This is a genomic window from Streptomyces pseudoechinosporeus (assembly GCF_054783935.1).
The window spans coordinates 1-45,255 of the sequence record NZ_BAAGPS010000039.1 but is presented as its reverse complement, the minus strand read 5'-3'; the positions used below and the strand labels follow the sequence as shown (position 1 = coordinate 45,255).

The 45,255-nt window shown below is 69.0% G+C and carries 34 protein-coding genes and 6 pseudogenes; 22 read left to right on the top strand and 18 right to left on the bottom strand.

Annotated features, from left to right (window positions below):
* Positions 1 to 142: 142 nt before the first annotated feature.
* The 5 genes and pseudogenes from ACYVO6_RS32695 to ACYVO6_RS32675 all read left to right on the top strand — a co-directional run.
* Positions 143 to 589, top strand: a pseudogene (locus tag ACYVO6_RS32695) (MFS transporter); the annotation flags it as partial.
* Between the two features lie 284 nt (positions 590 to 873).
* On the top strand, positions 874 to 1,926 hold the full coding sequence (locus ACYVO6_RS32690; RefSeq protein WP_461067531.1) for an aldo/keto reductase: 1,053 nt from the start codon (positions 874 to 876) through the stop codon (positions 1,924 to 1,926).
* 394 nt (positions 1,927 to 2,320) lie between these two features.
* Positions 2,321 to 2,614 (top strand): hypothetical protein, encoded by a 294-nt coding sequence (locus tag ACYVO6_RS32685; RefSeq protein WP_461067529.1) that lies wholly within the window; start codon positions 2,321 to 2,323, stop codon positions 2,612 to 2,614.
* Between the two features lie 1,046 nt (positions 2,615 to 3,660).
* Positions 3,661 to 3,852, top strand: coding sequence for a CBS domain-containing protein (locus tag ACYVO6_RS32680; protein ID WP_393410611.1), 192 nt, complete (start codon positions 3,661 to 3,663; stop codon positions 3,850 to 3,852).
* 162 nt (positions 3,853 to 4,014) lie between these two features.
* On the top strand, positions 4,015 to 4,407 hold the full coding sequence (locus ACYVO6_RS32675; RefSeq protein WP_393410609.1) for a DUF2267 domain-containing protein: 393 nt from the start codon (positions 4,015 to 4,017) through the stop codon (positions 4,405 to 4,407).
* 120 nt (positions 4,408 to 4,527) lie between these two features.
* Here ACYVO6_RS32675 and ACYVO6_RS32670 read toward each other — a convergent pair whose 3' ends face one another.
* From ACYVO6_RS32670 to ACYVO6_RS32660, 3 genes and pseudogenes are all read right to left on the bottom strand, one after another.
* Positions 4,528 to 5,730, bottom strand: coding sequence for an ISL3 family transposase (locus ACYVO6_RS32670; protein ID WP_461067526.1), 1,203 nt, complete (start codon positions 5,728 to 5,730; stop codon positions 4,528 to 4,530).
* 146 nt (positions 5,731 to 5,876) lie between these two features.
* Positions 5,877 to 6,014: pseudogene (locus ACYVO6_RS32665) on the bottom strand (transposase family protein); the annotation flags it as partial.
* A 262-nt stretch (positions 6,015 to 6,276) separates the two neighbouring features.
* Entirely contained in the window at positions 6,277 to 6,585 is a 309-nt protein-coding gene (locus tag ACYVO6_RS32660) for a hypothetical protein (protein ID WP_095752628.1), read from the bottom strand.
* 62 nt (positions 6,586 to 6,647) lie between these two features.
* Between ACYVO6_RS32660 and ACYVO6_RS32655 the strand changes: the two genes are divergently transcribed.
* From ACYVO6_RS32655 to ACYVO6_RS32645, 3 genes and pseudogenes are all read left to right on the top strand, one after another.
* Positions 6,648 to 7,343 (top strand): TetR/AcrR family transcriptional regulator, encoded by a 696-nt coding sequence (locus tag ACYVO6_RS32655; RefSeq protein WP_461067524.1) that lies wholly within the window; start codon positions 6,648 to 6,650, stop codon positions 7,341 to 7,343.
* A gap of 250 nt (positions 7,344 to 7,593) precedes the next feature.
* Positions 7,594 to 8,370, top strand: coding sequence for a DinB family protein (locus ACYVO6_RS32650; RefSeq protein ID WP_461067522.1), 777 nt, complete (start codon positions 7,594 to 7,596; stop codon positions 8,368 to 8,370).
* A 4-nt stretch (positions 8,371 to 8,374) separates the two neighbouring features.
* Positions 8,375 to 8,513, top strand: a pseudogene (locus tag ACYVO6_RS32645) (DUF1905 domain-containing protein); the annotation flags it as partial.
* Between the two features lie 177 nt (positions 8,514 to 8,690).
* Here the strand turns inward: ACYVO6_RS32645 and ACYVO6_RS32640 are convergent.
* Positions 8,691 to 10,148 carry an aldehyde dehydrogenase gene (locus tag ACYVO6_RS32640; protein ID WP_461067520.1) on the bottom strand — a complete coding sequence of 486 codons (1,458 nt, stop codon included), beginning with the start codon at positions 10,146 to 10,148 and terminating at the stop codon, positions 8,691 to 8,693.
* 473 nt (positions 10,149 to 10,621) lie between these two features.
* On the opposite strand from ACYVO6_RS32640, the gene ACYVO6_RS32635 reads away from it, so the two are divergent.
* A complete protein-coding gene (locus ACYVO6_RS32635) occupies positions 10,622 to 10,762 on the top strand; it encodes a hypothetical protein (protein WP_461067518.1) in 141 nt (46 codons plus the stop codon).
* Positions 10,763 to 10,774: 12 nt separating this feature from the next.
* Positions 10,775 to 11,014, top strand: a pseudogene (locus ACYVO6_RS32630) (nuclear transport factor 2 family protein); the annotation flags it as partial.
* A gap of 1,153 nt (positions 11,015 to 12,167) precedes the next feature.
* Here ACYVO6_RS32630 and ACYVO6_RS32625 read toward each other — a convergent pair.
* The 4 genes from ACYVO6_RS32625 to ACYVO6_RS32610 form a co-directional block, all read right to left on the bottom strand.
* Positions 12,168 to 12,961 (bottom strand): IS5 family transposase gene (locus ACYVO6_RS32625; RefSeq protein ID WP_461067535.1). Its coding sequence is split into 2 segments (ribosomal slippage): positions 12,168 to 12,659 and positions 12,662 to 12,961, totalling 792 coding nucleotides; the frame shifts between segments, so codons are not numbered across the junction.
* A 187-nt stretch (positions 12,962 to 13,148) separates the two neighbouring features.
* Positions 13,149 to 14,069 (bottom strand): hypothetical protein, encoded by a 921-nt coding sequence (locus ACYVO6_RS32620; protein WP_461067516.1) that lies wholly within the window; start codon positions 14,067 to 14,069, stop codon positions 13,149 to 13,151.
* A 536-nt stretch (positions 14,070 to 14,605) separates the two neighbouring features.
* Positions 14,606 to 17,740, bottom strand: a complete 3,135-nt coding sequence (locus ACYVO6_RS32615; RefSeq protein ID WP_461067514.1) for an AfsR/SARP family transcriptional regulator — start codon at positions 17,738 to 17,740, stop codon at positions 14,606 to 14,608.
* A 580-nt stretch (positions 17,741 to 18,320) separates the two neighbouring features.
* Positions 18,321 to 18,932 carry a hypothetical protein gene (locus ACYVO6_RS32610; RefSeq protein ID WP_461067512.1) on the bottom strand — a complete coding sequence of 204 codons (612 nt, stop codon included), beginning with the start codon at positions 18,930 to 18,932 and terminating at the stop codon, positions 18,321 to 18,323.
* A 475-nt stretch (positions 18,933 to 19,407) separates the two neighbouring features.
* Here ACYVO6_RS32610 and ACYVO6_RS32605 point away from each other — a divergent pair, with 475 nt between their 5' ends.
* Entirely contained in the window at positions 19,408 to 20,169 is a 762-nt protein-coding gene (locus tag ACYVO6_RS32605; RefSeq protein WP_461067510.1) for a GOLPH3/VPS74 family protein, read from the top strand.
* A 39-nt stretch (positions 20,170 to 20,208) separates the two neighbouring features.
* Here ACYVO6_RS32605 and ACYVO6_RS32600 read toward each other — a convergent pair whose 3' ends face one another.
* Positions 20,209 to 21,633, bottom strand: coding sequence for an outer membrane protein assembly factor BamB family protein (locus ACYVO6_RS32600; RefSeq protein ID WP_461067508.1), 1,425 nt, complete (start codon positions 21,631 to 21,633; stop codon positions 20,209 to 20,211).
* 317 nt (positions 21,634 to 21,950) lie between these two features.
* Between ACYVO6_RS32600 and ACYVO6_RS32595 the strand changes: the two genes are divergently transcribed.
* The 7 genes and pseudogenes from ACYVO6_RS32595 to ACYVO6_RS32565 all read left to right on the top strand — a co-directional run bounded on the left by ACYVO6_RS32595 (position 21,951) and on the right by ACYVO6_RS32565 (position 29,078).
* The gene (locus tag ACYVO6_RS32595; RefSeq protein WP_461067506.1) at positions 21,951 to 22,610 is read left to right on the top strand and encodes a hypothetical protein; all 660 of its coding nucleotides are present in this window, start codon (positions 21,951 to 21,953) and stop codon (positions 22,608 to 22,610) included.
* Between the two features lie 354 nt (positions 22,611 to 22,964).
* Positions 22,965 to 23,219: a hypothetical protein gene (locus ACYVO6_RS32590; protein ID WP_461067504.1), complete on the top strand. Its 255-nt coding sequence runs from the start codon at positions 22,965 to 22,967 to the stop codon at positions 23,217 to 23,219.
* Positions 23,220 to 23,313: 94 nt separating this feature from the next.
* Entirely contained in the window at positions 23,314 to 24,420 is a 1,107-nt protein-coding gene (locus ACYVO6_RS32585) for a hypothetical protein (protein ID WP_461067502.1), read from the top strand.
* A 425-nt stretch (positions 24,421 to 24,845) separates the two neighbouring features.
* Positions 24,846 to 25,193 (top strand): hypothetical protein, encoded by a 348-nt coding sequence (locus tag ACYVO6_RS32580; RefSeq protein ID WP_461067500.1) that lies wholly within the window; start codon positions 24,846 to 24,848, stop codon positions 25,191 to 25,193.
* Between the two features lie 164 nt (positions 25,194 to 25,357).
* Positions 25,358 to 25,519 carry a hypothetical protein gene (locus tag ACYVO6_RS32575; protein ID WP_461067498.1) on the top strand — a complete coding sequence of 54 codons (162 nt, stop codon included), beginning with the start codon at positions 25,358 to 25,360 and terminating at the stop codon, positions 25,517 to 25,519.
* Between the two features lie 77 nt (positions 25,520 to 25,596).
* Positions 25,597 to 26,196 (top strand): annotated as a pseudogene (locus ACYVO6_RS32570) (hypothetical protein); the annotation flags it as partial.
* Positions 26,197 to 27,593: 1,397 nt separating this feature from the next.
* Complete coding sequence (locus ACYVO6_RS32565; RefSeq protein ID WP_461067496.1) at positions 27,594 to 29,078, top strand: ricin-type beta-trefoil lectin domain protein; 1,485 nt, start codon at positions 27,594 to 27,596, stop codon at positions 29,076 to 29,078.
* A 76-nt stretch (positions 29,079 to 29,154) separates the two neighbouring features.
* On the opposite strand, the gene ACYVO6_RS32560 is transcribed toward ACYVO6_RS32565, so the two are convergent.
* Both ACYVO6_RS32560 and ACYVO6_RS32555 read right to left on the bottom strand, forming a co-directional pair.
* Complete coding sequence (locus tag ACYVO6_RS32560) at positions 29,155 to 30,195, bottom strand: LacI family DNA-binding transcriptional regulator (protein WP_461067494.1); 1,041 nt, start codon at positions 30,193 to 30,195, stop codon at positions 29,155 to 29,157.
* A 958-nt stretch (positions 30,196 to 31,153) separates the two neighbouring features.
* Positions 31,154 to 31,477: a hypothetical protein gene (locus ACYVO6_RS32555; protein ID WP_461067492.1), complete on the bottom strand. Its 324-nt coding sequence runs from the start codon at positions 31,475 to 31,477 to the stop codon at positions 31,154 to 31,156.
* Between the two features lie 279 nt (positions 31,478 to 31,756).
* On the opposite strand from ACYVO6_RS32555, the gene ACYVO6_RS32550 reads away from it, so the two are divergent.
* A complete protein-coding gene (locus ACYVO6_RS32550) occupies positions 31,757 to 32,821 on the top strand; it encodes a LacI family DNA-binding transcriptional regulator (protein ID WP_461067490.1) in 1,065 nt (354 codons plus the stop codon).
* On the opposite strand, the gene ACYVO6_RS32545 is transcribed toward ACYVO6_RS32550, so the two are convergent.
* The 4 genes from ACYVO6_RS32545 to ACYVO6_RS32530 form a co-directional block, all read right to left on the bottom strand.
* Positions 32,784 to 34,184: a glycoside hydrolase family 32 protein gene (locus ACYVO6_RS32545; protein WP_461067533.1), complete on the bottom strand. Its 1,401-nt coding sequence runs from the start codon at positions 34,182 to 34,184 to the stop codon at positions 32,784 to 32,786. The two genes, ACYVO6_RS32550 and ACYVO6_RS32545, sit on opposite strands and share 38 nt — an antisense overlap.
* A gap of 5 nt (positions 34,185 to 34,189) precedes the next feature.
* Positions 34,190 to 35,050 (bottom strand): carbohydrate ABC transporter permease, encoded by an 861-nt coding sequence (locus tag ACYVO6_RS32540; RefSeq protein ID WP_405561651.1) that lies wholly within the window; start codon positions 35,048 to 35,050, stop codon positions 34,190 to 34,192.
* Between the two features lie 65 nt (positions 35,051 to 35,115).
* The gene (locus tag ACYVO6_RS32535) at positions 35,116 to 36,111 is read right to left on the bottom strand and encodes a carbohydrate ABC transporter permease (protein WP_461067487.1); all 996 of its coding nucleotides are present in this window, start codon (positions 36,109 to 36,111) and stop codon (positions 35,116 to 35,118) included.
* The gene (locus ACYVO6_RS32530; RefSeq protein WP_352376879.1) at positions 36,108 to 37,517 is read right to left on the bottom strand and encodes an extracellular solute-binding protein; all 1,410 of its coding nucleotides are present in this window, start codon (positions 37,515 to 37,517) and stop codon (positions 36,108 to 36,110) included. The genes ACYVO6_RS32535 and ACYVO6_RS32530 overlap by 4 nt, the downstream gene beginning before the upstream one ends.
* Positions 37,518 to 37,737: 220 nt before the next feature.
* Here ACYVO6_RS32530 and ACYVO6_RS32525 point away from each other — a divergent pair, with 220 nt between their 5' ends.
* Together ACYVO6_RS32525 and ACYVO6_RS32520 are read left to right on the top strand one after the other, a co-directional pair.
* Positions 37,738 to 39,333, top strand: coding sequence for a glycoside hydrolase family 32 protein (locus tag ACYVO6_RS32525; protein ID WP_461067484.1), 1,596 nt, complete (start codon positions 37,738 to 37,740; stop codon positions 39,331 to 39,333).
* A 1,068-nt stretch (positions 39,334 to 40,401) separates the two neighbouring features.
* Positions 40,402 to 40,710, top strand: a pseudogene (locus tag ACYVO6_RS32520) (hypothetical protein); the annotation flags it as partial.
* Here the strand turns inward: ACYVO6_RS32520 and ACYVO6_RS32515 are convergent.
* Positions 40,641 to 42,428, bottom strand: coding sequence for a DUF2207 domain-containing protein (locus ACYVO6_RS32515; protein WP_461067482.1), 1,788 nt, complete (start codon positions 42,426 to 42,428; stop codon positions 40,641 to 40,643). The pseudogene ACYVO6_RS32520 and the gene ACYVO6_RS32515 sit on opposite strands and share 70 nt — an antisense overlap.
* 460 nt (positions 42,429 to 42,888) lie before the next feature.
* Between ACYVO6_RS32515 and ACYVO6_RS32510 the strand changes: the two genes are divergently transcribed.
* Positions 42,889 to 43,413 carry a hypothetical protein gene (locus tag ACYVO6_RS32510; RefSeq protein ID WP_461067480.1) on the top strand — a complete coding sequence of 175 codons (525 nt, stop codon included), beginning with the start codon at positions 42,889 to 42,891 and terminating at the stop codon, positions 43,411 to 43,413.
* Between the two features lie 275 nt (positions 43,414 to 43,688).
* Here the strand turns inward: ACYVO6_RS32510 and ACYVO6_RS32505 are convergent, their stop codons facing one another.
* Complete coding sequence (locus ACYVO6_RS32505; RefSeq protein ID WP_461067478.1) at positions 43,689 to 44,174, bottom strand: DoxX family protein; 486 nt, start codon at positions 44,172 to 44,174, stop codon at positions 43,689 to 43,691.
* A gap of 369 nt (positions 44,175 to 44,543) precedes the next feature.
* The gene (locus ACYVO6_RS32500; RefSeq protein ID WP_461067476.1) at positions 44,544 to 44,771 is read right to left on the bottom strand and encodes a hypothetical protein; all 228 of its coding nucleotides are present in this window, start codon (positions 44,769 to 44,771) and stop codon (positions 44,544 to 44,546) included.
* Positions 44,772 to 45,255 lie beyond the last annotated feature (484 nt).

The following is a 45,255-nucleotide window of genomic DNA, read 5'->3' as shown; positions in this document are numbered from 1 at the left end:
ATGCGGGGTCATCAAGAGACCACCTGACCCGCTGTCACCTCCCACCGCATCTCGGGGTGGCCTCTGCGTCTTGTCAAGTCGCCTGAGAGGGTGGGGCTTTATCCTGAATCTTGGACATGGCTTATGCGGCTATTGACATAGCGTGGCGTGTCTGGCCGGGGTGAGCATCACCGGGGCGTTGCTGGACCGCTTTCCGCATTCCGCGCTGACCGCTGCCGTCGCCACGCAGGCGGTGGGCATGCTCGGCCTGTACGCGGCGGGCACCGATCCGGTGGCAGCGGTGGTGTTCCTGGTGCTGATGGGCGGTGCACTCGGGCCGGTATTCATGACCACCCAGAACGCGATGCTGCATTGCGCACCAGGCCGCACGGATATCGCACTCGCGGCGAACTCCAGTGCTTACAACGCTCGTATCGCGGCGGGCGCCGCGCTCGGGGGACTGGTCCTGCCGCTCGCAAACGTGCGGGACACCTTCCTCGCCGGCGGGCTGCTGACCATCGGGGCCTGCGCGGTGCTGCTCGGCGGGCGGCTGCTGCCTCGGGGCCGCTTCACGCCCTGCCGCCAGCTCTCGGTTGACCGCCTCCGTTGACGAGACTGACCTTACGTCCCTTAGAAGCTGTGTCACATCTCTTTGTGCAGGTCACGGGCGTGATCGGTTTCGATGATCCGGTTTGCCGTTCGGTTGAACGTCGATGGACGGTCAACCGAACGGCAGGGTAAGGATCTTCCGGCGGCTGTTGCGAGGGTGGTGACCGCCTCGGGCGCCACTGACAACGCGGCCCGACGGAACCTCCCCGTGCCCTTGCCGTCAAGTGCACTCCAAGTCCTAGGCTGACGCTCCCAACCCGCCCCCGCCTGCGACGGAGCACCGGCATGCGCTATCGAGTCCTCGGCAAGACCGGCATCGAGGTCAGCACCCACTGCCTCGGCACGATGATGTTCGGTGCCGTCGGCAACCCCGACCACGAGGACAGCGCACGCATCATCCACGCTGCGCTCGACGCCGGCATCAACTTCGTGGACACCGCCGACATGTACTCGGCCGGCGAATGCGAGGAGATCGTCGGCAAGGCGCTCAAGGGCAGACGCGACGACGTGGTGCTCGCCACGAAGGTGCACTTTCCGCTGGGGGAGGGACGCAACCGCAGCGGCAATTCGCGCCGCTGGATCCTCAAGGCCGTCGAGGACAGTCTGCGGCGCCTGGACACGGACTGGATCGACCTCTACCAGGTGCACCGCCCTGACCACACCACCGACATCGAGGAGACGCTGTCCGTCCTCAGCGACCTGGTGAGGGCAGGCAAGATCCGGACGTTCGGCTGCTCCACGTTCCCCGCCGAGGACCTCGTCGAGGCTCACCATGTGGCGGAGCGGCGCGGACTGACGCGACTGCGCACCGAGCAGCCGCCGTACTCGATTCTCGCGCGCGGCATCGAGCGGTCCGTGCTGCCCACCGCGCAGCGCCTGGGCATGGGAGTGCTGACCTGGTCACCGCTCGCCTCGGGATTTCTGTCCGGCGCCTACCGCGAGGGCCGGCCCGTCGACCTCACCACCGGTCGCGCCAAGCTCACTCCGCACCGCTTCGACCCCGCCGTCCCGGGCAACGCCGCGAAGCTCGCGGCCGTCGAGCAACTCGTCGCTCTCGCTGAGGAGGTGGGCTGCACCCTGCCGGAACTGGCCGTCGCCTTTCCGTTGGTGCACCCGGCCGTCACGTCGGTGATCATCGGTCCGCGCACCATGGACCAGCTCACCTCGCTGCTCAAGGGAGCTGACCTGCTGCTCGACGACGCGGTGCTCGACCGTATCGACGAGATCGCGGCGCCTGGCACCGATCTCTATCGGGCCGACGGTGTCTGGCAGCCGCCGTCGCTCACCGAGCTCGCGTGGCGCAGGCGCCCGGCTGGGGAGCGGGCGGCCGCGGACTGAGCCTGTCGTTCGAGGGTCCGGGCATCACGGGCATAGGGACCTGACCTGTACCGGAAACCCATTCCACTTGTCATGTCAGGACCCAACACAGCTTCTGAGCCAGTCACACTCATCTGACCTGGGTAGATAGGCGCGGCATCTAGTGTGATGCGCCATGAAAAGAAGGTACCGACTAAACCTCAGGATTTCTGGCGCATCACACTAGATAACGCTGCCGACCAAGCCGAACCGGATCATCCCGGACCACATGGCCTTCATGCATCCATCGTCATCCCACAGCACATGGCGCGCATCCCGGTCGCGGCCACCCCTAGCGAGTTGCCCGCGTCACGAGGAAGTCCCCCGTGTCCTCCAGCTCGATGCCGTGTGCTCCTTGAGTGGAAGGATCGGTGCCATGGGCGCCGAGAAGGGCTGGGTGTACCGGGTCGACGAGCCGCACGGCTCGCAGGGCTGGCGCCGCTACGGCGGCCATCCCGAGCGGTGGCGGGGGACCATCATCACCGACGATCCGAAAGAGGCCGCCGAGTACGTCGCCGCCCTCGTCGTCACTGACCTGATGACCGAGTGGGAGGTGCGCGGCACCGGGCAGAGGCACGTGCGCGTGATCGTCTGGAAGGACGAGGAAGGCGACGGCCCCGAGGACGCGGCCTTCACCGTGGAGATCCAGCCCGACATCGATGCAGAGTGACCGCTCCGGCCGCGGGGGACGGGCTTGGTGCTCTTCGGTTCCGCTCGGTTCCGTGGAGAGCAGGCGTGACGAAGCCTTCGCACCGCGGTCAGGCCCGCGCGAAGGCTCCGAGGGCAAAAACAGTCCCCGGTAGTGCTGCGCGTGTCCTGAAGCTTCAGTCGTCACTGTTGCCTCGGTGTCGCGCCGGCTTGCCGGGGGCCTGAACCACATCCTGTCCAAGTCACTCCGCCGACTAGACGTCCTCACCGACTTTGTGGCTCTTTCGGTGTTGTGGTCTAGTAACTACTTTGCGCAAGATATGTCACGAGTCAAGAGGTTTTGGGTAAATTTTTCAGCGCGACCGGGTGCGTCCCCAGCGGCCCGTTCCTCGCTCGCCCGACAGGCGGGGCGTTGCGCCCGTATCGGCAGGTCAGCCCCTGGCGGAGGGAGCATGGGCCGGGTCATGTCCCCGTAGTGGTGTAACCGTGTCGGGTTGATCTTCAGCTGGATAGATCTTTCGGCCCAGGTGCGGCGGCCGGACGTGATGGCGGGCCCGCCGATGCCGTACGGCTTCACGGTGCGGCTGTAGGTATAGCCGATCGCTAACCAGATGCCGGTGGTCTTCGTGGTCCAGGTGCCGGCCGTCCACCGGCCGAAGTTGATAAACCCGACAGTCTCGCGCCTCATCGAGCCGCCTCCACGACCGTGCGCACGCCGTCCGGGGCGAGCCGGTACACGCGCCCGTCGGCATAGCAGACCTCGATCTCGTCGGAGAGCTGCGGGCGGCGGACCTTCCACCCGGCCTCGTACGCCTCGCACCGACCGACTGCTGCGGGATCGGCGGCTCGGCGGCTCGGCGGCCGAGCGAACGGCGCCCAGTCAAATCTACAGATGAAGAGAGTGGTTTCTCGGGTACTTCGGGACCGTGTCCGCGATGGGCAGCGGGGCGTTCAGCTTCGTCCTATCCAAGGAGGATCCGATGGCTCAGCGGATTCGAGAGGCCATGACGAGCAACCCTCTCACCGCTGCGCCGCAGACCCCGGTAGCTGAACGATCAGCTGCGCGGTGTGGTCACCGACCGAGACCTCGTCGTGCGGGTGCTCGCCGAGGGCGACGATGTCCGCCGAATGCCCATCGAGGAGATATGCAGTGCCGATGTGGTCGCAGTCTCACCCGATGACGAGGTCGACCGGGCAGTTGAGCTGATGCGGGAGCGAGCGGTGCGCCGACTGCGGTCGTCGAGGGGAACCGGCCGGTAGGCATCGTTTCGGTGACCTGGGTGTCGAACGCTGGCCTGACTCGCCGATGGGTGGCATCAGCGCCGCCGAACCCAACCGGTGAGCGCGCCCGGCGAGCCGGGCGGCTTCGGACGGACGGCGCCGCTCCAGGAGCATTGCCGAGGAGGCGGAGGAGGGTGAACGGTGAGGTACGACGAGTTTCTGGGCCGTGTGCGTGAGCGCGGTGAGTACCACAGCCAGGACGAGGCTGTCGAGATCACCATGGCCGTTCTACAGGTTCTCGCCCAGCGGATCACCCTCGGCGAGAGCAAGGACCTGGCTGCCCAGCTGCCGGGGCCTCTAGGTGAGGTCGTGGCCGCCGCCGGCGCTCGCGTCACGGAATCCTTCGGTATCGAGGAGTTCTACCGGCGGGTGGCCGAACGCATCGGAGCCAGGCCTCGTACGGCCCTGTGGGACGCCAGCGCCGTCCTGACCACCGTCGCCGATGCCGTTTCTCCCGGCGAGCTCAACGACGTCATCAGTCAGCTGCCGTCCGGCTACGCCGTCCTGTTCGGCAAAGCCGACCTGAGCGGTTGACAGGCCGGTCATGTGTCCGATGATTCTCGGGACACGCGAAGAGGTGTCGGAGCGTCCAGTCCTGAACCGCCCCGGTGATGGGGATTCTTGAAAATGGCTCTGGCCGCAGTTCCGTGACGCTCATGGCTGGGTGAGGATGCGGGTCCGGAGGAGTTCGAACGAGGCCCGGCCATACATGGCCCGCTTGAGCGTTTTCACCCGGTTCACGTGCCCTTCGACGACGCCGGAGCTCCACGGCAGGGTGAGGCCGGCGGTGACGGCGTCGAGATCCTGGCGGAGGAAGCCGGCGAAGCCTTGTATCGGTTTCGGAGCGTCCTGTTCGGCCTGGCGGATCCACTCCAGCAGCAGGTGTCCGCGCCGGTGACGGACGAGATCGGCGAAGGCGCGGGCGAGGTCGCAGGCCCGGGTGATGTCCGGGCAGGCGAGCCGGACCTCCAGGAGCCGCTGATCCTGGCTCTCCGTCAGGGTCTCGCGGGGTTGCATGATCAATGAGGTGATCTTGCGCGGGCTGGGGATGTCGGCCCGGACCGGCTCGGCGGTGCCCGCCCGCAGGGCGGCGAGATGTTTGCGGACGACCTGGCGGCTGCCCTGGTAGCCGCGCGCCTGGATTTCCAGGAAGAGGCGGGTGCCGCTGACCTGGCCCTGGGTCTCGGTGAAGCGCGCGTTGAGGTATGCCTTGAACGGCTCCAGCACGCCGTTGGGGCGACGGTCGCGGGCGGAGACCAGCAATTGATCGAGGGCAGTATCACGGAAGCGGCGCACGGTCTTGCGGTCGAGGTTCAGCCGTCGGGCGATCGCGCTGATCGTCCAGCCCTTCTCCACGAGACGATGGATGTCCTCATAGCGGTGGCGGGTCCGCTCGATGATCTGCGTGCGGGGCAGTTCCGGCACCGGCATCTGCATCGGGACCGGTTCCGGAACCGCCGGTTCGGCGTGTTTGCGCAGGCAGTCGCGGTGCTGATGGCAGGTCTTCTCCACTGCGGCGGACAGGTTCTGCAGCAGGTGCCACCGGTCAGCGACTTCCAGGGCATCGGGTGCGGCTTCCTTGATCGCCTTGGTGTAGGCGGTGGCCCGGTCGCGGCAGATGATCTCTGCGCCGGGATGGTCCTTGAGCCAGGCCGCGAACGTTTCCGAGGTGCGGTCGGGCAGCACGTCCACGACCCGGCCGGCCTCGACGTCGACCAGCACGGTGCCGTAGGTGCAGCCCTTGCGAAGGCGAACTCGTCCACCCCCAGCACCCGCGGAGCCCGGTCCGGCACTGTCGGCGCCTTGAGGAGCCTGAGCAGCAGGATCCGGCCCGCGGCCAGCCGTAACCTCCGGCACAGCCGCGCGGCCGGACGGCCGCCCAGCTCCACCGCGACCGACCGCAGCCACCCCGTCAGCCCGATGCTCGACCGGCGGTACCGCTCGGTCAGCCCGCCGACCTGCTCCACGAACGTCCTGCGGGCACAACTCCCGCGGTCGCAGAAGAACCGCCGTACCCGGAGCCGGACCATGACCCGCCGGTCACCCAACGGCCGCTCGTCCAGCGTCCGTTGGTACGAGCTGTGCACCCGACTCGCCCGCTTCCGACAACCCGGGCACCGGCCCGGCCGACCGATGGACACCACCTCCACCACCAGGGCGCCAGAGGAGTCGCTGACACGCTCCACTCGCACACCGATCCCGGGAAACAGCACATCTTCAACCGCGTTGCTTGCCACGGCAGGAAACACCCTGCCGAAACGATCCCTCGTTCCCCTCGCCGACCTGGGGATTCACGGAACTGCGGCCAGAGCCCGGGTGCGCTCAGCGCGTCGCAATCGGCCCCCGGCGTGTGTGGGCTTTGCCAGGTCGCCGGCATGGCACGCGCCGCGGCCTGGCGCCGCGTCAGGTGATCAGGTCGTCGGTGAGCAGTGCGCCGCTTGCATGGACGACGTCCAGATGGTGCACCTCGGGCTCGCCGTCCGGGCGGGAGTCGCCGAAGGCCGCGTCCACCGCGGGGTGGATCCGCTCATCGAACGCGCGGCCGCACTGTTCCTTGGATTCCCACACGTCGATGTAGCGCAGCCCACCGTCCGGGCGGCGCACGCACAGGTGGAGCAGCGAGCCGTCCAACGGCTCGGGCCCCAGCGCGTCGATGATCCGCTGGTAGAGCTCCTCGCCGATCGGAACGTCCTGGATGTAGGCGTAGACCATGGCAGCCTCCCGCATAAATTGACCCGAATGCACTTCGGGCGAATATTGGTAACGTACGGTCCATGAGCGATCAGGTCAAGGGCGGCAAACGCGGCTACCACGCTCCACGCCGAGCCGAACAGGCCGCCGCCACCCGCCGCGCCGTGCTGGACGCCGCACGCGAACTGTTCGTGCGGCAGGGCTACGCCGCGACCACGGTCGCCCAGATCGCCCGGCGGGCCGACTGCGCCGTGGACACGGTCTACGCTGCTGTCGGACGCAAACCGGCCTTGCTGCGCGAGTTGGTGGAGACCTCGCTGTCCGGCACCGACCACCCGGTCGCGGCCGCCCAACGCGACTACGTCCTGCGCATCCGGGCCGCGCGCACCGCTGCCGAAAAGATCGCGATCTATGCCGCGGCGGTCACAGAGCTCCAGCAGCGGCTCGCACCAGTGTTCCTGGCCCTTCGTGACGCTGCGGTGACCGATGCCGACTGTGCCACCCTGTGGCTGCAGATCGCCGAGCGCCGAGCGCGCAACATGCGCGAGTTCGCCGCAGACCTGCGCGCCACCGGGGAACTGCGCCCGGATCTGACCGACGACGAGGTCGCCGACACGGTGTGGAGCATGAACGCCGCGGAGTACTGGGTGCTGCTGGTCCACGAGCGAGGGTGGAGCCCCGAGCACTTCGGCGCCAGACTCCGCGACGCCTGGATCCGGCTCTTCCTGCCGCCCGACCGCTGGCCCGGTCAAGCATCGGAGTCGCCCACCGAGCGGTAGCCAGCCTCCGAGGCGTCCGGTCTCGACTGCGCAGGAGCCCCAGCATCGCTGCGATCACATGCTGGATCAGGTCAGACGAACGCCGAACGAGTCGGGTTCGAGGCGTCGACGGCTCAACAGGGACAGGCACTCCATCTTCACGGAACTGCGGCCAGAGCCTTGAAAATCCCCAGTCCCGCTCTTCTTCACCGCTTGGTTGCGGGCTCAACCAGAGGGGCGGGTTCGCCTCACAGGCCCTAGTCTGACCGCCATGAGCGACGGTGACTCAACGGGCCTGCGCGGCAAGGCGTTGGAGCGCGCGGACATGACGGGGGCACGGTTCACCACGGTGAACCTGAACGGGGCGACGTTCTGGGCCTGTGAGCTGAACCAGGTCGTGATGCGCGGCGTCGAGATGGTCGACACCACCATCGACGGCGAGATCCAGAACCTGGTCATCAACGGGGTCGACGTCGCGCCGTTGGTGGAGGCGGAGTTGGACCGTCGGCACCCTGACCGCCCCAAGTTCCGGCCGACCACTCCCGAGGGGTTCCGGGAGGCCTGGGACCTCAACGAGCGGCTGTGGAAGTCGACCGTCGCTCGGGCGCGCAGGCTGCCCCCCGACATGCTGCACGAGTCGGTCGACGGCGAGTGGTCGTTCATTCAAACCCTGCGCCACCTCGCGTTCGCGACCGAGTCGTGGGTCGGCCGCTGCATCCTGGGCGATCCCATGCCGTGGCACCCGCTGTCCCTGCCGTGGGATCAGATGGACCCCCGACCAGGAGTACCGCACGACCGTGACGCGCGCCCGTCCCTCGACGAGGCGCTCACCTTGCGGCGGGCAGCGATGGCGATGATGCGGCGGGTGGCCGACGGACTGACCCACGAGCAGCTCGACAGCCGGACAGAGCCGCTCGTGGGTCCTGGCTGGCCGGACGAGGGCGAGACCTTCCCCATCCGCGAGTGCCTGCTGATCGTCCTCAACGAGGAGTGGTGGCACCGCATGTACGCCGAGCGCGACCTGGCCGTCCTCGAGGAACGGGACTGACCTCGTGGAGCTCCTCCTCACCGGCCGGGTGATCGAATGGCGCGGACCGTCGCCGTACTCCTCCGCCCCCGTGCGAGACGAGGAGTCCGACCGACATCCGCGAGGTGGCCGCGATGGCCACGTACGGCTGGGGCTTGATCCCGCCGGGTCTTCGCGGTCCGGCTGATCTGCCGCAGCCGACGGCCCTCCTCCATGCTTACCGGCCGGACGAACACACTCGGTCGGCGTCCCACGACCACCTCCAAGATCAGGTCTTGGAGACAGTCTGCTGTCCAACGAGCAGCAGGTCGATTACTCGGCGAAGGCCGCCTGGCGAGCCGTTAGATGCCTAGATCGCCTGGCAAATTGATGGTCTTGTACTCCAGGAACGAGCTGAGGCCCTCGGGCCCGAACTCTCGGCCGATCCCGGATTCCTTGTATCCGCCGAAGGGGGCGGCGAACTCGATCCGGTACCCGTTCAGCGTCAAGCTTCCCGTGCGCACCTGGCGAGCGATGCGCATGGCCCGGTCCAGGTCGTTAGTCCAGATGCTTCCCGACAGGCCGTACTTCGAGTCGTTCGCGATACGGACCGCGTCGTTGTCGTCGTCGAAGGGGATCACGACGAGCACGGGGCCGAAGATCTCCTCCTGCGCGATGCGCATGGAACTGTCGACGTCTGCGAAGATCGTCGGTTCGACGTACCAGCCCTTCGACTGGCGCGCGGGCCGGCCGCCGCCGACCGTGATCGTCGCGCCGTCCTTGCGCCCGCCGGCGATGTAGTCCTCGACCCGCCGCCGCTGGCGCTCGGCCACCAGAGGGCCGACCTCGGTCGAGGGGTCATCCGGATCGCCGATCCGCAGCGCAGCAGCTGATTGCGAGATCGCATCCACAACCTGCTGGTAGCGACTGCGATGAGCGAGGATCCGGGTCTGTGCCAGGCAGTGCTGGCCGGACATCATGATCGCGTACGGCATGAGGGCAGGTACGACGCTGTCGATGTCGGCGTCCTCGAGGACGATGGCGGGCGACTTCCCGCCGCACTCGAGGGTGACGCGCTTGAACTGCTCGCCGCACAGCGCGCCGATCCGCCGCCCTACGGCGGAGCTGCCCGTGAAGCTGATCTTGTCAACCAGCGGGTGCCGCACGAGCGCCTCACTGTTCTCCCGGCCGGCGGGCACGATGTTGAGGACACCCGGGGGCAGACCGGCCTCCATGGCAGCGTCGGCGAGCAGGTACGCGTCCAGCGGGGTCTCCGGCGCGGGCTTCAGCACGACGGTGCAGCCGGCGATCAGGGCGGGAGCAAGATTCACCATCGTCAGGATGAGCGGCGCGTTCCACGGCACGATCTGCCCCACGACACCCACAGGCTCCCGAAGGATCCGCGCGGGACCGCTGAGACCTGCTCGATCCTGTTCGAAGGGGAACGTCGCGGCAAGTTCCCGGTAGTAGTCCAAAAGCATCACGGGAACCGGTGCCTGGAGCTGGTTTGAGAAGCTGATCGGTGAGCCCATCTCTGTGGTGATGAGCTGCGCGATCTCGGGGACACGTGCGCGCAGGTACTCGCCGAACGGACCCAGCGCGTCCGCGCGCTCCTGTGGAGACATGCGGGGCCAGGGGCCATCATCGAAGGCGGCGCGCGCCGCGCGTACTGCTCGGTCGATATCGGCAGGCCTCGATGAGGGAGCGGTACCGATCCGCTCCTCCGAGAAGGGGGAGATGACCTCGATCACGTCTTCCGAGGCAGGCGTGACCATGTCCCCGCCAATGAACAGCCGATCCTGCACTGTATGGCTGGTCATGGCCGCTCCTTTCGCCGTGCCAAGACGCGCCTACGGGGACGGCTGTTGGTGAGCAACGTCAAGCCGTCACTTCCGGAATGGTCATCTCCATGACGGTCATCGCGCCGTTGGTCTCGTCGCTCGACGCCTTGACCTCGTACAAGCCCAGAATGCCTTGCCATCACCGCTATGACGCACATGCGCGTTCTTCGCCATGGGACCGCTCCCTCCTCGGTGCCCCCATGTGTCCCCACCGGAGAGCCAGCCGAAGGCCGCCATCCGGGTACCTGCGCCGGGGCAGCGCCGACCCCCCCCGTGAGATTCAGAGGACCGCCTTTCCCGGCAGCGTGCCGTGCCGGTGGACGCTGGCCGAGGGCGGAGCGTCACCGCGGCCGCGCAGCTCGATTGTGTGCCGCTCAGCCTGATGGCCTAACGCCGCAGAGCCACGGTGTGTCGCGCGACGTACGCTCCCCAGGGGGCCGAGAGAGGCGCTGATGACCGATCACCCGAACATCGCTGTGTTCCAGCGCGCCATGGCTGCCTTCGCGGCCGGCGACATGGATGCCCTGGCGAAGGTCTTTCACCCCGAGATGGTGTGGCATATCGGAGGCAGCAACCCACTGGCGGGAGAGTAACGAGGACGTGAGGACACCTTCGCGGCGTTCGAGCGGGAGTTCCAGCTGACAGGCGGCACGTACCGTCCACAGCTCCACGATGTGCTCGCCAACGATGACCACACAGTCGCGCTCCTGCACGTCACGGCGTCACGTGAGGGCAAGGAGCTCGATATGGACTACGCCCTCGTCTTCCACATCTGGGACGACAAGATCACCGAGGGTTGGGTGCTGACGGCCGACCCAAAGATGTACGACGAGTTCTGGTCGTAGGACATTCGTGACGCGGCGCGCGATGTCGGCGCCCTTTCAGGGCGTGAGAGTTCACTGCGCCAAGAGTGGTGCCCACTTTGCCGTGAATACTTCCCGGGCATCGGCAGGCTCGCTGTAGCGCCGCCCCGGTCTGTTCGGCGGCTGAAGAGGGTCCGTGTTCGGCCGTCGCCGAGACGGTCTCTGGCGATCTGATCCACTCCGGGCGGTGGCTGACCTGCGAAGAAGCCGCGCGGTTCCACCCACGGGCGAGGCGGGCTGTGCCCATCTCGCCGGTAAGGCACTCAGTTGCTCGCTCCAGAGAGGCTCCGCCCCCGAATACGGGCGGAGCCTCCGCGCGTTGGAAGGGGAATCCGCTGCGGGCGGGTTCGAGATCCCCCTCTGAGCTGGCGCGATCGCCGTGTAGCCCCGGACCATTTCTGCTCTGCGACGGATTGAGGCCGCGTTGGGGCCGCAAGGACAGGAACAGACTCACAACGGCCGAGAAGCACGGACAAGATTTACCTGTCCTGACCTGCGAAAACGTCATAGATGAGCGTTGATCGGCAAGGGTCGCCAAGATCCTTAGAGGACTCATAATCCGTCGGCCGTGGGTTCGAGTCCCACCCGCCCCACCTGCATAGGCTTCTGACCTGCGGAAACGTTCATTTTTGGGTGTTCGAGCGTCAACTTTGCCTGAACGGACTAAATCCGCTGCTCGCGAGTTTGGAGTCCGGCGGCGCGCGGGAGAGCTCCAACCCCTCTGACCTGCGACGAAGTAGGTGATCGAGGTCGTCGCTCGCCGTCCGGGCGACTGCCCTGAGGCTCGATGCCAAGATCCAGGGACCGGAACAGGGACCGGGACGACGCGGCCGTGTCCAGGCCGACGGTGTCTCCAGGCCGATTCGTTGTCCCATTTGCGGGTTGCGCGGCACGGGCTGCTGTCCCCAGCGCGGCAGTCGAGTACCGGGCCGGCAGCGGAGGCAGTGCAGATACCGGCACGACGGGTGCGTGGGCGCGGGTAGGGCCGACGTCGGCTGTTCATCGTGCTGTGGAGACACTGTCGCCTTTGTGTCGCTCGATCCGTGATGTCGTTCAGGGGTGTCGGCGGCCTGCGTGCCGATGGCGCACCTGGTGTTCCGTGGCGGCAGGTGGCTGCTGAGAGCTCGTAACACGATCATGATCGCTGCTTCTTGAGTCGCCTCCAGCAGATGAGGCTGCAGGCGAGGGATACAAACGCGTCGTGGAGTTCGGTGCGGCGTTCCCATCGCACGGCGAGCCGTTTGAACTGGTGGAGCAGGGCGAAGGTCTGCTCGACGACGTAGCGGAGCTTGCCCATGCCCTGGATGTTCGGTGCGCCCTTGCGGGAGATGACCGGCAGGATCCGGCGCTTGCGGAGTTCGTCGCGGTGGGGGTTGGAGTCGTAACCCTTGTCGCCGAGCAGGGCCTCGGGGCGTCTGCGGGGCCGGCCGGGTCGGCCGGCGACGGGCGGGATGCCGTCGACCAGGGCGAGGGTATGGGTGACGTCGTTGACGTTCGCCGCAGTAGTGATGACCTTGAGCGGGGTGCCGCGTCCGTCGCAGATCAGGTGGTGTTTTTTGCTGCCCGCCTTCCGCCGGTCGACCGGTGACGGACCAGTGTCGGTGCCCCCTTTTTCGCGCGGATCTGGGAGCCGTCCACACACGCCCTGGACCAGTCGAGCTCACCCGCCGAGTTGAGCTCGGCGAGGAGGATCCGGTGCAACTGGTCGAAGACACCAGCCTGCTGCCACCGCTCCAGCCTGCGCCAGCAGGTCTGCCCGGATCCGAACCCCAGCTCCAGCAGCAGCAGTTGCCAGGCGATGTCGTTGTGCAGAACGTACAGAATGCCCTGCAGGCACAACCGGTCCGGCACCGGCCGAGGCCCAGGCGACCACTCCGGCCAGGGCGGCAACCGCGGTTCGAGAGGTGCCCACAATTCGTCGTCCACGATCCGCGGCCGAGTACTCGCACCTTCCCGAACGGCCGAATCACCCCAACGGTCACGCCCGACCAGGGCACTGCGACGAGATCGTGTCACGAGTTCCAAGGGGTTTGCTCACGGCCGGCCCTCGTCCCCTCCCGAGCAGGGTTTCTGCGCACCCACCCCTCGACCTCCCGGCTGCGGCCGGGAGAACACATCAAGGTCTCGTCTCGACGCTGAGGGTCTGCCGGTTGTCCTTGTCCTGCTTGAAGTCGGCCGTGACCTCGTCGGAGAACGCCTCGGTGCCGGTCGACCTGACGAGCAGAGGCCGGGGCTTTCCGCCCGGAGCGGCGTACTCGGCGGTGATGCGGTAGCGGCCCACGGGAACGTCCACCACCGCCCAGCCCTGGCCGGTGAACCGCGGCTCGCGACGCGCGATGGTCCCGCCGGTACTGCCATCGATCAGCGGACCGACCGGGGTGAGGGTGAGATGCACGTTCTCCGGGGATAGCCTTTTGTCCGCGGGGGCATCGCCGAGCCGCACGTTGTACGTCACTGAGCCGCCGTACCACCTCTCACCGGACCCTTGTCTGCCGCTGGTGCGCCAGGTGAAGTCCCGGACGGCCCCGTGCTGGCGTGTGAAGGGATCGGCCGTGTCGGGCGCGAGATCGAAGGTGTACGACGTGCCCTGGCGAGTCCGCGTGATGGTGGCGGTCGCCGCGAACGTCCCCGAGGCCTTCGGCATCTCCGCTCTGTAGGAGCCCTGGCCGTCGGTGACCAGCACGAGATCGGTGTCGTCGTACACCTGACTCTGCACAACCACCTTGGCGCCTCTGAGCGGTCGGCCGGCCTCATCGGTCACCCGGCCTTTGACCACCCCCGCCTCGAGAGTGCCGCGGCTGCTCGGCCTGGAGCCGTCCGAACCGCCGCGGCCGTGCCGCGGAGACTTCGTCTTCGCGGTGCCCTTTCCCTTGCCGTGGGACGTCCTGCTCTTGGACGAGGAGCCACCGCTCGTCGGGCCGCAGGCGGCGAGCGTCGTGCTGAGCGCGAGGACGACAGCCCCGATCGCGACAGCGGCTCTGCCGCGCGGCCGCCTGCGTCCGCTCGTGCTGTCGTCCTGGTTCGCCTTCTCGTTCATCGAAATCATCCCCCGTGTGGTGACGTGCGTGCCGGGCCGTCGGCGCGGAAACTGCCCTCGCGCGCCGGGAAACGCCCCCGGGGGCGTTTCCCGGCCCGGTGTCCCGGCTGGTGCCCGGCCGGCCCGAGGTCCGCAGGCGCGGACCGTCTGCCATGTGGTGCCGGACGAGTGGATACTTGCCTGCCGCACTGGGAGGCCACGAGGAAGCCACTGGAAGACGGGACGGGTGGGGGAGAGCGCGGAGGGGCACGACGGGAAGCAGACAGAGACGCCGACGGGCTTCCCCACTGGTGTGATCGACGAACACACCGCTGCGCGCGCGGCCCTCCCAGCGGTGTCCCAGCCGGATCCCGGTGCCCTGCGGGACTGTGGAACGGACGCCGACGGTGCGGGCCGGGCGACGACGGACGAATGGCCGGGGGAGGGAACCGAGGTCTCGGATCGGGTTGAGCGATCCGTCCGCCGTCGACAGAGCGGATCGGGGGGCCCGCGCCGTCGACGCCGACCTGACGCGGCTGCCCGGGCACTGGGCCGGATCAGCTCGACGGGCCACGCACGGCGTAGGCGACGGTCTCGGCCAGCCCGAACGAGCGGCCCACGGCCACTGCGTCGTCGTACGCCTGCGCCCCCAGCACGGTCCGGGCATGGGACTCCGCGTCGGCGCGCAGGGACTCGTCAGGCTGGTAGTAGCCGTAGACCTGGGAGCCCACCGATTCGCGCAAGGCCTGCGCCGCGCCCAGCAGGGTCGCCACGCGCACGGTGTCCCCGGCGGCATCCTCCACGACAGCCAGCGCCTCGAGGAAGTAGGCGAGATTGGCCAGGTCGCGGGTCTGCTCGGAGAGGCGTACGCCTTCCTCCAGATGATCCCGGGCCCGCTCGTGGTCGCCCTGACCGATCCTGGCCTGGGAGAGATTGAACAGGGCGACGTAGATCGCGAGCCGGTCGCCGCGATTCCTCGCTGAGGCGAGCCCGAGCTCGATGTACGGAATGGCGGCCGCGGGCCCCGTCTCCATCATGACCGCGGTGCCGAGCCACACATGGATCAACGACCACACCCAGGCGCCCAGGTCACCGGCGCCCTCCGCCAGCGGGATCGAATCCTGGAACATGACCGCGGCCTTCCCCGGATCGCCCTCGGCGAGCGCGACCAGCCCGATGCCGGGCAGCGCGTGAGCCTGCGCGTACACATCCTCCGCGGCCTCCGCCTCCTCGTTCGCCTGCTGCCACCCGCGCCCGGCCGCCGCGTAGTCGCCCTGTGCGAAGGCCATCGCGGCGGCTGCAGACCGCACACGCGAGCGCAGTCCGACCGGCAGAGGATGCTCCAGCGTCGCCTCCAGCGCGCGCCGGCCGAGAAGCAGATCTCCGCGCAGCCACCAGTAGAGCCACAGCGCCCAGCCGAGCCGTCCCGCGGTTTCCGGCGAGCCGTCGGCGAGGGCCCAGCTGATCGCCCGGGTCATGTTGCCGTGCTCGGTGTCCGTGCGGGCCAGCCAGTGCACTTGATCGGCTCGCTGGTATTCCGGCGCGGCCCGCTCGGCCAGCTCCAGAAAGTGGACGGCGTGGGCGCGGCCCGCAGCCCGGGCCTCCACGGTGTCGCGAGCGAGGTGGGTCCGGGCGTACTGGGCGATCGGTTCGAGCATGCGGTAGCGGGACCGGCCATCCGCATCGGTGGTCGCGACGATCATCGACTGCGCCACCAGTTCTTCCAGCGGGCCGAGTACGGGGTCGACGCCGGCGGAACCGGAACCGACGGCCTCCGCCGCTTCCAGGGTGAAGCTGTCGGAGAAGACTGCCAGACGTCGCAAGAGCCGCTGCTCGGGCCCGCCGAGCAGGCCGTAGCTCCAGTCGAGGGTCGCGCGCATGGTTCGCTGGCGGTCCGGGAGGTCCCGTGCACCGTCGGCGGTCATCGCCTCGTCGAGCCGGGCGAGCAACAGCCGCGGGTCCAGAAAACGGACCTTGGCCGCGGCGATCTCCAGGGCCAGCGGGATGCCTGCGAGCCGCTTGCAGATGGCGGCGATGGTGGGTGCGTTGTCGGAAGAGAGCCGGAATCCGGGCGCCACCGAGTGAGCGCGCTCGGCGAAGAGGCGCACCGCGGCAGCGGAGGCAACGGCTTCGAAGGCCACCTTCGTGCTGGAGGGCAGCGCCAGGGGGTGAACCGGGTAGGTGGTCTCGTCGCGGACCCGGAGCGCCGCCCGGCTCGTGACCAGCACCGTCAGCTGCGGGCAGGAGGCGACGAGTCGGGCCACCGTCGCCGCGGCGGCGGTTACCTGCTCGAAGTTGTCGAGCACGAGCAGCATCAGCCGCTCCCGCAACTGCTCCACGACCAGTGCCTCGACGTCCATGCCCTCCGGTGCGCCGGGGGCGACGGCATGCCCGATGGCGGGCAGCACCAGCGCGGCGTCGCGCACCGAGGCCAGCGCCACGAAGACGATCCCCTCGGGGAACTCGTCCGCCATGTGCCGGCTGACCGCGACGCTCAGCCGTGTCTTGCCGACCCCACCTGTCCCGGTGAGTGTCAGCAGCCGGTGCTCCGGCCGCCGCAGCAACGCGGCGACATCGGCGACGTCCTGCCCGCGACCGACCAGTGGCGTGACGGGCATGTGCAATGACCACGCGGAAGCACCACCGTCCGCCGGCGCGGTCCGACTGCCGCCGTCGGACAGGTCCTTCGGCCTGCGGCCGAGTGCGGGTGGCCAGGTCCGGTCGTCCTGAGCCGGCTCGGCCGGTTCCGATGGCATGTGCGGCTCCGCGTCACGAGCGTCCTCAAGCCCGGCCGCATCGGCGTCCTGTGGCACGCCCACCGCAGGCCCGTTGGGGCCCCGATCCCTTCGCGGCTCGTCGGACGCGGACGGCACGGGGGACGAGAACCGAAACCCGGACGGGGCAGAGGAGGCGGGCGGGGTCGGTGCGGCGATGGTGTCGTTCTGCGCGAGCACAGCGGTCTCCAGTCGGCGCAGCGCGGGGCCGGGGTCGATGCCCAGTTCCTCGGCGAGTGTGCTGCGTGCGGTGCGCAGGGCGCCCAGGGCGTCGCCCTGGCGCCCGGACCGGTACAGGGCCAGCGCCAGCAGCTCCCAGCCCCGCTCGCTCAACGGGTTTTGGACGGTGTGCTTCTCCAGGTCGCCGACTGTCGCGGCATGCCGGCCCAGTGCCAGTTCGGCGGCATACAGATCCTCGAACGCGGCCAGGCGCAGACCGTCGAGGCGGGCGACCTCCGGAAGTGCGAAGGCGGTGTCGGCGAACTCGGCGTAGGCCGGGCCCCGCCACAGCGCCAGGGCTTCCCGCAGCGCCGCCACCGCCCCTTCCGGATCGCCGCACCGGAGCAGTTGCTCTCCGCGTCCGGTCAACGCCGTGAACCGCTCGGCGTCCACCCCCTCCACGCCAAGCCGCAGCGCGTAGCCGGTGCCTTCACGCACCAGTACCTGGGCGGGCTGCCGGGCCGCGCGCTCCGGTTCCAGGGCCTTGCGCAACTCGCCGACGTAGGAGTGGAGAGTGGCCATGGAAGCGGCGCGTGTCTCGCCCCAGGCGTCGGCGAGAACCCTGTCCTCCGGGATCATCCGCCCCCGTGCGGCCACCAGGACGGCGAGGACGGCGCGCTGCCGCAGGCCCCCCAGGCCGGTTTTCCGCCCTGCGACCGTGGCCGTCATCGGTCCGAGCACACCGACCTGTATATCCACCGATCCCGCCTTTTCTCACTGATCTGCCGGATATCGTGCCAGACGGCTCCCTGGTGCGGCTACGGGCGGCAGACGGGGCGGTGCGAGCGGTTGTAGTCGTCGGGCGTCACGTGCGCACGTGGCTACCCCTTGTTCATCGGGACTCCTCCGTGGATACCCCCGGCCTTCAGGCAGGGGAGAAGCGAACTTCTGCGGACCAGGGCCGGGCAAGCCCGCGAAGCGCAGGGCGGCCCGGACTGGGTCTCTCCGGGAGTGCTCCAGCGGCACGACCTCGTGGCGGCCGAAGGCGTCGACAGCCGTGTCGTCGACCCAGGCGTCGATCCGGCCGGTGCTGCGTGGACGCGCGGCCGGCGTCACGCGCACCCTCGCGTGCGACATGGGTCGGCGGTGGCCGTACGAGCAGGACCCTTCCGGTCCCCGCTGACGAGCGGGAAACCGGAAGGGTCCGTCGGGCCACCCAATGTGCGGGGCACGGCGACCGGGCTGCTCACCGGCCAGTGGGGGCAGCCGGGTTGAGACCCCGGCGCGGCGGACGCGGCCGAGGCCGTCCCACGGCCGGTTCCGGCCCGTGGAAGGGCCGTCAGTACCCGCCGGTGACACCGGTGGTCGTGCTCGAGTCCCAGAACCCGCTCTCGTTGCACGTTCCGGTGGGGCGAACGGTCGAGGACGCCACGAAGTTGGGCTTGACCACGTTCACCTGCGCGGCGGCCAGCGAGTTGCTGATGACGTACTCCGAGTGGACGAAGCTCTTCGTCACCGACGTCTTGCCCGCCGGGACCGTCATCGTCTCCGTCTTCATCGCGCCACTGGCCGCGCCGTAGCGGAAGGTGATCTCGCCTCCCTTGTGGCCCTTGGAGAGGGAGATGACCGCCATATAGCTCTCGGGTACGGCCGTCTTGCACTTCACCGCGGAGAGCGAGGTGGGTACCACGGCGAGGGCGACCCCCGTCACCCTCAGGCCGCTGTCGTCCGCCGAATCCTTCGTCGCGTCATCCTTGACCGCCGAGCCGGTCTCCTTCGTGGAGGCCCCCGCCGACACGCCCTCGCCGCCCTGTTCCGCCTTGGCATCGTCCGACCGGCACCCGGCAGCGAGCAGCATGCCGCCGATGACGGCCGTCACCACGAGACCGCGCCGGATCTCCCGTGCTCTTCCCGCTTCTCCCACCCATGGGTTGCCCTTCATCTCTGTCATCCCCCGTTACCCCATTCTGCGTTGAACCCGGCGTGCGCCGGGCGACTGCGTCGAGGCGAACCGCCTCACCGCCCATTGATGAAGGACGGCGCTGGGGATCGGCTGGGAAGCCACTGGGCGCGGGACGACCGACCGACGACCACGCCCGGCGCCGCTCAGGCTCACTTCCGCCTTCATCTGGGCCACCCAGCCCGAGCTCAGCGAGGCCGTCGCCGAATACGCCGCCGACCCTCCGCCGCCGCCCCGCGCCGCGCTCGGTACCGCGGTAGAGCGCCTCTTCGGCGGCGCGGCAACAGTTCCTCCACGACCCGGACGAGGTGGGGGAGTTCTGCCATGAGGCGACGCGGAGGGCGGAGGCACTCACGGCCCGACTCCGCTGTTGCGTTTCCCAGAGAGCCTTCCAGCAGGTTCCCAGGACATCGCCAGAGTCTGCTCCGATTCTGGAATCCTCACCCCACCGGGCCAGGAGATGGACATGTACGACAGACCGCCCACCGCCCTCCCCGAGGCCCTGCTTCTGCTGCTCGCCCATCCGCGCACCAGGTTGCTGAAACAGCCTCAGCATCTTCGCCGGGTCCTGGGCGGAGCGGTCCTCACCGAACTGCTGCTGTCCGGCGCGATCAGCGTGGACGACACCCGGATCACCGTTGTACGCAAGGTTCGGCCGGCCGACCCGTTGGCCAACCGGGTGCTGAACCGGCTTCTGCGGACCAAGAAGAACTCCGATTCCATGCAGCTCGAGCGATGGGTGCGCAAGGCGTCATCCGACCCGGTCGACCTGGTCTATCTGGACACACTCGTCGACCGGGGACTGGTGGACCGCCGGACCCGCACCATCATGGGCCTCTTCTCGTCGACGACCTGGAGCGCCGTGGAGCCGGGCTGGCACGAGCATCTGGTCGCCCGTATCGATCGCGCTGTACGGCCCAAGGCACATGAACCGGTGCCCGGACCGCCGGACATCCGCGGCCTGCACTTGGCGGCCCTGGCCGGGACGAGCCGGCTGGACCGCCGCCTGAACGCGAGGTGGAGGCGCCTGGGCATCCGGACCCTGCTGGAGGACCTCACTTGCTCCACACCGATCGCCGACGCCACCCGCAAAGTCATCAAGGCCGACAGGGCCCGCGGTGGCAGCGGCGAGGGGAACCCCGGCGAGTGGACCAGCCCCAGCTCCGGCAACGAAGGGTGGAGCGACAGCGGCGGGGGAGACGGTGGCGGTGGCGGGGGCGGTGACTGACCAGGTGCCGGAGCTCTCCGGCACCTGTGACACGGGGGTTCAGGGCGCCGGGCGCAGCATCCATCCCGTGGCGCGGTCGAGTCCGAAGAGGCCTCCCGTGAACGGATGGAGAGTGGAGTCCGGGCCGGACGAGTCCTCGATGTGGAGCCGGTCGGGGACGTCAAGCCGCCACAGCAGGCGTCCCTCGGCGGTGAGGTCGTACGCGTACAGCGAGGCCTGCTCGCCGTCCGGCACCCACGGCAGGACGTAGGCGACGGTGTCGGTGAGCACGGCCTGGACGTGAGGGGCGGGAAGAGGGATCCGCAGCGGCGCTTCGGCGAGTGCGGGAGTGTCGCCCCAAACCGTCAGGGCGCGGGCGGACCGGTCGCCCTGGTCCAGAACGGCGGCCATGACGCCGTTGTCGGCGCGCACGATGTGTTCGAGCTTCTGGCGTGCTCCGTCCGGGGCTGCCGGGACCGGCTGGGTCCTTTCGATGCCGCGCGGGCCGGTGAACGCCAGCCCCCCGCGGTAATGGACGAGCATGCGGTCTTTGCCCAAGGGGTGGACCGACTGCACCCGGCCGGGAAGGCTGCCCCTCCAGACCTTCGTGCCGGTGGCAGCGTCCAATGCCGTCACGACATGGTCCGCCGACGCCTGGACGACGACCCGGTCCCCTGCCAGGAAGACCGGGTCGGACACCGTCTTCCGAGGGTCTCCCAGGCGGGCTCCGGTGTCCGTGCGCCACACCTCCCGGCCGCTGCCCGCCTCATGAGCGAAGACTTCCGACCCCATCCGCCCGTAGACGCGGGCGCCGTCCTGTGCGTAGTCGGTGGTACGCGCACGGGCCAGCCGCTCCCCAGTTGCCGTGGAGTAGATCTCGACGTGGCGGTCCGCGACGGTCGACGAGCCGCTCATACGCGGCCTCTTCCTGGTGCGGGTGGCGACGAGCACACTGCCGTCCGGCGACAACTCGACGTGCTCGTCCCGGTCATAGGGACGCCAGGTGCAACTCAGGAGCACCTTGCCCTTGGCGGACAGCAGCCGGAACTCCGAGCGGCGTGCCTCGCCGTGCTGGTGGTGGGCGCTCGCGATCAGCGGCCCGTCGTCGCCCGCCGGCGCGGCAAGGCTGACGAGCGCCGATTCGGGACGGAACGCCTCCCCGAGAGGGGTGCGCCACCGCTGGGTGACGCCTTCGCCCTCCATCCGGTCGGCCAGGAGGTCCCCCTCGGAGTCCACCCGGTAAACGCCGGGCGCCCCGCCGCCGGTGGCGAGCACCAGTGACGGCCCGCCCGGCAGCGTGGTGACCGACCGTGGCCGCGTACGCAGTCCCGGTGCAGCCTGCGCGGGCAGACCGGTGCGGGCGCCGGCCACATCCACCGCGGCGGCACCGCTGCATCTCAGTGCGGCCGCGGGCGGCTTCTGCGTCGTACAGCCGGTCAAAGCGACCAGAAGACCGGCGGAGGCTGTCGCCACCTGCCGCCGCATGCGGCCTCTACGAACCCACGTCTCCATGAAATCCCCCTCTTTTCTCACGGCATCAAGCCGTCCTGGCCAGAACGTAGTCATGGCGGATCGCCCCCACATACTGGGCATCGGTTCTGGCGGGGAACTGGGAACGAGCGTCCCAGCAGGTTCCCAGAGGGCTTCCAGCCAACGGCGGCACTGTCCAAGGTGAAGACGGTCGATGCCGCACGTGATTGATGGCCTCACTTCTGGGGGCGAGCCTCTCGCCGAGTGCCGTCGTTTGGCCGGTATCGATCCGACCGGCGGGAAGGCCGCCGGTCCTCAAGGGGGAGCCGTTCATGCGCGTCCAGCGTTTTCCTGCCCTTACCGCGGCCGTACTCGGCCTTGTTTTCCTGGCCGGTTGCCGGATTGACGACGTCGAGGTCGCTCCCGCCGCCCCGTCCGGTGCCTCGGCCGACGCGGATTCGACCGCCGGCCCAACACCCGCGGAGGCGGCCGAGGGCGTCAGGCCGTCCGCCACCGTGGGCGGACAGCGGGTGGTCGACGCGGTGACGGCGGGTGGCCTGTCCAAGGTGACCGGCGAGGGCGCGGCGAGCGATACGGTCATCGACCCGGGGGAGATGCGGGACGGCATGAACCTGGTGGTGAACAACTACGAACCCCCCAACGGGGAGTGGTCCGACACTCCCGTCCTCGTCGTCGCGGTCGACCATGTGCCGGAACCGACCACCAAGCGCCGCGAACACCTGTGGCGGGGCATGCTGGAGCACCTCCAGTGGGACTACGACGTGCTGGGCCGGCCCGACGCCCAGCCGGCCTACGACGCAGGCCCCCTGGGCGGCTCGGTGGAATGCATGCTGGCCTCCCTCGCCGAGGACGGTGACGTCATCTGCGGCTGGGCCGACGCCACCACCGCCGCAGTCGCCCACTTCCCGAACAGCACACTGCCCAAAGCCTCCAGACTTTTCGTCTCGATGCGCGCCGACCTGGAGAAGTAGGAGGTACTTCTCGGCGCCGCCCCCCACACGGCGCCGAGAAGCCGTCCGGCACAGCGGCGACCCGCCCCGAGCGTCCCCCCACGGGCCCGGGGCGAGGCGTCGCGTGCCATGCCCCAAGGGTTTCCGCCAGCTCTGGGAGAACGCTGGGAAGCGATTCGGAAACGGAGAATCCCCTTCCCAGCCGATTCCCAGCCCATGCCCGGCCGACAGGACCCGCCGGGCCTCGACGCTCTCGTCACTACGCGCCTGAACTGGGGGAACCGCAACCCACCGCTATGCGTGTCCGCACAGCGACGCCGTTTCCGGCGGATACGACTGCTCTGGCGCGCTTGCCTGACATGACTCCTGGGTGTCGTGGAACAGCGCGGTGCCCGGGTGGGCTTCTCACCCACGGTCATGGACCCCGTCGACGGCGCCCGGCAGAACGCCCAGGTCCGTGCCGCGCTGTCGCCACACGAAGTCGCCCGCTGCCTGGAACAGGGAGGAAACATGTCACCCGCCGAGGTGAACGGACTGCTGTCCCGACTGGCGATCGCGCACGGCGACCACGGCACCACAGGCGGGGGCCGGTGGCCCCGCAGGGACGGCTCGTCGCCGGCCGACTTGTAGCGACGCGCACAGCACGGGGCCGTCCCGCACGGCGGCTCGCCGACGAGGGCCGAAAGAAAGCACGCGGCGAAAACAGGGGGAGCGAATGGAATTGATGACCAGTCACGGTGATGGCCACGACAGCGCCGGGCTGCCGCACGCTACGGCAGCGGCGTTCTCGCACCCGCTCACCCGCCGCGCCTGGATGCGCTCCCGGTCTCTGCACTATGGGCGCCACCTCGGACCGTACGTCCTGCTGGTGGTGGTCCTCGCGCTGACGCAGGCGGTGACCGGGGTCTGGGCACTCACCCTGGGGTTGGCCATCGCCACGGTGCTCATTGTGGTACCCAGCCACTGGTGGAACTGCCGCCACGCCTCCGCCAACCCCCGGCGCGCACGGCTGATCCTGGAGCACTACTCGTGGCATCTCTGCCTCATGGAAGCCGTGCCCGAGCCGTACAGGGCCACGGAGCGGGACAGGCCCTCCTTCCGCCTGACGGATGCGGCGGCCCCTGGGCGGACCTGGACGCATAGTGTGCCGGATCCGGATCGGGACGATTCGTCGGTCAGGGCGCTGTGCCATCCGCGAGTGCTGGTCACAGCGGCTGCCTCCGCGGACGCCGTCCAGGCATGGTTCGCCGGTGACCTGCGCTTCGGGGGTGTGCTGTCACCCCCTGGCGGCGGGCAGCCGGTCCTGCTGCGCGCCCGTACGCGGCGCGGCCTGAAGGGGGAGGCCAAGGCGGCGCCCCCGGAGCACGACGCGCTGGCGATCCGCGCCGGTCTGCTGGACTTCCGCGACCTGCCCAAGAAGCACCCCCTTCGACGGGAGTGGGAGACACAGGACGCCGCGGCCGCCATGCGCGGTACACACCGAGTCGCTCCGCCCGGACCCTCCGCACCTCCCACGGCGACGGCACTGCAGCGAAGTCCCGTACTCCGAACCGTCGTACGCACCGTCCTCGGTCTGGGGGGTGTGCTCTTCCTGCTGCTCGGGGTGGGTCTCCTCGTCGGGGCGGCGCTGCCGGACGGCGCAGGGGTGGCCATGCGTCTGGTCCTCGCCGGTTGCGCCCTGATGGCCCTGGTCCCGGCACCACTGAGCCTGGCAGGCGCCCGCTTCGCGGGCTCCGGGCGCGGGTGGCCGCCGCGGTGGCCCGGACCGGTGAGTGTGGCGTTCCTGGCGGCAGGGCTGCTGCTGCTCTGGCTCAGCGGATTCCAGGACTGAATCAGACAGGCACATGGACAAGGGCGGCGCCGGGCCCTGGGGACTGCGCCCGGGGTCTCACAGACCTGGCTCGCATGCCGGAACCGCGGATTCGTTGACGCCAGACCGGAACGGCTCCCACGCAAACGACACGTCATCGCCGATGGCGCCCGTTGTGCAAGCCCGGGACCTCCGTCCCACGGATCCGGAACCCGGCCGCCTCCCTCATCTCTGAGCGCTGTTGGCTCAGACCACAACCCAGGAGCCCGGGCCGGGAGTTGGCCGCACGATGCTCGAGACGGCTCGGAGCCGTCTGGGAGACGGCTGGGAACCCGCGTCCAGTCCGATCCAAGAGCCGATGCCCACGATGTTCGCCACGGAACGATGTAGTGCCCAGACCTGCGTATGTGTGGTCATTGACGGGGGCTTGAATGGGAGAGGGAGCAATGACCAACGCGAAGAAGATGATCTACACGACGCTGGGCGTCGCCATCATTCCACTGGTCGTCAGATTCGACTCCAAATCGGTGACTTCGGTGAACGGGGAGATAACGTCCTACACCTACTTCAGCGTGTCGGCTCTCCTCGCGGGGCTCGTCGGAATCGCGTGCCTTATCAGGATGTACAGCACGGTGCGATTCAGTTCCTCGCTGAACAAGAACACGGCGCTGCTGCTGGCTCTGCTCGCGCTGGTGAGCCTTTTCCAGCTCGTGCGAGGAATCGGAGGCGTGCCCAGCGTGACGAAATGTACGGCCGAGTACAGCCTTGACCTGTGCATTCCGGTCACTGAATAGTGAACCGCCCCGGTTCGGATAGAGACTCCGGCCTGTACCGGATTCCGTGTGAAGATCAGAGTCATGGCAGGTCCCTCCTCCTACCCGCCTGAGCTGCAAAAGCGCGCGTTGTGCATGGTTGCCGAAGTCCGCGGTGACTACCCGACCGAGTCCGCCGCAAGGCGATGAAGAAGGAGACCGCCGAACTCAAGCGGGCCAACGAGATTTCGAAGGCCGCGGCGAGTTTCTTCGCGGCCGAGCTCGACCGGCCATACCTGCGCTCGTATCGTTCATCGACGAGCACCGGCACCGCTTCGGCGGTGCCGAGCCGATCTGCCGCGTGCTGACCATGCACGACTGCAAGATCGCTCCCTCCACCTCGGAACCTGGTGGCTCCGCGTGAAGTCGACGTAGGCCGAGGGGATGGTTCGACGCCGGCGGACCTCTCCGGCTGTACGCGAAACCGCCCTTCGACCGGCACGAGCCTGGAGCCGCCCCCGGCGGCGGAGACGCAGCGGATAAGCTGACGGAACAACGTCTGGCCTGCAACAACAGCCGCAGAGGCTCTGCCCCGACACCAGGGGCGGAGCCTCTATGCGTTGGAAGGGAAATCCGCTGCGGGCAGGTTCGAGATCCCCCTCTGAGCTGGCGCGATCGCCGCGCAGCCCCGGACCGTTTTTGCTGTGCGACGGAGTTGGGGACGCATTGGGGACACAAGGATAGGAACAGACGAGCAAAGGCGGGGGATCGCCGACACAGCCCACCCCATCTGACCTGCAAAATCGCCACGGATCAGCGTAGAAACGCAAAGGCCGCCAAGATCCCCAATAGACTCATAATCCGTCGGCCGTGGGTTCGAGTCCCACCCGCCCCACCTGCGCAGGCCTCTGACCTGCGGAAACGTTCTTTTTTGGGTGTCGGAGCGTCAACTTTGCCTGAACGGACTGAATCCGCTGCTCGCGAGTTTGGAGTCCGGCGGCGCTCGGGGAAGCTCCAACCCTCTGACCTGCGGCGAAGTAGGTGATCGAGGTCGTCGCTCGCCGTCCGGGCGACTGCCCTGAGGCTCGACGCCATGATCCAGGGACCGGAACAGGGACCGGGACGGCGCAGGCGTGTCCAGGCCGACGGTGTCTCCGGGGCGATTCGTTGTCCCATTTGCGGGTTGCGCGGCACGGGCTGCTGTCCCCAGCGCGGCGGTCGAGTACCGGGCCGGCAGCGGAGGCAGTGCAGATACCGGCACGGCGGGTGCGTGGGCGCGGGTAGGGCGTCGTCGGGTGTTCATCGTGCTGTGGAGTCACTGTCGCCTTTGTGTCGCTCGATCCGTGATGTCGTCCAGGGGTGTCGGCAGCCTGCGTGCCGATGGCGCACCTTGTGTTCCGATTGTGTTCCGAGGCGTCAGGTGGCTGCTGAGAGAGCGTCCTGGCGATCGCCGATAGATCTAGGGAACGGCCCGAAGAGGAAACGGCCCCGATGGGTTGCTCGACCGTCTTGCGCGGAGCCCTGCGGTTGGTGACAGCGGCCAACAGAAACTCCCCAGGGGCGGTGGCGATCCGCCCGGGTCGTGTCCGGTCCCGCGTGGCCGAAGCGGCCCGAGCGCGGCAGAGTACGCGGCGGTCGGGACCGGGCCCTGCGCGAACTCATCAGCGAGCTGTCGACGCGACCTGGACCTGGGACATCACGGGACCAACCGTCCACCCGCGTCGCCGAGAACGACAGCGGCGGAAGCACCGAGACCAGTGGTGGTCCGCCCCGACCGACTCGCTGGGCACCGCGGTCGCCGACACCGTCGGCACCTTCACCTGGCTGCTGGACGACCCGAACGGCACTGTCGAGGACACCGCCACCTCCTCGGCGGTCACCGGCACCGCGACCTTCGACGCCTTCGGCGAGCAGGGCAGCACCAGTGGCAGCTACGCGACCGGCAACCCGCTGCACTTCCAGGGCCAGTACCTCGACACCGTCACCGGTCTGTACGACCTACGTACCCGCGACCACGACAGCGGCACCGGCCGCTTCACCGCCGTCCACCCCCTGCCGTCCACGCTTCCGGGGGAGAAAGCGGGTGGGCTGCGCCTGATCGAGGGTCCGGCGCCACGAGCTCCGGTGTGGGGAAGCTGCCGACCGGTGGCGGCAGCCCGAAGCATGTCACCGCCCTGCCCGCCGACGGTCTGCCGAACGGCCGTCCTCGACATCGCCGGGCAATTGACCGCTCCGGGTCCAGTGAAAGGGTCTGTCGTATTTCGGAACTGTCACGGGTCTTGTCATCAGTGCGGGCGTCGTGCCAGTGTCCGGCCATGGTTACGTAACCATGGCCGGTTTACGCGGGTCCGAGTGTCTGTATCCGGACCTGGTTCATCACTGCCTCGGTTCAGGTGACGAACCCGCACTCCGCCCTCCGCGATTCCCGTCACTGGAGACGACATGACCAAGACCCCGACGAGGTCGAGAAGACTGGCCAGTGTGCTCATGGCCGGCTTCGGCGCGACACTCATGTTCCTGACCGCCCCCGCCCCCGCCCTCGCCCAGTCAGCCGCCGAGACGTCAGCCGCCTCGCACGCGCCGGTGAAGCCTGCGTCGAAGGGCGGTACCAGTGACTTCCGCGGGGTGAACTGGGCAGACCCGCGGGACAATTACGCCAGTGACGCCGTGGTGCCCAGCGGGCTGTCGGTGACCGACGACTACCGCACCGTGTACCGCACCACGGGTCACATGGTGCGCGGCTTCAAGAAGAACCTGGGCGCCAACACGCTGCGACTGCCGATCAACCCGGCAAGCGTGGGCACCACCTGGTGGAAGTCGTACCGGGCGACGATCGACGCGGCCACGGCCTACGGTGACAAGGTCATCGTCAGCTACTGGGAGGCCGACACCAGCAAGGACGGCCTGGTCGACGACACGGCCGCCTGGAAAAAGATGTGGAACACCGTGGTGCGGGAGTACAAGCACAACCCGCGGGTCTACTTCGAGCCCATGAACGAGCCGCACGGCTACACCCTGGACGAGTGGGTATCCGTCACCAGTGGTTGGCTGGCCCAGCACAAGGATGTCCCACGCGGCCGTGTCGTGATCAGCGGTACCGGCTACAACGACAACGTCACCGGAGTCGGCGCGGCACGCGCACTGCGGGGGACGCTGCTGTCGCTGCACTTCTACGGCTTCTGGGCCAGCCACACCCAGCAGGCGGACTGGGTCGCCGACCTCGAAGCCCGGATCGGCAAGTACGCCGGCCGGACCATCATCGACGAGGCCGGTGCCCCGATGACCACCGGTCTGAACTACGGCGCATGGAACGGCAACATCTACACCTCGTATCTCGCGGCCGTCACCAACACCGCCCGTAGCAAGGGGATGGGACTGGTGTACTGGCCGGGGCTGAGGTTCGGCGACGCCTACTCGATCGAGTCGCTGGACTCCGAGGGCAACCTGGTGGACAACAGCACCACCGGAGTCGCGCAGCTGCGCTGGGGCTACGGCTTCGGCAAGACCCCGCCGGTCAACGACCTGCCGCCCGCGCCTCCCGGTGAGGTCCTGCGCGGAGTGGCCTCCAACCGCTGCGTCGACGTGCCCGGCTTCAGCACGACCAACGGCACCCAGCTCGACCTCTGGGACTGCAACGACGGCGGCAACCAGATCTGGGACTGGAACGCGGACAAACAACTCACCGTCTACGGCAACAAGTGCATGACGGTGGGAGGCACCGGAGCCACGGCGGGAGACCCCGTGGTCATCTCCGACTGCACCGGCGCGGCGGCACAACAGTGGAACGTGAACGCGGACCTCACGGTGACCAGCGTCGCGAACCCGGCGCTCTGCCTGGACGCAGCCGGAGGAGGCACCGGCAATGGCACGGCGGTCGATGTCTGGAACTGCAACGGAAGCAGCAACCAGCAGTGGGCCAGAAGCTGATGCCGGCACCTGTTGCCCTCGACCACTGATCCGAACCGCACGGGCCCTTCGAGTCCCCTCGCCGGGCCCGTGCGGGTCAGCGCCGCCGCTCTTCACCTTCCGGTGAGGGCGGCGGCGCACCGGTGCTCGCGCGGACCACCAGCCGGGTCGGGACCAAGGTCTTGTCGATCCGGTCAGGCCCGGTGCGGCCGATCTTGCTCAACAGCTTCTGAAGACTGAGCCGGCCGACCGCGGCGAAGTCCTGCCGCACGGTGGTCAGCGGTGGCCAGAAGGCATGGGTCTCCTCCATGTCGTCGAACCCCACCACGCTGACGTCCTCGGGAATCCGGCGGCCGAGCTCGTGCAGGGCACGCATGACACCGAGCGCCATATGGTCGTTCGCGGCGAAGATCGCTGTGACCTCCGGCCTTCGCCCCAGAGTCAACCCGTGCTGATATCCGGATCGGGTGGTCCAGTCGCCGTACAGCACCGGGGGCGGGACGATGCCGGCATGCTGCAGGGTGCGCCGCCAGGACTCGACCCGATGGGCCGCGGAGAACGAGGTCGGGGGTCCGGCGATGTGCCATACCTGCTGGTGGCCGAGTTCCAGCAGGTGTTCCGTTGCCTGACGAGCGCCCTGTGCCTGATCGGTGTCCACCACGGTGTAACCGGGGCCGGTATCGGAGTCGACAACCACCATCGGAACCCCTGGTGGGAGGCTGAACTCCGCATCGTCCAGGAGACGCGCCTCGAAGACGAGGATCACTCCGTCGACGGCTGCCTCGCTGAGTCGGTCGTAGGCACCGGAAACCCTGCCCATGGTCGGGTCCGACACGGGGATGAGGGTGACGGCGTACTTGGCGCGTGCGGCTTCCTTGGCTATGGCGTCGAGGGTGCGCGTGTTTCCGAACGTCTTGAGCGTGAAGGTGATGACACCGATCGTGTTGAACCGCCCGCTCTTGAGCGCGCGTGCGGCTCCGTTCGGCCGGTAGCCCAGCGCCTGCATCGACTCGACAACCCGCTGCCTGGTCGCCGGGTCGACGTTGGTGTGGCCGTTGGACACGCGCGAAACTGTCTGCGGCGCGACACCGGCGTGACGGGCGACATCCGCCATCGACGGCCGGGGCCGTCTGGACATGGGCTTGTCCCCAATCGCCATGATCCCTTGTTTCCCCGTTTCCCCTGTTTCTCGGGCCCTGACAACAGCCTAGGCCCACTCCCCGGGCGTCTGCGGGGCGAGAAACCTCGGCAGTGAGTCCCCACGGCGGCCGGCGGGTTCACCGGGAGCCTGCTGCTGTAGCCGACGGCAACCAAACTCGGCACCCCGGCCTCCGACGAGAGGACCAAGTTCCGCCTGCAACTGGCCGAGATCGGCATCAAGTAGCACGCCCCCGCGGTCGCAGTGGCCCGCTCTCGCACGCACCCGCGTGCCGGGGCGGGCCGCCCCTGGCGAACAGCGATGGCCATAGAGGCTCCGCCCCGACTCCCGGGCCACTTGGTGGTGGAGAGGATTCGCCAACGGAATCCGATTGCGGGGCAGAGCCTCTGCGCGTTGGAAGGGAAATCCGCTGCGCGAAGGTTCTATCGCGTCAGTTGAGCTGGAGGGGCATCCAGGATCCCGTATTTGGCAGGTCTCCCGCGGAGGGGTAGGGACCATAGAGGGACCGCAAGGACAGGAGCCAACCGACAAGGACCGCGCAAGGCCGACACAAGTGCACACGCCTGACCTGCAAGAACGGCGTGAATCGGCACTGATCGGCAAGGCCCGCCAAGATCCTCAAAGGACTCATAATCCGTCGGCCGTGGGTTCGAGTCCCACCCGCCCCACTTGTGCAGGTTGATGACCTGCGGAAACGTTCCTCGTGAGGTGTTGGACCGTCAACTCCCGCTCAACGGACTGAATCCGCTGCTCGCGAGTTTGACGCCAGGTTGGTCTGTGTCGGCTGATGTTGCTCTGACCTGCACGTATGCGCCCGGAAACGTAGCTGGTGAGGCGTGTTCTGGTCGGCTCTGCTGCGGCGTTGAGGCCATTCTGAGGCCGAAGGTATGGGGAAGTAGCCGGGAGACTGGGCTCCGACGAGTCGTCTGGGTATGGCTCAGGGCTTTGGAGGGTGTGTCTCGTACATGCGGACGGCGATGATCAGGCCGGAGACGGCGGTGAGGGCGGCGACGGTCCAGATCGCGGTGGTGATGCCGTAGGTGTCGGCGAGGAAGCCGGCGAGGAGGGCGCGACGGCGAAGCCGTCGTCGCGCCACAGGCGGTAGACCCCGACGGCGCGGGCGTGCCTTCTCGGTCCCGTCTCCGGTGCGCACTTCAACCCTCAGCACGTCGAGCGCCCGCCGGTCCGGCGTCAGCATGCGGTCGAAGAGTTCGATGGGGGTCCTCTGGGTTGTGGACTGCTCGGGATGTGTCTTGGCCATGGCCGGTAAGTGGTGAGGAAACGACCCCGAGAGAAAGCGGCCTCGCAGGGAGCCCTCGACGGTTGTCGGGGGCGGTCGAGGCCGAGTCTCGTTGAGGCGTGCTGACAGCCGCGAGGGACGGCGGCCGGACGTCCACGGTCGCACGGCGACCTGCACGCCGCCGTGCCGAGGTCAGCGGCTGTTCCACCCCGGTGTTCCATTCGGTCTGCGGCGGCGGGCTCCGCGACATCTCCCGCGGGTAGGCTCTGCCTGATCAGGGGAAGTCGGCGGGGACGAGGCATGGGCGGGGTCGAGAAGACGCGGGGTGGCGGGGCCGAGCGGGCGACCTCGCGGGATGTCGCCCGGCTCGCCGGGGTGTCACACACGGCCGTGTCCTTCGTCTTCAACGGGCGCGCCCAGGGCAACCTCTCCGCCGAGACGCAGGAGAAGATCCGCAAGGCGGCCGAACAGCTCGGCTACCGGCCGAACGCGGTCGCCCGTGGCCTGCGCCGGAGTCGTACCGCCGTGATCGGTCTGGTCACGGACGAGATCGCCACCTCGCCGTTCGCCGGGCGGCTGCTGCGCGGGGCCATGGACATGGCGTGGAGCAGTGAGCACCTGGTGCTCACCGTCGACTCCGGGCAGGACCCGGTCGCCGAGGACGCGGCTGTCGCCGAACTGCTCGACCGGAGGGTCGACGGGATCATCTACGCCGCGCTGTCGTTGCGCCGCGCCCGAGTCCCGGAAGGACTGCACCGCACGTTCGCCGTGTTCGCCAACTGTCTCCCCGAGGACGGCTCCCTCCCGGCCGTCATCCCCGCCGAGCGGGCCGGTGGCCGCAGCGCCGCGCGCGTCCTTCTCGACGCGGGCCACCGCCGTGTCGCCCTGGTGGGCGGTCTGGACGACATCGCGACCGCGGAACGGCTGCGCGGCTTCCGTGACGCGCTGCGGACGGTGGGGTTGACGGCTGGGAAGGACTGGGTCGTGCGCACGGGAGGGGAGATCGCCGCCGGGTACCAGGGCGCGCTGCGGCTGCTGGACGGTGTTCCCGCCCACCGACGGCCCACGGGGATCGTCTGTTACAACGACCGGGTCGCCGCGGGCGTCCTCCACGCCGCCGCGCGCCTGGGCCTCGACGTGCCCGCCGAGCTGTCCGTCGTCGGCTATGACGACCAGGAACACATGGCGGCTTTCCTCAGCCCGCCCCTCACCACGGTCGCTCTGCCCCATCGCGCGATGGGAGAGACGGCCGTCCGCCTGCTCCTGGACGCCATCGACAGCGGGACCGCGCCGCCGGTCACCACCCGGCGGCTGGAGTGCCCCGTCGTCACACGGGGTTCGGTGGGACCAGCTCCCAGCCCGTGACCTCGACGTCCGTCCCCGAAACGATCAGCTCCGCGATGTCGTCGTCCCGTCGGTACACCCGTTCCGTGGCCGTCGCCCGGTCACCCGCGAACAGTTCCAGCAGGGAGCCGTCCACGAGGATTCGTACGGTGAGGGTCTCGCCCGGCGGGGTCGGCAGGACCAGGGGGACCGTGCCGTCCGGGCGGGAGCGTGGCCAGGCCGTGCGGTCCAGGGTCACCGTGCCGGACGCCGGATCGAGTCGCACGGTCAGTTCGGCCCCGGACGCGGCCCGCAGCAGACTCACGGTCGCCGCCGAACGGGCGGTCACCAGCAGGTCGTACGCGAGGGGGAGTGGCCGGCGCGGTCCTGGCGCGGCCGTGAACGGGACGGCCGCTCGCAGTAGTTCGAGCTCCGGAGCCGGTACGACCCGTAACGTGCCGTCCTCGTGGGTGTCCATCACCCGGGGTGCCGTGAGGACGCCGGACCAGCCCGCGCGGTCCACCTCCTCGGGCGGGCGTGACTCCCAGGACCAGCCCCAGAGCAGGGCGCGGCCGGACTCCGTGTCCTGGAGGACGGAGGGGGCGTAGAAGTCACGGCCGAGGTCCAGCGGGCCGCCGCCCGTACCGGCCGCGAACCTCGGTCCACCGTCCGCCTGCTCCACCAGACGGCCCGTGACGTACGCGGTGCTCAGCGGGTCGCCGTCCCACAGGGCCACCGCCAGCACCCAGTCGCCCCCGGGGGTCGCCCACAACTGCGGGCACTCCCAGCCGATCGCCCGCTTGCCGAAGGCGCGGACCGCCGCCGGGTCCCGGCCGTCCAGCAGGACCCCGGCGAACCGCCAGTCGTGCAGGTCCTCACAGTCGTACACCAGGACGGACGGGGTGCCGTCGGCGTGGCCGGCGCCCATCAGCGCCCAGCGGCGGCCGGCGAAGCGGAAGACGAAAGGGTCCCGGAACATCGTCACGTCCAGGCCGGGTGGTGGGCCGGCGACCACCGGCACCGGCAGTTGCTTCCACTTCTGGAGGCCGTCGTCCTCGGCCACGGCGAGACAGATCGCGCTCAGACCCTGGTGGTCGTGGTCGATCCCGGAGTACACCGCTGTCGGTACACCACCGTCGTCCACCACGCAGCCGGACCAGCAGCCCGCCTCGTCCGGGCCGTCGGGCGTGGGGCGCAGGGCGATCCCGTGGTCGTCCCAGTGGGCGAGGTCGGGGCTGGAGGCGTGGCCCCAGTGGACGTTCGTGTGCACGGGGGCGTCGGGGTTGTGCTGGTAGAAGAGGTGGTATCGATCGCCCCAGCGGAACGGGCCGTTCGGGTCGTTCATCCAGTTGGCCGGCGGGCGGACCCTGAAACGCGGGCTGTTGGCGTCGGTCGACCGGCTCACGGAACTCAACGATTGACTCCTGCTGATGTGATGCCCTCGCGCAGAGGGCGCTGGCCGACGACGAACACGGCGACGGCGGGGATCATGGAGAGGACGACTCCGGCGAGGACGACGGAGATCGAGCCGGTGCCGAGGTTGCCCTGGAGGGAGACCAGGCCCAGGGGCAGCGTGAGGTTCTCGGTGGAGGTTTCGAGGATCAGCGGCCGGAAGAACTCGTTCCAGTGGTAGTTGAAGGCCAGTACGCCGACGATGGCGAGACCGGGGGCCGCCAAGGGGGCGTACACCGACCGGAAGACGCGCCACGGACCCGCGCCGTCGATCATCGCCGCCTCGCCCAGGTCCTTCGGCATGCCCAGGAAGTACTGGCGCATCAGGAAGGTGCCGAAGGCTGTCGGGAAGGCCGGGACGATGAGGCCGAGCAGGGTGTCGGTCAGACCCATCGTCTTCAGTTCCAGGAAGACCGGGACCATCGTGACCTGCAACGGCACCATCATCGTGGCCAGGACCAGCGCGAACAGCGGCTTCTTGAAGCGGAATTCGAGGCGGGCGAAGGCATAGCCCGCCAGGCCCGCGGTGATCATCTGGCCGGCCGCGATCAGCGCGGTCACCAGGGTGGAGTTCAGTGCGTACAGCCAGACGTCGATCTGGTCGAAGACCCCGCGGTAGGCGTCGACGGTGGGGTCCGTGGGGATGATCTTCGGCGGCAGGTCGAAGGACTCCGCAGGCGTGCGCAGTGACGTCGACACCGTCCAGATGACCGGGCCGAGCGTCAACAGGGCGCACAGCGCCAGGCCTGCGATCCGGCCCCAGGGCGCCAGGCCGTGCCGTACGCGTGACGCGGTGGGGCTCGTGCGAGGACCCGGCATCGAACCCGATACCGAACCCGATGCCGAACCCGAGAGGGAACTCGTACTCATCTGACTCACCCGGCTCACTGGTAGTGGACGTAACGCCGGCTGAGCCGGAACTGGAGTGCGGTGACCGCCATGATCAGGGCGAAGAGCAGGACGCCCACGGCGGACGCCTCGCCGAAGCGGAGCTGCTCGAAGGCCGTCTCGTAGATGACCATCACGACCGTGCGCGTCGAGTCGCCGGGACCGCCCGCCGTGAGGACGTACGGCTGCTCGAAGACCTGGAGGGCGTTGATGATGCCGACCACGGACGCCACCAGCAGCGTGGGCGACAGCAGCGGCAGGGTGATGGCGAGGTGTTTGCGCACCCCGCTCGCGCCGTCCAGCGCAGCCGCCTCGTGCACCTCTTTCGGGATGTTGTTCAGGCCGCCGACGAACAGCAGGAACGAGAAGCCGAACTGCTGCCAGACGTACGCCAGGACCACGGCCGCCATCGCCCCGTTCTCCGAGGTCAGCCAGGGGACCGAGGGGATACCGACTGTGCCGAGGAGCCAGTTCACGGGGCCGAAGTCCTGGTTGAACAGGTACTTCATCACCACCGAGATGGACGCGGCGGACAGCACCAGCGGGAAGAAGAACGCCGAACGGAACACGGACCGCAGCCACTTGGGCATCCGGCCGTTCACCGCGATCGCCAGCACGAGCGCGATCAGCAACTGGAGTGCGACCGCGAGCACCATGAAGACGAGCGTGTTGCGGAAGGAGACGAGGACCGTCGAATCGGTCAGGATCTCCCGGTAGTTGGCCGCTCCGGCCCACCGCGGGTCGTCGATCACGTCCCACTGGAAGAGGCTGAGGACGACCGAGCCGACGATCGGTACGACCGTGAAGACGACGATGCCGACGACGGTGGGCGCGAGGAACAGTACGGCGAGGAGGCGGGTGCCCCGGGTGCGGATGGTGGTGGCGGCCGTGGACTCGGATGCCTTACGGGTCTGATCGGTCCTGCGGCTCCTGCGGCTCCTGCGGGTGCGGGCGGGCTCCGGTCCTACGGGCCTGATCTCGGTGTTCGTCACACTTCACGCTCCATGGCCTTCTCCAGGTCCCCCTGCAGCCGGCGCAGCGCGGGACGCACCGCGCCGGGGCTCGCAAGGGCGGTTCCGGTGTGCTTGATCAGCAGCTGCTCGACCTCGTTGACCTGCGGCGGGGCCGGAATCGGGCCGGTGGTGGGGATCTTGTCGAGGGTGTCGTAGAAGACCTGCCAGTGGGCCGGTCCTGTCTCCCGGTAGCGGGCCTCGTCGACCATGGAGCGGCGGGCCGGAGTGGTCTGGTTGGCCGCGAAGAGCTGGGTCATCACGTCCTTGCGGGCGGTGTACTTGATGAACTCCCAGGCCTCGTCCCGCATCTTCGACGTGCGCAGCATCGCGTACCCGGCGGCGCCGAACTGGTGACGCCGGGTACGCCAGCGCGGGAAGTACTGCACGTCGTAGTCGGCCGGTTTCATGCCCGCCTGATGCAGGCCGCCCGCCCAGAAGCCGCCCGCGGGCGTGACACCGACGCGGCCGGTGGAGAAGACGCCGACGAGGTTGCGGCCGTCGCCCCCCTCCGGCCGGGTGCACAGGTCCTCCTGGACGAGGGAGGAGAGGTAGTCGTAGACCTCCGCGACGCGGTCGGAGTCGGCCAGGGGTGTCGTCCACCGGTAGCCGCCGCCCCGGCCGCGCCGCTGTGCCTCGGGATAGAAGGAGTTCCAGAGCCAGTCGCCGCCGGGGGCCTTGGACTCGGTGAGGAGGTTGGTGTCGTTGGCGAAGAGCCAGGGGACCACTCCGCCCCACAGCCGGTTGGTCCAGAAGTACGGGGTGAACCGGTCGCCGTTGCTGCGTTTCATCGCTCGCAGCAGCGTGGTGAAGTCGTCGTGGGTCCAGTCGTCGTCGGGGAGGTCGGCACCCGCGCGTTCGAGGACCCGGCTGTTGAGGTACATGTCGGCCGCGTTGAACTCGACCGGCAGCTGGTAGAGGCTCCCCTCGTACATCATCGACTCGACCAGCGAGGGATGGACATCGGCGAAGTACGTGCGCAGCTCGGCCGCGTCCCGCTTCGCCCACCTGTCCAGCGGTACGCCGAGCCGCTGGGCGAAGAGCTGCACGCCCTCGGTGGCGACGTACACGAGGTCGGGTGCCGTGCCCGCGGCGATCTGGGTGAGGATCTTGGAGAAGAAGTCCGACCAGTCGTAGGCCTGTACGGGGTTGATGCGGATCCTGATGTCGGGGTGGACCTCGCGGAATCCGTCGCGCAGGGCGCGCTGCGCCTCGGGGTTGAAGGCGGAGCCCAGGGTGGCGATGACGAGCGAGCCGTCGTCGCGGCCGGGGATGTCGGCGGCGGTGAGGCGGTCCCAGCCGGCCGCGACACCGGCGAGAGCGGCGGCTCCGGCGCCGTATGCGCCGTAGCGCATCAGGGCCCGTCGGGAGAGGAGCGAGTCGGTCATCGGCGAGCCTAACTCGTGTTAGCCGAAGTTTGATTTCATGATGATGAGAACCCCGCTGCGGCTCTGTCAAGGGATGTGCGCGGATGGGAAGTACGGATGGGAAGTGGCGAACGGCCGGTGCGTGAGGGCTTGACCTTTAACGAGTTAGGTCTACGGTTCCGTTGAACATGAGCCGTGTCCCGACGACGACGTCGGGGAAGGGAGCCGCACGATGCGTGGCATGAAGAGGAGTTCGCTCGGCCCGGGGGAGACAGGGGAGACAGGGGAGACACTGTCCAGGCGGTCGCTGCTGACGGCCTCGGCCGTCGGCGCCGCCGGTGTTCTGCTGCCGGACCTCGTGAGACCGGCGGTGGCGGTGCCCCGCGAGGCGACGGCCGCGTGCACGGGCAGCTACCGCGCCGAGTACCACTTCACGGTCCCCGACCAGTGGATGAATGACCCGCAGCGCCCGGTCTGGATCGACGGCGAGTACCACTACTACTACCTCTACAACCCCGACTACTCGACGGGCGGCACGACGGCCGGCACCGCCTGGCGCCTGGCCACCAGCACCGACCTCGTCTCCTTCACCGACCGGGGCATCGCCGTGCCGAAGAACACGACGCCCAACGGCGATGTCTGGTCCGGCTCGGCGGTGGTCGACACCGGCAACACGGCGGGCTTCGGCGCGGGCTCGGTGATCGTCCTCGCCACCATGGCGCCCGACGACGTCACCCAGGCCCAGTACCTGTACTACTCGACGGACGACGGCCGCACCTTCACGAACCACGGCACCGCCCCGGTCCTCCCCAACCCCGGCGTACGGGACTTCCGCGATCCCAAGGTGATCCGCGACGAGGAGCGCGGGCGGTGGGTGATGCTGCTCGCCGAGAACGACAAAGTCGGCTTCTACCACTCCGCCGACCTCAAGGCGTGGACGTACGTCGGCGGCTTCATCAAGGGCGGCATCGGCGTCCTGGAGTGCCCCGACCTGTTCCGGATCAGGGCGGACGACGGGACCTGGAAGTGGGTGCTGGGCGTCAGCGCCAACGGCAAGGGCTCCGGGCTGCCGAGCACGTTCGCGTACTGGACGGGTTCCTTCGACGGTACGACCTTCACCGCCGACGCGTCCGATCCCCAGTGGCTGGACCACGGCTGGGACTGGTACGCGGCGGTCACCTTCGACAAACGTGACGCGAGCGGGGTCCTGGACCCCGACGCCCGGTATGCGATCGGCTGGATGAACCACTGGGACTACGCGAACACCACGCCCACCATCGAGTGCGACGGCTTCAACGGCACCGACTCGATCGTCCGCGAGGTACGACTGAAGCACGCGTCGGGTACGTACTACCTGGCGTCCCAGCCGGTGGCGGCCCTGGACGACCATGTGTCGCGCACGGTGGACCTCGGCGACATCGCGGTCGACGGCACACGACCGCTCGACTACACCGGTACCGCGTACGAGCTGACCTGTGAGATCACCTGGGACCAACTGCTGGGCGCCGGCCTCCAGTTGCGGCGGTCGTCGGACGGTGGGCGGCACATCGACGCGGGAGTCTACGGCGACTACGCCTTCGTCAACCGCGGTTACACCGTGAGCCCCGACACCTCCGGCCGCTGGCAGGAGAGCCGCACGCCGTTCGACCTGTCCGCCGGCACGGTCCGCCTGCGGATCCTCGTCGACCGCACGTCCGTCGAGATGTTCGTCGGCGACGGCCGGTACGTGCACTCGACCGAGGCCTTCCCCGACCCGTCCGACACCGCACTGGCGCTGTTCACGATCGACGGGCAGGCGGTGTTCCGGAACGTGGTGATCCGGGAGTTCACGGTCTGATCCGACGGGGAGGTGGCCGGGGCGGGCCGAGAGGCTGCCGACGACCGGCGCGCCAGGGCTCTCTATACCGAGGCAAGCTAGGGCCTGTCCGGCGGATCAGGTCGCAGGAAATCGGCGGCGCCCAATCTACGCAGGTGAGCGGGGCCTGGTGCGTCGAGCTGCAAGGCGGAGGAGGGAGTCGACGCGGAGCGTCGGCGAGTGACGACAACGCCGCAGACGGGCGTGCCAAGCCCCGCGTCTCCGGCATGATCCGCCGGACAGGCCCTAGACATCGGCACCGCGGAAACGGGCACGAGATTCCACGCCCGCACATGTGGTGGAGCCTCGCCCGTCGGTAGGGGAATCCGCCGCGGGCGAGTTCGAGAGGTCCTATCCAGCTGGCGAGATCACTCTCGACGCCGTCGGTCTTGCCCCTTGCGGCCTCATTGAGGCCGGGTTGAGGCCACAAGGACAGGAACAGACCGACAAGTGTTGACGAGCACCGACACCACTCACCTCGCCTGACCTGCTGAAACGTCATGGATGAGCACTGATCGGCAAGAGCCGCCAAGATCCCGAATGGACTCATAATCCGTCGGCCGTGGGTTCGAGTCCCACCCGCCCCACTCTCCGCTACGCGCAGAGAAGCGTTCTGACCAGCACTTTGCTGGTGGGTTGGGTGGCTTGAGGGATCTTGGCGACCCGTTGCGATCATGTTTTCATGATCGACAGGACAAATTCGGGACGCAGGTCACGCGGCGGGACACAGCCCCTCGTCTGGGCCCTCGTCGTCGCCTTCCGGCCCTGTCGCCGGGGCCTCAGCCTGGTCCTCCGGCTGGGTCGGCTTGTCCCGTCCGGGAGTCTTCTTCCCTGACCGGGGCACGACCGCGATCGTGGATTCCGCCTCTGCCGTCATGAGCTGAGGCAGGACGCTCGTGTACGTGTCCGAGGTGATCTGCCGGGAGCTGTGCCCCAGTCGTTATGAGGCTTGATGCCTGTTTCGCCTGTGAGGTTGGGTGAGGTTTGCTGGTCGCGGGTTCGTAGCTGGTGCTACGGGTGGAGACGGCGGCATCCGGCGACCATGCGACCACGGCGTTCGAGGCGGGCGCGGAGGGTGCCGGCCGCCGCCGTTGGCCCGGCTGGCCCCTTCACCTACCCGTTCGATATGACCCAACAGCCGGCCGCGACGTCCGCATCGGCGCGGCCGGGGACGGCCTCCCGGTCAGCCTCCAGCCCGTGGCCGCCCAGCACCGCTGCGACCTGGTGCGGCGCGCGGCGCACACGCTGTACGAGGCGGGGTGGCGGGGGTCAGGCCGGGTGCGTCGTAGTCACCATGAGCCGCCGCCCCCGCCACCGTCTCCGCCGCCGACCCCTCCGCTGTCGCCTCCGCCGCTGTAACCGCCCGACGAGGAACCCGACGAGGAACCCGAGCCGCCGGACGACGGCTGGGTGGCGGCGGACACGGCCGCCAGCGGAAGGTATGTGGCGAGGTGGGGCCGGAGCGTCGCGTCGTCCCCGGGTATGGCCGTCCGTGCCCGCGTGCGGGACGCATGCGCGTTCGCCTCGTCGGCCGCTGCCGCCGCCGTCCAGGCCTCGGCCTCGCCGAGGGCCACGGCCCACGCGGTGATCTCGCCCTCGTCACGCTTCTCCCAGCCGTGCCACCCGGGTTCGGCCAGATGGCGCCGGTAGGCCTCCGCCTGACACCACAGGTGAGAGCCGCGCACGGTGCGTGCCCGCAGTTCCCAGGCCCGCACGAGGGCCGCGAGCCCGGCGCCGGCCAGTGCCGCGCCGACTGCCAGCGGCGTCCGCCAGTCCGCGACCGGATCCGCCACGTCCGTCGCCGTGATCCCCACGACGACCGTTCCGACGGCCGCGGCCACCGCGCCGCCCCACACGGCGATCCGGCGGCGCCGCTCCCCGGACGGCTCCCACAGCCCGTCGCCACCCGTGCGCCGCCAGTCCTTGAGCCGGTGCCGCAGCAGGTTCCAGGCGATGGCGAACGCCGTGTTGTACTGGCCCAGCGGGACGCGCGGCTTTCGGGCGAACACGGCCTGGAGCACCTCCGCCGTCAGCGGGTCGGCGGCGCCGCCCTCGGGCCGTTCGCCGGCCTGGTGCAGCACGGGCTTCTTGTTGCCGCTGATGGTCAGATGCCCGTCCGCCGCCGCGGTCAGCAGCCACGCCGCCAGGTGTTCCTGGCGCACCTGGTCGGTGAGCAGGATGCCGGCGTGCGCGGGAGCGATACCCGCGGGCGGCTCACCGTTCGGTGTGACCGAGGCACCCAGCCGGCGAACGTCCATCCGCCGGGTCCGGCCGTCCGCCCCCTGGACCCGCTCCCGCCCCGCCAGCCGCACCAGCTCCGCGACCAAGGCCGTCGCGGCGAGGGCGATCCCCGTGGCCCACAGCCACCCGGCCGCGACGCCGTCCCCGGCCTCGACGGCAGCCGCCCGTCCGCCGGGCGCCGTTGGCAGCGACGCGCCGCCCCCGTCGGCATCTGCGACCTCCGCGTACAGCGTCAGACCCTCTTGCGCCTCCAGCCCGTCCTGCGCCACGTCCAACTGCCCCGGTACGGGCTGCCGCTGCGTCGCACAGTCCTCCTGCGAACCGGACGATCCCGCCACGCAACTCGGCCGCTGCAGGGCGAACGGGACGGCCAGGTGCACGTCGACGTGCCCGACGGGCACGTCCCAATTCGTGCCGACGGCATCCCACGCCAGCCACTCCTCGTCCCCGAGGCGCGGCAGGGTGTACTCGATCCGGTACCGGTGGGTCCCGGTCACCGTCGCGTCAGGGTCACCGATCACGATCCGTGCGTCCAGCCCGTCCTCGACGCTGTACGGCACCGGCTCGCCGTCCGCCGTGACGGATACCTCGCTGACGTCTCCGGGCTCCGTCCGCGGCACGTCACGGTAAATGCCGTGCCGCTGCTCACCGTTGAAGTCGTAGTCGATCACCTCGGTGATCCGGGCCGTCCCGTCGGCGCGTATCTCGGCGCCGACCCACATCCGGGCGATCCGTTCCCCGGGCTCCCCGAGCACCGCGCCCAGCAGCCCGACCAGCCCCACCAACACCGCGCCCACGAGCAGCAGAACGGCATCCCGCCGCCTCCGCCACCCCACCGACCTGGTCCTCACCCGGGCCCCCTCCCCGTCGCCCGTCACCCGTCAGGGGAGGACGATACAGGCCACGTATTACGCAACAGAGGTGCGAGAAACCGCAGTTCGGCGTCCGCGATCCATCCGTCGCCGAGACCGAGTCGAGGCTGAGCAGACCGGCTTCAGTAACGGGACAGGGGCGGCCGAGGTGCCGGCCGGCAACCGCCCCTGTGCACGCTCCGCCCGGCTACACGACCCCCGGGAGCAACGCGGCCTGCATCACATCCCGGCAGCGGTCCAAGTGCCGCAGGCGGTGGGGCGTGTACTTTCGGTTTCTCACTGACGATCCGTCAGGAGAATCCAGCAACGACCCAGTAACGGTGCGGATAACCAGGAATCACCCTCCTGGTCCCGGGGTGTTGCGAACACGTTCGCAACACCACCCCACGCCTCAGCCCAGCCTCGTGCGCTCCACGGGTGCGCCATGAGCACACCGAACTACCCGCTCGCCCTCGCCCTCGCCTCGGCCGGCTGGGGCAACGGTGAGACCGCACGCCGCATCAACGCCCGCGCTCAACAAGAAGGACACCGCAGCGTCGCGGTCGACCGCTCCCGCGTGGGTCGGTGGATCCGACACGGGGGAGGCCCCTTCCTCCACCAGGGTTTGGCCGGCACCAGCCTCATATACGCCACTCCATTTGAGGACACGCCGTTCGAAATATTTGACGACTCGTCGTTCGTGGTGAGCACAGGTACGTTCACCGCGCTCGGCCTTCTCCTGGTGGGCTTCAGCGCCGCTGGCATCGTTCTGGCCTTCCGATTCGTCTCCGGGGGTCCCGGTCTGCGCGGGGGTGGAATCGCCTGGGGCATCCTCGGGATCGTCGCCGCCCTCACCATGTGGTTCTACGCTCCGTTCTTGGTCATCCCTCCGCTGGTCACCGCGTGTCTGGTGATCAGGCGCCTCGCCGATGAGGAGTCCGGCGACTGGTTTCGACGTCCGCGGAACTGAACCTGCCCGTTCACTCCCCTGGTGACGGCCGTGCGGTCACGGACGGGGGTGGGTGGTGGTGCTGGCGCCCGTGGCCGCTATGTCCTCGGCCGTCTGCTCGGCCGGGGTCATCGCAGGTCAGGAGCGTATGCGAGGGCACCGAGTTTACTGCCCGCCTCGACGAAGGGCAGCGCGACAGCGATGCGCAACTTGCGAGGGCTGCGGTGGTTGAGCGACCTGGCGATCGATTCCCGCGGTCTGATGGTCGACGCCGAAGGGAGCGCCAGCACCTCGGTTTACGGATTCTGACGGGCACGCCGGCTGAGAAACAGCCGGTCCAGGGACAGGGCGCCTGGCCCGGTGAAGACGAGCAGCAAGAACGCCCAGCAGTAGAACGCGGCCAACTCTCCACCGTTGTCCAGCGGTATCAGGCCCTTGGGCGCGTGGGTGCCGAAGTACGCGTATGCCATCTCCCCGGAACAGAGCAAGGCCGCCGTACGAGAACCAAGGCCGAGCATCACCAGCGTGCCGCCCACAAGCCCCGACGCGGACACCGAACCCGAGACAGCTGCGGAACCGAGCTCCGCCGACGAGGCCAGCGGAGAAGCCGACGAACAGCCTGCAGCCGAGAACAGCCCCACCACGAACCAGCGCTCCCGTAAACGCACACCCAAGCGCCGCCCGAAGACTGGTGCTACCTGACCTGTACGACTCGACCACGGGGCGCGGCCCACGCCGCGCCCCTCCCAGAGCACCAACACGCTGACGTGACGGAGCGTCACGGGCGCACAGTGGCATGACCCGGCTTCACGAAAATCTTGGAAGAGCTGAACTACACGGCCGTTGACAGGCGCTCCCTGCCCCCCGGCCCGGGTCGGACAGGGGGTCGGCCACCGTGCAGAAGCCGGCGAGCGGTGAGCGCAACGGGCGGCTCGCCACCGAACGCACCGAAGAAGCCCGTGGCCGACGTTCGCTCGCAGCGGACGTGGACCCGGTGTGCTGACGGTTCCCGCACGCGGCCGCCGCGTGCAGGCGGCGCGGGCGAACGAAAAACGCGGCCGGAGGAGAATGTCGGAACTCACGCATTCTCCTCCGGCCATCGTCCGTCGATGTCCGTGATAGTGATCGACTTGCCGGGAGTTCAGCCGCCCTTACTCACCCTGGGACGACTCCTCACCCTCGGCCGTCGGTGCCTCTGCTTCCTCCGTCCCCGCTTCGGCTTCCGGTTGTTCGCCTTCGGTGGGGGTGGCCTCGGGTTCCGTGGTCTCGCTGGTCGCGGGGGCTTCCGGCTCCGTGGCCTCCGCCGCTTCGGCTTCCGGCTGTTCGCCTTCGGTCGGGGTCGCCTCGGGTTCCTGGGGTGCCTGTTCGGTGTCGTTCATGAGTTCACCTCCTTCCCGCGGTGCGCAGTGAAAGAGTCTGGCGTCGGACGCCCGGGAGCCAGCGAGGATCCCGAAGCGCATATCTATGCGCGCTTTACGCCTTTTGTCCTATTCCTCGAGAGTGAGGATGTCAACAGGCCCTGGTGCGAGAGGGCCGGGCGGCGCGAACACCAGGCGCCCTGGTGTGGAGGTGCCCATGTGGGGTCCCGCCGACGATTCCCTCTACCCCATGGCCCCAGCTCCGACCTGTGCGGCTGAAGCAGGTCGGCGCAGGCGGCCCTTAGCCGCCCCGGTTGCGCCTCGCCCGGTGCGCCTCGCGGTACGTCGGCGAAGGCGGGCGCCATGACCGCGCCCTGGACATCCGGCTCCGCTGCAGCATCATCTCGGCGCAGGGACGCAGGACACGGCGCAGAGGCCCCGGTCGGGGGACACACCGACCGGGCTGCCTCGACGGCCCGGCCGCATCCGCCCCCTACCCTCGGCG

Bases quoted from the DNA above. Each gene is read 5' to 3' on its own strand.
- ACYVO6_RS32690 (WP_461067531.1), top strand. From the start codon at position 874: ATGCGCTATCGAGTCCTCGGCAAGACCGGCATCGAGGTCAGCACCCAC.
- ACYVO6_RS32685 (WP_461067529.1), top strand. From the start codon at position 2,321: ATGGGCGCCGAGAAGGGCTGGGTGTACCGGGTCGACGAGCCGCACGGC.
- ACYVO6_RS32660 (WP_095752628.1), bottom strand. From the start codon at position 6,585: ATGGTCTACGCCTACATCCAGGACGTTCCGATCGGCGAGGAGCTCTAC.
- ACYVO6_RS32655 (WP_461067524.1), top strand. From the start codon at position 6,648: ATGAGCGATCAGGTCAAGGGCGGCAAACGCGGCTACCACGCTCCACGC.
- ACYVO6_RS32650 (WP_461067522.1), top strand. From the start codon at position 7,594: ATGAGCGACGGTGACTCAACGGGCCTGCGCGGCAAGGCGTTGGAGCGC.
- ACYVO6_RS32640 (WP_461067520.1), bottom strand. From the start codon at position 10,148: ATGACCAGCCATACAGTGCAGGATCGGCTGTTCATTGGCGGGGACATG.
- ACYVO6_RS32635 (WP_461067518.1), top strand. From the start codon at position 10,622: ATGACCGATCACCCGAACATCGCTGTGTTCCAGCGCGCCATGGCTGCC.
- ACYVO6_RS32620 (WP_461067516.1), bottom strand. From the start codon at position 14,069: ATGAACGAGAAGGCGAACCAGGACGACAGCACGAGCGGACGCAGGCGG.
- ACYVO6_RS32610 (WP_461067512.1), bottom strand. From the start codon at position 18,932: ATGACAGAGATGAAGGGCAACCCATGGGTGGGAGAAGCGGGAAGAGCA.
- ACYVO6_RS32605 (WP_461067510.1), top strand. From the start codon at position 19,408: ATGTACGACAGACCGCCCACCGCCCTCCCCGAGGCCCTGCTTCTGCTG.
- ACYVO6_RS32600 (WP_461067508.1), bottom strand. From the start codon at position 21,633: ATGCGGCGGCAGGTGGCGACAGCCTCCGCCGGTCTTCTGGTCGCTTTG.
- ACYVO6_RS32595 (WP_461067506.1), top strand. From the start codon at position 21,951: ATGCGCGTCCAGCGTTTTCCTGCCCTTACCGCGGCCGTACTCGGCCTT.
- ACYVO6_RS32585 (WP_461067502.1), top strand. From the start codon at position 23,314: ATGACCAGTCACGGTGATGGCCACGACAGCGCCGGGCTGCCGCACGCT.
- ACYVO6_RS32580 (WP_461067500.1), top strand. From the start codon at position 24,846: ATGACCAACGCGAAGAAGATGATCTACACGACGCTGGGCGTCGCCATC.
- ACYVO6_RS32575 (WP_461067498.1), top strand. From the start codon at position 25,358: ATGAAGAAGGAGACCGCCGAACTCAAGCGGGCCAACGAGATTTCGAAG.
- ACYVO6_RS32565 (WP_461067496.1), top strand. From the start codon at position 27,594: ATGACCAAGACCCCGACGAGGTCGAGAAGACTGGCCAGTGTGCTCATG.
- ACYVO6_RS32560 (WP_461067494.1), bottom strand. From the start codon at position 30,195: ATGTCCAGACGGCCCCGGCCGTCGATGGCGGATGTCGCCCGTCACGCC.
- ACYVO6_RS32555 (WP_461067492.1), bottom strand. From the start codon at position 31,477: ATGGCCAAGACACATCCCGAGCAGTCCACAACCCAGAGGACCCCCATC.
- ACYVO6_RS32550 (WP_461067490.1), top strand. From the start codon at position 31,757: ATGGGCGGGGTCGAGAAGACGCGGGGTGGCGGGGCCGAGCGGGCGACC.
- ACYVO6_RS32540 (WP_405561651.1), bottom strand. From the start codon at position 35,050: ATGCCGGGTCCTCGCACGAGCCCCACCGCGTCACGCGTACGGCACGGC.
- ACYVO6_RS32530 (WP_352376879.1), bottom strand. From the start codon at position 37,517: ATGACCGACTCGCTCCTCTCCCGACGGGCCCTGATGCGCTACGGCGCA.
- ACYVO6_RS32525 (WP_461067484.1), top strand. From the start codon at position 37,738: ATGAAGAGGAGTTCGCTCGGCCCGGGGGAGACAGGGGAGACAGGGGAG.
- ACYVO6_RS32510 (WP_461067480.1), top strand. From the start codon at position 42,889: ATGAGCACACCGAACTACCCGCTCGCCCTCGCCCTCGCCTCGGCCGGC.
- ACYVO6_RS32500 (WP_461067476.1), bottom strand. From the start codon at position 44,771: ATGAACGACACCGAACAGGCACCCCAGGAACCCGAGGCGACCCCGACC.